Annotated in this window: 50 protein-coding genes and 1 pseudogene; 27 read left to right on the forward strand and 24 right to left on the reverse strand. The window is 66.7% G+C overall.

Annotated features, from left to right (window positions below):
• Positions 1 to 93 precede the first annotated feature (93 nt).
• Both FIF60_RS09140 and FIF60_RS09145 read left to right on the forward strand, forming a co-directional pair.
• Positions 94 to 822, forward strand: coding sequence for an SDR family NAD(P)-dependent oxidoreductase (locus FIF60_RS09140; RefSeq protein WP_239451565.1), 729 nt, complete (start codon positions 94 to 96; stop codon positions 820 to 822).
• A gap of 44 nt (positions 823 to 866) precedes the next feature.
• A complete protein-coding gene (locus tag FIF60_RS09145; protein WP_158639134.1) occupies positions 867 to 1,385 on the forward strand; it encodes a nuclear transport factor 2 family protein in 519 nt (172 codons plus the stop codon).
• Positions 1,386 to 1,915: 530 nt separating this feature from the next.
• Here the strand turns inward: FIF60_RS09145 and FIF60_RS09150 are convergent.
• The 4 genes from FIF60_RS09150 to FIF60_RS09165 are packed head-to-tail and all read right to left on the reverse strand — an operon-like array spanning position 1,916 to position 5,409.
• On the reverse strand, positions 1,916 to 2,560 hold the full coding sequence (locus tag FIF60_RS09150; RefSeq protein ID WP_158639135.1) for an SAM-dependent methyltransferase: 645 nt from the start codon (positions 2,558 to 2,560) through the stop codon (positions 1,916 to 1,918).
• A complete protein-coding gene (locus tag FIF60_RS09155) occupies positions 2,550 to 3,266 on the reverse strand; it encodes a PIG-L deacetylase family protein (RefSeq protein ID WP_158639136.1) in 717 nt (238 codons plus the stop codon). Before FIF60_RS09155 ends, FIF60_RS09150 begins: the two co-directional genes overlap by 11 nt.
• A 20-nt stretch (positions 3,267 to 3,286) precedes the next feature.
• Positions 3,287 to 4,420: an acyl-CoA dehydrogenase family protein gene (locus FIF60_RS09160; RefSeq protein WP_144185774.1), complete on the reverse strand. Its 1,134-nt coding sequence runs from the start codon at positions 4,418 to 4,420 to the stop codon at positions 3,287 to 3,289.
• Entirely contained in the window at positions 4,417 to 5,409 is a 993-nt protein-coding gene (locus FIF60_RS09165; protein WP_144185775.1) for a hypothetical protein, read from the reverse strand. The genes FIF60_RS09160 and FIF60_RS09165 overlap by 4 nt, the downstream gene beginning before the upstream one ends.
• 870 nt (positions 5,410 to 6,279) lie before the next feature.
• Here FIF60_RS09165 and FIF60_RS09170 point away from each other — a divergent pair.
• The 3 genes from FIF60_RS09170 to FIF60_RS09180 all read left to right on the forward strand — a co-directional run bounded on the left by FIF60_RS09170 (position 6,280) and on the right by FIF60_RS09180 (position 11,465).
• Entirely contained in the window at positions 6,280 to 6,696 is a 417-nt protein-coding gene (locus FIF60_RS09170) for a CopG family transcriptional regulator (protein ID WP_144185776.1), read from the forward strand.
• Positions 6,697 to 6,980: 284 nt separating this feature from the next.
• Positions 6,981 to 8,030: an extracellular catalytic domain type 1 short-chain-length polyhydroxyalkanoate depolymerase gene (locus tag FIF60_RS09175; protein WP_239451566.1), complete on the forward strand. Its 1,050-nt coding sequence runs from the start codon at positions 6,981 to 6,983 to the stop codon at positions 8,028 to 8,030.
• Positions 8,031 to 8,975: 945 nt separating this feature from the next.
• Positions 8,976 to 11,465, forward strand: a complete 2,490-nt coding sequence (locus FIF60_RS09180) for a CoA transferase (protein ID WP_144185777.1) — start codon at positions 8,976 to 8,978, stop codon at positions 11,463 to 11,465.
• On the opposite strand, the gene FIF60_RS09185 is transcribed toward FIF60_RS09180, so the two are convergent.
• The 5 genes from FIF60_RS09185 to FIF60_RS09205 all read right to left on the reverse strand — a co-directional run bounded on the left by FIF60_RS09185 (position 11,462) and on the right by FIF60_RS09205 (position 19,941).
• A complete protein-coding gene (locus FIF60_RS09185) occupies positions 11,462 to 14,140 on the reverse strand; it encodes an AMP-binding protein (protein ID WP_144185778.1) in 2,679 nt (892 codons plus the stop codon). The two genes, FIF60_RS09180 and FIF60_RS09185, sit on opposite strands and share 4 nt — an antisense overlap.
• Complete coding sequence (locus FIF60_RS09190; RefSeq protein WP_144185779.1) at positions 14,137 to 15,564, reverse strand: phenylacetate--CoA ligase family protein; 1,428 nt, start codon at positions 15,562 to 15,564, stop codon at positions 14,137 to 14,139. Before FIF60_RS09190 ends, FIF60_RS09185 begins: the two co-directional genes overlap by 4 nt.
• A complete protein-coding gene (locus FIF60_RS09195) occupies positions 15,561 to 16,922 on the reverse strand; it encodes a M20/M25/M40 family metallo-hydrolase (protein WP_144185780.1) in 1,362 nt (453 codons plus the stop codon). The genes FIF60_RS09190 and FIF60_RS09195 overlap by 4 nt, the downstream gene beginning before the upstream one ends.
• Positions 16,923 to 18,240: 1,318 nt before the next feature.
• A complete protein-coding gene (locus tag FIF60_RS09200; RefSeq protein WP_204251147.1) occupies positions 18,241 to 18,942 on the reverse strand; it encodes an SLAC1 family transporter in 702 nt (233 codons plus the stop codon).
• A gap of 276 nt (positions 18,943 to 19,218) precedes the next feature.
• A complete protein-coding gene (locus FIF60_RS09205; protein ID WP_144185781.1) occupies positions 19,219 to 19,941 on the reverse strand; it encodes a hypothetical protein in 723 nt (240 codons plus the stop codon).
• Positions 19,942 to 20,268: 327 nt separating this feature from the next.
• On the opposite strand from FIF60_RS09205, the gene FIF60_RS09210 reads away from it, so the two are divergent.
• On the forward strand, positions 20,269 to 21,237 hold the full coding sequence (locus FIF60_RS09210) for a Bug family tripartite tricarboxylate transporter substrate binding protein (RefSeq protein ID WP_158639137.1): 969 nt from the start codon (positions 20,269 to 20,271) through the stop codon (positions 21,235 to 21,237).
• 108 nt (positions 21,238 to 21,345) lie between these two features.
• Here FIF60_RS09210 and FIF60_RS09215 read toward each other — a convergent pair whose 3' ends face one another.
• Both FIF60_RS09215 and FIF60_RS09220 read right to left on the reverse strand, forming a co-directional pair.
• Positions 21,346 to 22,002 (reverse strand): alpha/beta fold hydrolase, encoded by a 657-nt coding sequence (locus FIF60_RS09215; protein WP_144185783.1) that lies wholly within the window; start codon positions 22,000 to 22,002, stop codon positions 21,346 to 21,348.
• Between the two features lies 1 nt (position 22,003).
• Complete coding sequence (locus FIF60_RS09220) at positions 22,004 to 23,026, reverse strand: SDR family oxidoreductase (protein WP_239451567.1); 1,023 nt, start codon at positions 23,024 to 23,026, stop codon at positions 22,004 to 22,006.
• An 88-nt stretch (positions 23,027 to 23,114) separates the two neighbouring features.
• Here FIF60_RS09220 and FIF60_RS09225 point away from each other — a divergent pair, with 88 nt between their 5' ends.
• On the forward strand, positions 23,115 to 23,582 hold the full coding sequence (locus FIF60_RS09225; protein ID WP_144185784.1) for a nuclear transport factor 2 family protein: 468 nt from the start codon (positions 23,115 to 23,117) through the stop codon (positions 23,580 to 23,582).
• A gap of 104 nt (positions 23,583 to 23,686) precedes the next feature.
• Positions 23,687 to 26,506, forward strand: coding sequence for an ATP-binding protein (locus FIF60_RS09230; RefSeq protein ID WP_144185785.1), 2,820 nt, complete (start codon positions 23,687 to 23,689; stop codon positions 26,504 to 26,506).
• A gap of 53 nt (positions 26,507 to 26,559) precedes the next feature.
• On the opposite strand, the gene FIF60_RS09235 is transcribed toward FIF60_RS09230, so the two are convergent.
• The 6 genes from FIF60_RS09235 to FIF60_RS09260 form a co-directional block, all read right to left on the reverse strand.
• Positions 26,560 to 26,925 carry an alcohol dehydrogenase catalytic domain-containing protein gene (locus tag FIF60_RS09235; RefSeq protein WP_144185786.1) on the reverse strand — a complete coding sequence of 122 codons (366 nt, stop codon included), beginning with the start codon at positions 26,923 to 26,925 and terminating at the stop codon, positions 26,560 to 26,562.
• An 82-nt stretch (positions 26,926 to 27,007) separates the two neighbouring features.
• The gene (locus FIF60_RS09240) at positions 27,008 to 27,661 is read right to left on the reverse strand and encodes a hydrolase (protein ID WP_144185787.1); all 654 of its coding nucleotides are present in this window, start codon (positions 27,659 to 27,661) and stop codon (positions 27,008 to 27,010) included.
• An 84-nt stretch (positions 27,662 to 27,745) separates the two neighbouring features.
• The gene (locus tag FIF60_RS09245) at positions 27,746 to 28,723 is read right to left on the reverse strand and encodes an MBL fold metallo-hydrolase (protein ID WP_204251148.1); all 978 of its coding nucleotides are present in this window, start codon (positions 28,721 to 28,723) and stop codon (positions 27,746 to 27,748) included.
• Positions 28,724 to 28,781: 58 nt separating this feature from the next.
• A complete protein-coding gene (locus tag FIF60_RS09250; protein WP_144185788.1) occupies positions 28,782 to 29,750 on the reverse strand; it encodes an MBL fold metallo-hydrolase in 969 nt (322 codons plus the stop codon).
• A gap of 82 nt (positions 29,751 to 29,832) precedes the next feature.
• On the reverse strand, positions 29,833 to 30,783 hold the full coding sequence (locus tag FIF60_RS09255) for a zinc-binding dehydrogenase (protein WP_239451568.1): 951 nt from the start codon (positions 30,781 to 30,783) through the stop codon (positions 29,833 to 29,835).
• Between the two features lie 122 nt (positions 30,784 to 30,905).
• Positions 30,906 to 31,736: an alpha/beta fold hydrolase gene (locus FIF60_RS09260; protein ID WP_144185790.1), complete on the reverse strand. Its 831-nt coding sequence runs from the start codon at positions 31,734 to 31,736 to the stop codon at positions 30,906 to 30,908.
• Positions 31,737 to 32,213: 477 nt separating this feature from the next.
• Between FIF60_RS09260 and FIF60_RS09265 the strand changes: the two genes are divergently transcribed.
• From FIF60_RS09265 to FIF60_RS09290, 5 genes are all read left to right on the forward strand, one after another.
• The gene (locus tag FIF60_RS09265) at positions 32,214 to 32,579 is read left to right on the forward strand and encodes a hypothetical protein (protein WP_144185791.1); all 366 of its coding nucleotides are present in this window, start codon (positions 32,214 to 32,216) and stop codon (positions 32,577 to 32,579) included.
• 554 nt (positions 32,580 to 33,133) lie between these two features.
• Positions 33,134 to 33,952 carry a DUF3489 domain-containing protein gene (locus tag FIF60_RS21925; protein WP_204251149.1) on the forward strand — a complete coding sequence of 273 codons (819 nt, stop codon included), beginning with the start codon at positions 33,134 to 33,136 and terminating at the stop codon, positions 33,950 to 33,952.
• Positions 33,952 to 34,296: a recombinase family protein gene (locus FIF60_RS22255; RefSeq protein ID WP_144185792.1), complete on the forward strand. Its 345-nt coding sequence runs from the start codon at positions 33,952 to 33,954 to the stop codon at positions 34,294 to 34,296. The genes FIF60_RS21925 and FIF60_RS22255 overlap by 1 nt, the downstream gene beginning before the upstream one ends.
• Positions 34,296 to 34,538 (forward strand): recombinase family protein, encoded by a 243-nt coding sequence (locus tag FIF60_RS22260; protein ID WP_144185793.1) that lies wholly within the window; start codon positions 34,296 to 34,298, stop codon positions 34,536 to 34,538. The genes FIF60_RS22255 and FIF60_RS22260 overlap by 1 nt, the downstream gene beginning before the upstream one ends.
• A 178-nt stretch (positions 34,539 to 34,716) precedes the next feature.
• Complete coding sequence (locus FIF60_RS09290) at positions 34,717 to 36,726, forward strand: alpha-amylase family glycosyl hydrolase (RefSeq protein ID WP_144185794.1); 2,010 nt, start codon at positions 34,717 to 34,719, stop codon at positions 36,724 to 36,726.
• Positions 36,727 to 36,792: 66 nt separating this feature from the next.
• On the opposite strand, the gene FIF60_RS09295 is transcribed toward FIF60_RS09290, so the two are convergent.
• The gene (locus FIF60_RS09295; RefSeq protein WP_144185795.1) at positions 36,793 to 37,215 is read right to left on the reverse strand and encodes a hypothetical protein; all 423 of its coding nucleotides are present in this window, start codon (positions 37,213 to 37,215) and stop codon (positions 36,793 to 36,795) included.
• A complete protein-coding gene (locus tag FIF60_RS09300; protein WP_204251150.1) occupies positions 37,196 to 37,576 on the reverse strand; it encodes a DNA methyltransferase in 381 nt (126 codons plus the stop codon). Before FIF60_RS09300 ends, FIF60_RS09295 begins: the two co-directional genes overlap by 20 nt.
• Positions 37,577 to 37,605: 29 nt before the next feature.
• On the opposite strand from FIF60_RS09300, the pseudogene FIF60_RS09305 reads away from it, so the two are divergent.
• Positions 37,606 to 38,616 (forward strand): annotated as a pseudogene (locus FIF60_RS09305) (recombinase family protein); the annotation flags it as partial.
• Complete coding sequence (locus tag FIF60_RS09310) at positions 38,613 to 38,996, forward strand: hypothetical protein (protein WP_144185797.1); 384 nt, start codon at positions 38,613 to 38,615, stop codon at positions 38,994 to 38,996. The pseudogene FIF60_RS09305 and the gene FIF60_RS09310, both read left to right, overlap by 4 nt.
• 7 nt (positions 38,997 to 39,003) lie before the next feature.
• Here FIF60_RS09310 and FIF60_RS09315 read toward each other — a convergent pair whose 3' ends face one another.
• Genes FIF60_RS09315 through FIF60_RS09335 form a run of 5 tightly spaced genes read right to left on the reverse strand, consistent with a single transcriptional unit; the run spans position 39,004 to position 43,667 of the window.
• Positions 39,004 to 39,720, reverse strand: a complete 717-nt coding sequence (locus FIF60_RS09315) for an FCD domain-containing protein (RefSeq protein ID WP_144185798.1) — start codon at positions 39,718 to 39,720, stop codon at positions 39,004 to 39,006.
• On the reverse strand, positions 39,713 to 40,855 hold the full coding sequence (locus FIF60_RS09320) for an alpha-hydroxy acid oxidase (RefSeq protein WP_158639138.1): 1,143 nt from the start codon (positions 40,853 to 40,855) through the stop codon (positions 39,713 to 39,715). Before FIF60_RS09320 ends, FIF60_RS09315 begins: the two co-directional genes overlap by 8 nt.
• Entirely contained in the window at positions 40,855 to 42,132 is a 1,278-nt protein-coding gene (locus tag FIF60_RS09325; protein ID WP_158639139.1) for a TRAP transporter large permease, read from the reverse strand. Before FIF60_RS09325 ends, FIF60_RS09320 begins: the two co-directional genes overlap by 1 nt.
• A complete protein-coding gene (locus tag FIF60_RS09330) occupies positions 42,129 to 42,644 on the reverse strand; it encodes a TRAP transporter small permease (protein ID WP_144185801.1) in 516 nt (171 codons plus the stop codon). Before FIF60_RS09330 ends, FIF60_RS09325 begins: the two co-directional genes overlap by 4 nt.
• An 18-nt stretch (positions 42,645 to 42,662) precedes the next feature.
• Complete coding sequence (locus FIF60_RS09335; protein WP_144185802.1) at positions 42,663 to 43,667, reverse strand: TRAP transporter substrate-binding protein; 1,005 nt, start codon at positions 43,665 to 43,667, stop codon at positions 42,663 to 42,665.
• Between FIF60_RS09335 and FIF60_RS09340 the strand changes: the two genes are divergently transcribed.
• From FIF60_RS09340 to FIF60_RS09395, 12 genes are all read left to right on the forward strand, one after another.
• The gene (locus tag FIF60_RS09340; RefSeq protein ID WP_158639140.1) at positions 43,666 to 44,604 is read left to right on the forward strand and encodes an HpcH/HpaI aldolase family protein; all 939 of its coding nucleotides are present in this window, start codon (positions 43,666 to 43,668) and stop codon (positions 44,602 to 44,604) included. The genes FIF60_RS09335 and FIF60_RS09340 overlap by 2 nt on opposite strands.
• Before the next feature lie 1,300 nt (positions 44,605 to 45,904).
• Positions 45,905 to 46,846, forward strand: a complete 942-nt coding sequence (locus FIF60_RS09345) for a LysR family transcriptional regulator (RefSeq protein WP_158639141.1) — start codon at positions 45,905 to 45,907, stop codon at positions 46,844 to 46,846.
• Positions 46,847 to 46,966: 120 nt separating this feature from the next.
• The gene (locus tag FIF60_RS09350) at positions 46,967 to 47,482 is read left to right on the forward strand and encodes a tripartite tricarboxylate transporter TctB family protein (RefSeq protein ID WP_144185805.1); all 516 of its coding nucleotides are present in this window, start codon (positions 46,967 to 46,969) and stop codon (positions 47,480 to 47,482) included.
• Entirely contained in the window at positions 47,483 to 48,994 is a 1,512-nt protein-coding gene (locus tag FIF60_RS09355; protein ID WP_144185806.1) for a tripartite tricarboxylate transporter permease, read from the forward strand. It abuts the gene before it with no gap.
• A complete protein-coding gene (locus tag FIF60_RS09360) occupies positions 48,994 to 49,965 on the forward strand; it encodes a tripartite tricarboxylate transporter substrate binding protein (RefSeq protein ID WP_144185807.1) in 972 nt (323 codons plus the stop codon). Before FIF60_RS09355 ends, FIF60_RS09360 begins: the two co-directional genes overlap by 1 nt.
• 81 nt (positions 49,966 to 50,046) lie before the next feature.
• Entirely contained in the window at positions 50,047 to 51,525 is a 1,479-nt protein-coding gene (locus tag FIF60_RS09365; protein WP_158639142.1) for an amidohydrolase, read from the forward strand.
• 118 nt (positions 51,526 to 51,643) lie between these two features.
• Positions 51,644 to 52,834 (forward strand): ABC transporter substrate-binding protein, encoded by a 1,191-nt coding sequence (locus tag FIF60_RS09370; protein ID WP_158639143.1) that lies wholly within the window; start codon positions 51,644 to 51,646, stop codon positions 52,832 to 52,834.
• A gap of 79 nt (positions 52,835 to 52,913) precedes the next feature.
• On the forward strand, positions 52,914 to 53,606 hold the full coding sequence (locus tag FIF60_RS09375) for an ABC transporter ATP-binding protein (RefSeq protein ID WP_239451573.1): 693 nt from the start codon (positions 52,914 to 52,916) through the stop codon (positions 53,604 to 53,606).
• A complete protein-coding gene (locus FIF60_RS09380; protein ID WP_144185811.1) occupies positions 53,581 to 54,315 on the forward strand; it encodes an ABC transporter ATP-binding protein in 735 nt (244 codons plus the stop codon). Before FIF60_RS09375 ends, FIF60_RS09380 begins: the two co-directional genes overlap by 26 nt.
• Positions 54,312 to 55,196 carry a branched-chain amino acid ABC transporter permease gene (locus FIF60_RS09385; protein WP_144185812.1) on the forward strand — a complete coding sequence of 295 codons (885 nt, stop codon included), beginning with the start codon at positions 54,312 to 54,314 and terminating at the stop codon, positions 55,194 to 55,196. Before FIF60_RS09380 ends, FIF60_RS09385 begins: the two co-directional genes overlap by 4 nt.
• A gap of 5 nt (positions 55,197 to 55,201) precedes the next feature.
• The gene (locus tag FIF60_RS09390) at positions 55,202 to 56,200 is read left to right on the forward strand and encodes a branched-chain amino acid ABC transporter permease (protein ID WP_158639144.1); all 999 of its coding nucleotides are present in this window, start codon (positions 55,202 to 55,204) and stop codon (positions 56,198 to 56,200) included.
• Positions 56,187 to 57,593 (forward strand): amidohydrolase family protein, encoded by a 1,407-nt coding sequence (locus FIF60_RS09395; RefSeq protein WP_144185814.1) that lies wholly within the window; start codon positions 56,187 to 56,189, stop codon positions 57,591 to 57,593. The genes FIF60_RS09390 and FIF60_RS09395 overlap by 14 nt, the downstream gene beginning before the upstream one ends.
• Positions 57,594 to 57,671: the final 78 nt, after the last annotated feature.

Here is a 57,671-nt window from a genome sequence, read left to right on the forward strand (position 1 = left end):
CTCGCCGGGTTCGGCGCCGCGCTCGCTGCAGGCGCGAGCGCCCCGGCGCGGGCGCAGCACGCCGACCGCGTCGGCCGCTTCGCCGGCACGGTGGTGGCGATCACCGGCGGCAACTCCGGCATTGGCGCAGCCACTGCTCGGGCCTTCGCTGCTGAGGGCGCGCGCGTGGCGATTTGCGCGCGTCGCGACGCCGAAGGCCGCGCGGTGGAGGCGGCAATCCGCGCCGACGGCGGCGAGGCCTGGTGGGCGCCGGTGGATGTGCGCGATGCGGCACAGGTCGAGCGTTGGATCGGCGCCGTCGCTGCGCGTTGGGGGCAGGTGAACGTGCTGTTCAACAATGCCGGCATCTTCATGACGCCCGGTGCCATTGAGGAGATCACGGTCGCCAACTTCGCCGACATGATGCAGACCAACGTCGCAGGTGTCTTCCACGGCATGAAGTATGCGCTGCCGCGTATGCGCGCGCAGGGCGGCGGCGTGATCATCAATATGGCCTCCGTTGCCGGCCATCGGGGCTTCGCCAACACCGCGCACTACAATGCAAGCAAGCATGCGGTGATCGGGCTGACCAAAGCTGCAGCGGTTGCCCATGCGCGGCACGGCATCCGTGTGGTGTCGATCAGCCCGCTCGCAGTGGACACGCCGATGCTGCGAGAGAGCTTTGCGCATCAGGGGTTGCAGGCCGAGGCTGTCGCGGCCTCGCTCGTCACGCCGCGGATCATGCGAGCGGAGGAGATGGCGGCATCGGTGATGATGCTGGCCGATCCGCGCAGCGTCGTCACCGGCATCGATCTTGACGTCACAGACGGGCAGCTCGCCTGACGACCGCAGGACAAGGAGGAAAGATCATGCGAAGGACTCTTTTGGTGGCCGCCGCCGCGCTCATCTTCGGCGGGCCGGCGGTGGCGCTGCAGCCGGATGGCCTCGCCAGGCTGCTGGACGAGTCAGCGCTACGCCACATCGCGGACAGGCTCGATCATGCGGTGGACACGAAGGACTGGGCGCTGGCGCGTGCGCAGTTCGCTGACCGGCTGCGGCTCGACATGTCCTCGCTCGGCGCCGGGCCGGCTGCCGAGGTGGCGGCCAACGACCTGATCGCCGGATGGCGCCGCGCCTTCCAGGGCGCGAAGACCTCGCTGCACCTGCGCACCAATCACCTGGCGCGGATCGACGGCGACACCGCGGTTCTGACGAGCCATGGGTACGCCTGGAACCGCCTTCCTGCCGGCATGCTCGGGGCCGAGCCCGCGCTCTGGGAAGTCTGGGGCACCTATGAGCACCGTTTCACGCGAGGCACCGCGGGATGGCAGATCGTCGGTTTCACCTTCACCGCCACGCATGAGCGCGGCGACCGGCGCGTGCCGGCCACCGTGCTCCCCGAATAATCCCTTACGAGGCGCAGGAGCAACTTGTGCAGCCGAACACACCCGCCAGGGTCTCACGAATGCGCTGCCGCTCAAGCCCATTCGGCGAGAGCAGCTCCTGCCCGCCTAGCGAGATCGTCGCCAGCATCGCGAAGCTGGTCCAGGTCGCGGTACGCGCACCACCTCAATTACGCCGGAGAATGCACCTCGCTCGACCACTGGCGGAGGGGGTGCGCCAGCATTCGAACCATACCCCACCTAGTGACCTGGAGAGCGGCGCTTAGACGACACCTTCCCCATGCAGCAACTCAGCCACTGTGATCGCTACAGGGCGGTGATCGAGGAATCGCTTGAAGTGGTCGCAGTCGGGCGCCTCGACCAGATTCGCTTATCCGAGAAGGTCATCGATCGAGTCCGGGTATCGTCATGGCCAACATGGGACGTCATTTCCATGGCTCGCGCGGGGGGCGCCGACGGTGCGGGCCGGCGGCCCCGCCAGTCGCAACTCACAGCTACGAGCGAGGCTCCGAGCAGGACTCTGCAACCGTCACTTACCCTCGGTGGTCCGTGCCCGAATCTCTGCCCTCAAGTTCCTCCCGTTCAGCGCCGGATGACTCCCGACAACGAATTCGGCGTAGCACGTCGATGTGAAACCGGCCGAACCCGCACGAAGCAAGGAGACGATGTGTTTCGGCCAGCCTACGGGTTAGCCGAAGGGCGGCGGCCTCCCCGTTAATGGCACCGCCCGTGTCCCCCCGCCAGTTGACCAGCACAACGTCGCAATGATCGGCGCAGTCCTCAGCAAGCCGCACGGCAAGAGCCGCGCTTTCGTCGTCTGTCATGAAGTACAAAACCTCGGAAAGAATGACGAGGTCAGGTGCTTGCGCGGGCCAGACCCAAGGGACTGTGCCCTCGATGAAGGCAACGTTCGCGCGTGATGCGTGCGCCTTCGCGGCGGCCACGGCCTCTGCGGTGCAGTCAATGGCGACGAGACCGTCACAGCGCGCGGCCAGCAGCGCTGTCAGCGCGCCGGCGCCGCAGCCCACTTCCAGACAGCGCCGATAGCGGGAGCGCGGAAGGCTCGCCATCGTCTGTGAGAACTTCTCTCGCTCATAGGCGCTTCCGTGCGTGTTCCACGGGTCATCCGAGCCGGCGTAGAGGGCGGCGAGGTGCGCGCGAACGCCGCTAGTCGGCAAGATACACCTCCGGATGGTCGATGAAATGCGTCTGCATCTCCCCGATCATCATGAAGCCGTCAGGATCATCGTGGATCATCCGGGTCATCTGCGATCGGTGACATGCGATGGCCGCCGCTTTCGCCGAACAGAAGCGCCTGGCATCGAAGCGTACGATCCGTGTCGGCGCCGCGGCGTCAGCTGCCCCTTCTGGCGGCGCGAACCGGCCCCAAATGGGGTAACTCCACAGCCGGAGCCCCGGCCTGAGTGCAACGACGCGGCGCGCCAGTTCCGCCGTCGCAACATGATCCTTGTGCGGGTCGCCGCGCCATGTGGCGACAAGCGCTGTCGCGCCGAATTCGTCCACGGCACCGGCGATCACGCTGGCAGCGATGGCCGCGGCCGGCGGGGCATCCGGCGCCTCGCAGTCGCGATACCCCAGCTCGATCAGCGCGATGTCAGGATGCAGGGCCGCAAGCGCCGCCCGCACCTCCAGCGCGCGTAACTGGGCCAGCGCGTCTGCACCCACGCTCGGCGATGACGGATGTGACCGGCGTCCATCCGTCACCACGACCACGACTGAGCGGCGTCCGGCGAATGCTGCGGCCCGCAGCAAGGCGCCGCAGCCGAGGCTCTCGTCATCAGGGTGCGGCGCAAGCACCACGAGGCCCCCGGGCCCGATGATGTCGTCAAGATCGGCGAAAGGCGCTGTGGTCGCCGCGGCCATGACAGCACTCAGACGCGGCATCATGACGCTGCCCAGAAGTCGCCGACCGGGCCCGAGCGCGCAGCCAACATCTCCGACGCAACGTGGAGGGCACGGTCGGGTGCAGCCTGCCGCAGGTAGAAGGACAAGTCGCGGCGCAGCCGCTCCACCGGATGATCGGTGAAGTACGACGCGGCGCCGAGGGCGCGGTCCACTTCGGTCATTGTCTCGATCGCCGCACGCTCTACGGCGAGCCGTGCTAGAACCGACCGTGTGGCGCTGTCAGGGGAGGCACCAGGCGCCTCGACCGTCATCGCCGCTTCGCGCACCCACAACCGCGCCGTCTCGCAGGCCATCGCACCGCGCGCAAAGCGCGCCGCCTGGTGCGGATCCGCAAGTCTACCGCTTGCGGCAAGATCTACCCGCATCGCCTCGACCAGCGCTTCAAGTCCGCCGAGCTGCGCCGCAGCGTAGCGCCAGACGCCGCCGTGAAAATGCGGCTCGCGATGGAAATCGTCTGGGCCACCGAGGAGCGCGTCATGGTGAAGCGCCAGGCCCGTTGCGTCGAAGTCGCCCGAAGCCGTGGCGCGCATACCGCTTACCCGCCACGTTGCCGTGTCGGCACGCGCAGGATCGTCGGCCGGCACCACGATGAGCCTGCTTGCACCGTCGGCGTCAGCGGCACTCAGCACCGCGATCGACACAAGCCCGAGGCCGGACGCGAACCGCTTCGCGCCATCTAGTACGAAGCGATCGCCGCGAGCACGGACAGTCACGGGACGCGCTCCATCGGCGCCCCAGACCCCCATCAGCGCGCCGGCACGTACAGCCTGCGCGACCCTCGCCTGCGTCGTCGGTGCGCCATAGAGCTTCACCAGCTTGACTGCGTTCACGTGGCCTTCGAAGAGGCGCGCGACGGCGAGATTGGCCCGTCCGAGCAACCGGAGGACATCGACGCCGTCTGCGACGGCGCTGGGGTGCCAGCAGAGCCCGACACCGCCGGCGACGGCGCTGAGCGGCGCCCTTAGCACCCCGTTGATGCGCAGATCATCAATGTCGGCCGCCAGCGTCATTTCACCCTGGTCGGCGGCCGTCGCACGGGCTGCGATGCGCGGCGCGATCGCGCGCACGGAGGCAACGAAGTCCCGATGCGCAACGGGCGATGCCAGTTTCATGACGCGGCTCGCGCCTGCTCGACGAGGCGACGCAATTCGGGAAGCTCACGCGCGAGATCGCTTGGCCGCATGCGTGGTGCACCGAGGCATCCGGCAGCAGCTTCAACCTCAACCCACTGGGCACCGAAGGTGGCGGTATGCTGGGCACGCCTTGCCTGCGCCGCGGAGAGGCCAAGCCCGCTCATAATACGGCCCACATCGCCTCTCTCACGCCAAGCAGCGCGCAGGTCGCGGCGCGACCTGGCGCGGTGCGCTGTGATTGCAGCAGGCAAAAGGCTTGCGTCAGCGAAACTGTCACAATCGTTGATCCGCGCCGAGATCGCAGTCGCCATGCCGCCGCGCGCGCGACCGTGCACCCGACACGAGACTGTGACGAGCGGCGCACTGCTGTGCCGGACGAACAGATCGTGGCACTCCACAAGCGCAGCGAAGGCGCGGTCCTCGCTGCAAGCCAGTGGCGGCATCCGCCCGATCGCATCGTAGTCGCGCGCTCGGATGGCAAGGCTGGCACCGGATGCGAGCCCATGATGCGGCCATGGATCATGCGCCCGGGGATCGAGCCGGGCGTCGAGTTCGATCGAAAGTGCCCTGTAGGCGCTCTCGATCGCGGCGGAGGCGGCGATGCTGTCCGGCAGCAGGGCTGCCTCCGCGGCGTCTACCGCGATGCGACCGCAAACGAGATGAGCGCCGCCTGCGAGCGCATCGAGGTTTGCCTCTGCCCAGTCCGGCGCCACACGCCCGTCAGCGTCAGTCGTCATCAAGACGGCATCGGGATGCGCCCAGCGGGCAGCGACGTCTAGTGTCAGACGACGCGCCCAACCTGCCGTCGCCATCCAGGGCGCAAGCGTCGTGTCGATGACGATTGCTGTGACGCCACGCTCTGCCAGCGCGAGGAAAGCTTTTTTGGCCGATCCGTCGTCGGAATTGTTGACCAGCAGCACCACGCCAGCACGGTCGCGCCGCGCAAGCGTGACGGCAATGGCGTCCACGCACGCAATGATGCGCTCGCTCTCGTTGCAGACTGGGACGCTGATCACGAGCTCGGGAGGGCGGGACATGTCACCGCAGCACAACAAGCTGCGCCGACCGAAGGCAGCCGATCGGGCCCCGACACAAGGCCTGGTCAGCTCTGGCGACCACCTTGTCACTGACTAGGCCCCGCCGGATTCGCAGCCGTGCAGCGGATCACGGGAGGCTGTTGCGCGGCGCGGACTGGAGCACAGAAGTACCCGAAGGCGTGCAACGACCAGCCGAGTCCCCTCAGGTTCGAACTGCCTGCGCAGCATCCCTCAGCGGCTTTGGTCACACGTCGCCCACCGTTCGCGATGCAGGCGACGCGCGTGGCGATCGACGCGGCCTCCGTATCAGGCCGCACGCCAGCGATCGCTCGACAGTTGCGCAGAGGCATGCTCGTGCGCAGCGCCAGCGGATCGATGGCGCGGATTGCGGGGAGGCCGGTGCTAGTGGTCTGCAGGCGACGAGGCCTCGGTCGAGGTTTGGCCATTTCAGGATCGCTGATGCTTTGGCGGGCGGTATCCAGGCACGGGTACGCTTCTTCGATGCTGGGTGCGACGAGGGTTGAACGCAGGCGGGCGTGAGGGGTTCCGCAAACACCTCGTCGTAATTCAACTTCGACGGGCCCGCCGCTGGTTGCCACGCTGCGGGCCGCTGGCTGTTAACCGCAGCGCGGCGTTCCACCAGATCCGCCGGGCCCGCACGCCTGACGACGCCAGGTGATCTCGCGGTCTTTTCGTGAGCTCGATCAGGCACCCCGTAAGATCGGCCGTCTTTACTACTTGACGATCCCCTGGCCCGCCACAACCTACCATCCAGTGGGATGGTAATGGGATGATGGAGGGATGTCCGGCACTGCTCATCGTCTAAAGGCCGGCGCCGACACTGAGAAGATCACAATCAACCTTGGTCATGTCGACCTTGGGCACATCGATCTGCTTGTGCAGGAAGGCTTCTACGCCAATCGGACGGACCTGATCCGAACGGCGATCCGCAACCAGCTTGAGCGTCATGCGGATGCCGCGCGGCAGTCGGTGGCACGTCAAAAGCTCGACCTCGGGCTACGACACTTCGGCCGCGCTGAACTTGTCGCGGCTGAGAAATCCGGACGGCCGCTTGAGATCCGCGTGCTCGGATTGGTGAGAATCGGCGAGGACGTCAGCCCTGAACTGGCAAGGTCGGCGATCGCTTCGATTTCCGTACTCGGCGCGCTGCAGGCCAGCCCCGCGGTCAAAGAGGCTCTGGCGGACCGCATCCGCTGAGGAACCTTGCAACGCGCGCACCCAAGCGTGGTTCACCACAAACATGAAGCCTGTCCCCCGGCAGCGTGATGCTGCCGGCATGGATCTCGAAAGCTCCACACATGCCAATGCACTCCTTACTGTCCGCGCACATGCTCGAGGCAACGCGTCTAACCCGCGAGGGCCGCCTCGACGAGGCAACGGCCGTCTTGCAGCGGGCGCTTGCCCGAGGGGCACAGCGAAACCCTGGATCGCCGCGCGAAGCCTCGCCGCCCGGTCCTACCGCTCGCGCCGCTTCAGCCCGCGTGTTCGACGTCGACCCGGTGACTGGAGGGGTCACCGACGCACTCGAGATGATGAGCGCACGTGGTGCAGCGAGAGGGGCAGCGGCCTCTTTGGGCAATGAGCGGCGGGGGAAGCACGAGCGCGCGTCAGGCACGTGGACGTTCGGGCAGGAGCCAGCAACTCTCCGCCGAAAGACCTCCACCATTCCTCCCGGTGCGCGATTCACCCACGAAAGCTTCACCGGCGCGAGTGGGCATCGCACGTACAAGCTGTTCACGCCGCTTGCCTATGGCGGAGAGCCGATGCCCCTCGTTGTGATGCTTCATGGGTGCACCCAGTCCGCCGACGACTTTGCAATTGGTACCGGGATGAACCGCCTTGCGGAGCAGCACGGCGTGCTGGTCGCGTATCCTGAGCAGCCGCCGAGCGCCAACGCGCACAAGTGTTGGAACTGGTTCCGCTCGCTCGATCAGCAGCGCGATCGGGGAGAGCCGGCGCTCCTCGCTGGACTGACGCGGCAGGTTATGCGCACACATCTCGTGGATCCCGCGCGCGTCTATGTTGCCGGGCTCTCCGCAGGTGGTGCGGCGTCGGCCGTGATGGGCATGGCTTATCCCGATTTGTACGCCGCGGTTGGCGTCCACTCAGGCCTTGCCTGCGGTGCTGCCCATGATGCGATGAGCGCATTCGCAGCCATGCGCGGTGGCGCTCCTGCAACGAAGCCTCGGCAAGCGAAGGTCCCAGGCCGGCGACTAGTCCCGACGATCGTGTTTCACGGTGACGCGGACGCAACGGTGCATGAGCAGAACGGACTTTCCGTCATGGAGCAGGCCGCTGCTGGCGCTATGCTGACGGCGACAACCCAGGCCGGGCAAGTGCCTGGTGGGCGTGCCTATACACGCACCGTTCACACCGACATGGGCGGTATCGCGGTCATCGAGCGTTGGGCAGTGCATGGTAGCGGACATGCGTGGTCCGGCGGAGATGCGGCCGGGTCTTTTACCGATCCGCAAGGGCCTGACGCGTCGCGCGAGATGCTGCGTTTCTTCCTTGGTCATCGCCTGTCGTGACCCGCGGAACGGCGCGCTGACCGTAGCGTCAATCCGGTACGGTAAACCGCCCAGCCCACGCCGGCGTTCGGCCACGTTCATTCATTACCTAGAACGTTCGAGTCAGTTTGTAGTCACGAGCGATTAGTACCTTGGCGCGGGATTGCAGAGTGGGTGTGTGCAACGATGATTGTCTTGCGAGATCGTGACGTGCGGGGCGCGAACAACATCGCGCTCCGCTCTGATGTGGCCAAAACACGTTCCGTAGTTACAAAACCACGGCCAGCGTAGATACGTCGTTATGCAAATTCAGGAAGCAGGCCGTGTTTGGTGGTGCGTCGGCGGGTGACGTGCGTCAGCATCCCGCCTTTCGAACCGTAGACTGACCCCGTCGCTGGCGCCGGACGTCGTCGAGGCGGTCCTGGATGGGAGGCAGCTGGACCGGATGCCGCTCCCACGGATCATCATTCCGGCACCACATTCGTCGAAGGATCAGCGAGTGATCATATGGGCTGCCCAGCACCAGCCCTTGGCGGCCGTCGCCTGAGAAGACGACACGTCGGCCATCTCAGGGTAGCGTGCTCGGTCATGATATTTGTCAACAACTCCTGGGAGCGGGGGAAGCTCAGTTCGTCGATATCGTGCGCGCTCGTTGCGTCGCGACACCGGCCCCCCAGATGACCGTCGCGATTTGGCAGGCCACTGAGCGGCGCCATCGTCGACGCGGCTGGACTCGTATGAACGCCATGCCGGATAAGAAATCCGCCCCTTCTATACCGGTCGTCGAGGCGGAGGACCCGGCCCCATCGGGATCGGCGTGGTTCGCAGCGCATGCCGTCATGACGCGCCCGCAACACCATGGGCCAGACGTTGTCCTCTGCCGAATGTAACCGGCGAGGGAACTGTTCTCTGGCGTCGAGACACGGGGGACGGTATCGCTATCGAAAGGGATAAGGATCGTAAGGCGTGCCCGACGCGAAGCTAGTTGAGTGCACGATGCAGGAAAGCACCCGCCCCGCTCCGCTCCGTGGACGCCGCGTCGTTGAGTTTGCCGGGGTTGGACTTGCTGGCGCGCTTGCGGTCCGTCTGCTCGCCGAGCAAGGTGCGCAGGTGACCAGGATCGAGTGGCTTGGTCGGGAAGAGGCCGATACGCCGCTTTCGCGATATCTGCACGCTGGCAAGGAGCGCGTTCACCTCGACCTGAACGATTCGGAGAGGCGTGCTGAAGCCATCCGATTGCTGCGGGTCGCGGATGTCAGCGTCGAGAACTTCCGACCTGGCACGATGGAACGCCTTGGGCTCTCTCCCCAGGTCTGCCGCGCCGCGAATCCGGCCCTGATCTATCTGCGCCTTCCCGGGTTCGCGTCGAGCGACGCGACCCATCGCGAGGCTCCAGGCTGGGAAGGGGCGCTTGGCGCGGCTTGCGGACTCTTCACCGACGTGAACATCCTGCGCCACGTTCTCGGCTTCCCGCCCGTGTTCACTGCTCTGCCGCATGCCTCCGTCTATGGCGCGGTCCACGGGGCTGTTGCAGTTTGCCTCGCCTTGCTTGCGCGCGAGGGGAGTGGGGCAGGCGACGTGATCGAGGTCCCACTCGCGGCTGCCGGCGCTTCCGCGATGGGAAGTGCCGCGCTCGGGATCAGCCCGCAGCCAAGGCGCTATGACATCCCGAAGTGGTCACGCATACTTTCCCGCGTCGTGATGCCGGCGTTGAGGCCGTTGCTTGGCCGTCTGCCCCGTTCACTGCAGCAGCGCATCGCCGCTCGAGCCGATGCGGCTGTCCCGGCGCTGATGTCGAACTACCGCTGTGGGGATGGGCGGCTTCTCTACATCTTCGCAGTTGACCATGATCGCATCCCGCGTCTCCTGCTCGAGACACTCGGACTTTGGCCTCGCCTGCGAGCAGAGGGGCTTGCAGAATTAGATCAATACGAGAAAACAAAAAAACGAAAGCGGAACAATATCGCTGATAGTACGCGGCTCTCGCGCCGATGGCAGGGCAGGCTCCGCTCGGCTCTCGCGGCATGCTTTGCGGCGCGCCCAGCCGCCGAGTGGGAGGCTCTGCTGAATGCTTCAGGCATCCCATGCAGCGTCCAGCGCGAGACCGGCGAATGGCTGCGTCAGCCCGCACTTCGCGAGGCGGGAATCGTGCAAGTCAGCGGGCGAGGGGATCTCGCCCCGGGGCCAGCCGTCTGGGTTGTCGGGCAGGGGGATCAGCCGATTGAACGCCCAAGCGCCACTGTCAGTCGCGGCAAAGCCGAGGGTCCACGGCTTGCGGGAAGGGTCGTGCTCGATCTCACGAGCATGGTCGCCGGTCCGGTCTGCGGCAGAACCCTGGCCGAGTACGGCGCGGAGGTGATCAAGATCGACAGTCCACGGCCGCATCACGGGCCGCGGCTGACCTGCTGGTACGGTGTGGACGTGAACCAGGGCAAGCGCAGCATGCTGCTCGATCTCGCCTCTGCGCCGGGACGCGCGTTGCTCGACCGACTTCTGCTCCGTGCCGACATTGTGGTGCACAACTTCTCTGAGCCTGCCTGCGAACGGTTGCGTCTTCGGACGGCAGAGTTGCTTGCCGTCAATCCGCGCCTGGTGGTAATGCACATCGGAGCCTTCCGCGGGCCGCATCCGGGCCCGTTCGATACACGCAAAGGGTATGACCCGGTCCTCCAGGCCGCCTCCGGCATCATGGTTCGCTATGGAAGCGAAGCAGCGCCGATCCACCACGGAATCGCTTCCTGCGTCGATTACCTGACGGGCTACCTCGCCGCACTGGGTACGGCCCTTGCGCTCCTGCAACGCACGAGAGGCGACGGCAGCGGCTGTGAGGCGGCCACGAGCCTCGCCCAGGCGGCGCAGCTCATTCAGTTGCCATTCTGTGTCGCTGACGAGCACGGGTTAGCGGAGCAGGGCGTGTCAGGCCAATGGGCCTGGGGCTCGCATCCGTTGAGCCGGCTCTACCGTGCCCGCGATGGCTGGATCTTTCTCGCCGCCCCGCCCGCGGCGCGCGAACGCATCTCAGCCACGCTCGGCCTCGCAGGATCGGCGCTGGCGGACGGGGCGCTCGCCCAGGCGCTCGCGCGCGCGATCAGATCGCGCGGACGTGCGGAGCTCGCCGGAGCACTGCGTGACCGCGACGTCGCGATCGTCGCGGTCGAGCCGCTAGACCGGCTTCCCACCATCCGCGCAGAGCGGCCAGGCACGCCGATCCGGCGCGGCCCCACCGTCTATTCGATCCTGCGCCGCGGGCCAGGCGGTCAGCAGATCCGAACTGTCGCACCAACCTACGCATGGTCGGAGGCATCCCCACTGGTGACTCTCGCGCCGGCGCCACGTCTCGGCGCCGACACGCGCGCCGTGCTCGGCGAGCTCGGGCTTGCGCCGGACGAGATCGAAGCGCTCCGTCGCGCACGCGTCGTCTCCGAGGCGGTATCGGCGCAGCTGCTGCCCGATTAGCGCGAGGGCGGGTCCACCACCTCGACCAGGAACCCGGAGTTCTCGGCGAGGTGTCGGACCCGCTCGCGCAGCGCCGCAGCGACCCGCTCGTCCTCGCTGCCCTGGCCCCATTCCGCGAGCAGATCCGCCGCATGGGCCGAAGGGCCGAACACGACCGTGATGCGTCGAAGCCGCGGGATGCGCCGTCCGCGAGGCAGCGCCTCGAAGGCTCCGGCGATGAACACGGGAACAGCTGGCGCGCCGCTTCGCAACAGAAGCTGGCCGATGCCGGGGAGGAAGCGCTGAAGCCGACCATCGGGCGAGCGCCAGCCTTCCGGAAACCACACCTGCGCCTGGTCCGCGGCAAGGACGCGCTCGGCCGTGTCCACGGCCGACGAAGGGTGTCTTTCATCGACCGGGAAGAGATGTACCGCACGGCAGAAGAGCCGGCTCGCCCTGTTGGAGAAGAGGCGCACGATGTCACCGGCCCAATAGAGCCGCCGCAGGCGCGAAGGCCGGAGAGCGGCCGCAATGGCCAGCGGATCGAGGTCACTGACGTGATTGGGCGTCAGCACGCAGGCACCCTGCATCGGCACATGCTCGAGCCCGACGACCTTGAGCCGGAACAAGCCGCGCATCGCAGCGAGGTTCAGCCCATAGAGGAAAAGGCCGGTAGCTGTGAGCAGGACTCCTCTCGGCGCGAGCCAGCGGTCGATATCCGTCGCGATGGCAGGCGGCCGCCGCAGCGTTACGCCGGTGCTCCGCCGCATCACCGCAAGGCGTAGGAGATCGCGCACGCTGACGATTCCCGCGATCTCGCCTTCATTCAACGTCACGCCGAAACGTTCCTGTAGCGCGACCGTCAGCTCCATCCACGCAAAGGAATCGAATGTCAGGTCAAGGCCGGGGTTCATGTCGAGATCCAGCTCCCGTCCAGGCTGGCGTTGCTGCAGCAGTGACCAGATGGCCGCGGCTGTCGGGTCGGCCAGGAGTGTTATATCCTCCGGCATCGGCGGACGCGGCGCGCGCGCGGGATGCCCTGCCAGTGCCCTTGCGTAGAGTTCACGCAGCAGAAAGCGGCGGTACTTGCCAAGGCGTGTGCGGGGCAGCGGCTCGTCCGTCAGCGCGAAGCCGGAAAGCCGCTCGTGGGACCGTAGGCTCTGCGCTCGCTCGGCCAGCACCACGCGGATGCCATCGCGCAGATTGGTCGCCCCCATCTCGCGAAGCTTCACGTGGTCCGGGCGCACAAGTGCGACGAGCGCGCCGTCCTGTTCGAGCACCGCGATCTCCTGGATCTGCGGTGCCGTGCCATAGACCCGCTCGAGTTCCTCCGGGCTGACCTTCTTGCCCCCGCCGAGGACGAGAACCTCTTTCGCGCGGCCCGTGACGAAGAGATATCCATCGCTGTCGAGATAGCCGAGATCTCCGGTGCGGAACCACCTGTCCTCCGTGAAGGAAGCGCGCGTCGCCTCCGGGTTACCGACATAGCTTTCGGTGACCGAGGGGCCGTGGAGCTGGATCTCGCCGACGCCGCCTGCATCCGGCTCCGCGATGCGCACGCGTCCTTCGCCGAAAGGAAGCCCGGCGCTGCCCGTCTTGCGGCGTTCGGGCCTGTTGCCCGTGAAGATCGATGCCGTCTCGGCAAGCCCGTAGCCGGAGAGCACCATCCAGCCGAGTGCCTCGAGCCGTTCCTCGGTGCTCCGCTCCAGTTTCGCGCCGCCGGACACGAGCAGGCGCAGCGAGGGGGCCACGGATCGGCGAACCGCGCCGAACAAGGCGCGGCCCAGCGAAAGCCCGGTGCGCTGTCGTAGAGCCGCGCTCGCCGCGAGCGCGCCGCGTGCGATCACGCGCAGCAGCCAGGGCTGCGCCTCGAGCCTGGATTCGATAGCAGTGGCAATGGCATCGTAAAGTCGCGGCACGCCCACCATCACGGTTGCATCGCCATCCCGCGCCGCGCGCATGATCGTCGGGCCGGTGGGCCCCGTAGGCAACACCAGCGCGCTGCCGGCGGTGAGTGTGGTCAGCATGCCAACCACCAGTGGATAGGCGTGGTGAAGCGGCAGTGGCAGAAGAACGCGGTCGGTCGGACCGATCAGCCCGAGCCCTGTGAGGGCGTCGACATTGCTGCCGATGTTGTCGTGGGTGAGGATGAAGGTCTTGGGGGTGCCGGTGGTTCCCGATGTCGCGAGCAGGGCAGCGGGATGTTCGGGGGCAGGCTTCTCTAGGGTGACGGGCGCTTCGCCGAGTAGGTCCTCCCAGTGCTGGAATTCCCTTGCGACTCCCACGCGGGGATCGAGAAGCAGGGGCTGCAGCCCTGCCTGACGAAGCGCGGCCATCCCAGTGTCGAGATGTGCGCGGGTTGTAAACAGCAGGGTTGCGCCACTTCCCTGCAGGGGCTGGATCGCGTGCGCTGTCTCGATCAGATCGTCGAACGGCACAAGCATGCCGCCTGCTGCTAGGATGCCGAGGGATGCGGTAACCCAGGCAGTCCCGTTTGGCGCATGGAGCCCGACCGGTGTGCCGCGCCGAACGCCGTAGCGCGATCGCAACGTGGCGGCGAGGGCTCGGACATTGGCCGCGAGCGTCGCGCCATCCAATGAGCGGGGAGCGCCCTCGCCGGCGACAATGACGGACGGGTTCGTGCCACGTGCCGCCAGTGCATCGAGCAGGGCGATGACGTTCCAACGCGCTGTCATGCGGGGCAGCCAGGCTGTGGTGATGCACCGCGCCGGCGGGCGACGACGCTGAGCTTGCCCATTCTTTGCGTACTGCGTGCGAGCCCGTCGAGAAACTCCAGGGTGATCGGCGGGGGCACGGCCCCGTGACTTGCGATATCGGAGCCGAGCCGTGCCGGCAGGGCCTGGCCGATCTTCCGCCTGTCCTCGGCATCCGGCACGACCAGACGAAGGCGAATGCCGCTTGCGTCATGCTCGACAGCGTACTCGCGCACGCCGAGGAAGGCCTCCACCGCCAAACTCACCAGCATGGGAGTGACGGAAACCTCGCCCCGCTGCCCGTCAGCGCGCGGCAGGTGCAGCAGATCCTCTGCTCGCCCGCCCATCGCAGCGATCAGCCCGAACGGGCGGCCGCAGGCACAGAGCGCAGGCGCCCTGGCGAGCATGTCGGTCACCTCGTAGCGGATCAGCGGTTGGATCCGGTTGTAGAGGTTCGTCAGCAGATAGCGCGTCCCGAGGGTGCCGTCAGGAACCGGCCTGTATTCGTCGTCGACGACCTCGATCATGGCCGTATCCTCGAACAGGTGAAGCCCCGCATGCCGCGTGCAGTCCGCACCGACATGCGGTTCCTCGGTCAGGCCATAGTGATTGAACGCCTCGATGCCCCAGGCCTGCTCGATCAGGCGAGCCATCTCGGGCGTCAGCAACTCGCTGTGCGTCGCGACCACGCGCGGCGAAATCGAAAGACGCCCCGCAAGTTGTTCGCGCGCGATCAGGGCAGCAACCGAAGGATAGGGCAGGATCACGTCCGGCTGGAATTCGGCGAGGCTCGACACGAGATGCTCGATGGGGTCCGTCGCGAGAAGGTGGCGGATTTGGAACAACCCGATGTCCCCACTCATCGGGATCCGGCTTGTTACGTGCATGGGGTTGTCCGCGCCGATAGAGCATATGCGTACGCGGTTGGGCCACCGTGGGGCGATGCCGGCGAAGTGCTGCCAGCGCAGCGTGTTGGCGAGCACGGTTCGCCAGGCCGCTCGATCATAAACGAAGATGCCGCGGAGGCCTGAGGTGCCGGCCGTCGCAACCACGCGGTATTCGCCGAACAGGAGCGAGTCACCCGTCGCACCGGCGAGATGGCGGTCGAGCATGTCGCGCGAGAGGCGCTGGTCAGTCACCACGGCTTCGAGATTGTCCATCAGAAGCCGCTTGTTAGTGACCGGGAGCTGGGATGGTTCCGGCCCGTCGGCGATCTCGATGCCGCGATAGTGCGTCCGGTAGAACGGGGAGGCATGCGCCGCATGCCGCACGATCACCTTGAATGCATCGCGCTGGTGGGCAAGCAGCTGTTCTCGGGTCCATCCGTCGCGCGCCTTGAACCGTCGCGACAGGAAATACGCCGCTGCCAGATCGACGGCCTGGCCAAACGCATGCTGAAGCGTCACGCGAGCCTCCCTGCACTGGGCGGGGGATCGTCCACCGCGTCGATAGCGCTGATGATGCTGCGGTAGCCGGCCACAAGCGCACGATAGGCCGCGACACAGATACGCTCGTTCGCGGCGTGGATCCCAGCAAGGTCGGCCGCAGGGACATGGAGTGGAACGAGGCGATACTGCACCACCGCAAGATCAGCGAAGAACTTCGAATCCCCATCGTTCGGCGAGAGGTATGGCGCAATCACCGTCTCGGGTGACAGCGCGCGGACGGCACCGGCGAGCGCCTCGAAGATCGGGCCGTCGGCGCGGCTCGTCGGGGACGGTTCGATCCGCTCAAGCACTTCGAGCGTGATGCCGAAGCGTTTCCCCACCTCAGCGTCGATGCGGCGGAGGACCTCGTCACTGTCGTCACCCGGGCGCAGGCGGATATCGAGTACCGCGCTTGCGGTGCGCGGAACGACATTGTTGGCCACGCCTGCCTCGAGACGGGTAACGGCGATCGTGCTCTGCATCAATGGGGCGAGATCGGTGCCGTGCAGGAGTCGCGCCGTCCGTCGACCGAGCCTTGCAGCCAGGCGGTAGGTCCAGCGCCAGGGAAGCGAAGCGGCTTCGGCAAGGGCGAGCAGCATCTGCCGCGGCGCCCCGTCTACAGGGCCTGGCAGGGCACGTCGCGCCAGCCGGTCGAGCGCCCGGATGAGGCGCGGCACGGCCGGGGAGCGCTCAGGGAGGCCGCCATGGCCGCCGCTTGCGATTGCGCTCAGCCGAACGAGCAGTTCGCCACGCTGGGCAACGCCGATCAGCGAGACAGGGCGAGCAATACCTGGGAACGCGCCGGTGACAATGAAACCGCCCTCATCCAGCGTGAGGGCGAGGCGCTCCTGGCGCATGCGGAGAGCTTCGGCGATGTGCGCTGCACCTTCGCGGCCGCCGATCTCCTCGTCTGCACCAAGGCAGATCAGGAGTGTTCGTTGCGGAACAGTGCCATCGGCGAGCAGATCCTCGATCGCCTGCATCACGCCAATGAGGGAGGATTTCATGTCGAGGGCACCCCGCCCCCAGACATACCCCTCGGCGATGACACCGCCGAACGGCGGATGCGCCCATTGCGAGAGGCTCTCGGGTTCGACGCCGACGACATCCTGGTGTGCGAGAATCGCCCAGGGGAGCAGGTATGAATTGGTGCCCTGCCACCGATAGAGGAGCGCTGACCCGGGCCCGACACGTTCGCGCGCGAGCGTTCGGTGCAGCCGCGGGAAAGCGGCCTGGATCAACTGATGGAGCGCGTCGAACGCCGGTGCGCTGTCTGCGCCTCTCGCGCCGACGGTTTCGCAGGCCAACGCCTTCGCCAGCACCTGCTCTGGTGTCATCGTCACTGTCGTCTCAGCGATGGACGGGCTGATGGCCCGGTACACACGGCGTGCCGCATGGCTTCCGTTTCAGCGCGTCGCCCATAACTGTCGGCATCGGAGCTTGCGTCTCGAGAGCGTCGACGATGGGCACGCGGAAAAGGACTTCGGGTGTGGGCCGCCGAGTACGGTGAGCACACCCCTGCGTCGATTGAGCCGCGCAATCCCATTGGCAAGGGCGGAGGACTCCGTCCAGCTCGAGATGAAGACGACATCAAGATCATCGGGCAAGATCGCATCCGCCGCTGCCTGGCCGTAGTTAGGTCGCATAGGTCACGTTGTGCCTGAGACCGCGAACGAAACCTACGTTTCCGCGGTTCAATCTGGGCGTTTCGCCGGGGCCGATTGGTGATCTGCATCAATGCTGAACACTTCAAGCTGTCGACAGTCGTGCAGCCCGAGCCGATTAGTTCCTTTTTAGTTCGGTAGAGATTTGTTCGGGCCTCAGCTTCCTGGACACCCGCCGATCCTGGATCCTGATGGCAATCGACGAGTTCACCCGGGAGTGCTTGGCCTCGTTGTACCCAGACCGCCATCGAGCCCACAGGCCGCGAAGGAGTTCGACGTCATAGCCGCCATCCGCGCCCGGCGACGGTTGGTGCTGCCTGACAACAACACAAAGCTGACCTCGGGAACGTCCAGCAAGTGTCCAAGGACTGGAGGAGCAGTCGCATTACGGACTTGCATCAGGGACGTCTGGCAGACGTTTCTGTGTAAACAATGCGGTGCGCGTTGGTGGCGAAATCTCCCCACCCCAAAAGGTCCGGAGAGTTTTTCGCCTCCGCGGAGAGAAACGGGCGGCCGTTGCGCCAGCGCACCATCGAGGTGACGCTGGAAAGGTCCAAGAACCTGCGGTTCCTGGCGACCGGCTACGTCGACGAACTGGGTTCTGTGAGGTGACTGGAGCAGGAAAGGGCACGTTGGAAGGAGGCTCTCCGAGGTCCGGTCTGAGTATCACCGATGAGCGCTGTGGCCGAGCAAGGGAGCGCGCATGGCGACATGGATAATGGCCACGGCTGGGCGCCAGTTGCAGTTCCGGTCGAGACGATGCGATCGGATCGGCATTGCGACGCCGCTGGCTCAAGCGCTCGTTGACGGGCGCGTTGTCATCCTCCGCGGCTCATTCGCATCGGATCTGAGACTGCACTTGGGACGCCTCGTCCAGCTTGATCACTGAAGTCCGTATTGACTCTGCGCGACAAGATTAGTCGCGCTGAACGCCGAATTATACACGAGGACGCGGATGCCGTTTCCAGCCAAGGGAGCCTCGTGACTCGAGTTATTGACGATCGGCAGCAAGGCCATAGAGGGAGGCTGTAGGCGACTGCGACAGAATCCGGCCCGAGACCAGAAGGACGTTGCTGCGCAGCATGAGCACTGCGAGCAGCACGCAGACAAGGGTGAACACTGCCGGCGCCAAGAGCGCGACGGGTCCGGTATAACCCCGAGCCACCATGTCCAGCATGGCTGTCGCCAGGGCTGTCAGCCCGAACGAGAAGCTCCACGCCGAGACGGCGACGCCCGCCGCAAGGATCCAGTGGCCGAGCCGCGCCAGCAACAGGAGCTGGAGAAGTGCGTTCCCGACGAGGGCGTAGGCGAGCGCGTCCGATGGCCCGGAAATCAGGTTGAAATGGGCAAGCGCGCCGACGGCCTGCGGGGCGAGCTGGATGCCGAGTGTGGGCCGCAGCATCGGCGGCATCTCAGGCCCGGTCAGTAGTCGCTGGAGGACGACGGACTCCAGCGCAAGCCAGGCGAGCAGTCCGACGCCGAATGCGAGGCGGCCCCATTCGGCGAAGCCGAGTACGGCGCCGGCGCTCGCGGTGACGTAGGTCCCAACAACGCTCGGCAGGTACAGGACTGATGTCGTCTCGGCAATGCAGCACCAAGGACGAACAGCAGCACATGCAGGGTTCTGCCTCCCGGCTGGGCCGCGATGGCCACAAGCATGCCAGTCACGCCCGCCAGTTAGATGAAGCAGCACTGGACGTAATGCCGTGCCTCCGCCGGTGCCTTGTCCCGCACTAAGAACCACTTGCCGGCGAACAGCAGCGCGACGATGGCCCAGACCACGCTGCCAGCGACACGAGGCCTTCCCCGACCGCGGAGGGTAGCTCCCAAAGCGGGTGCGCAGCCCGCCAGCTATTCCCGCGCCCAATCAGCCCGAGGACGATCCCGAAGAAGGAGGCCGGAACGATCGGCAGCCTGCTCCGCGCGGAGCACATCAGCCGCGATTGCCTCCCGTGCGCCGTTGCCACGCTCACAGGCTGAAGGCCACGCGGCTGGTGTCGATGGAGACCATCAGCGCGTCAAAGTCGGGCTCGCCATCCGTGCGTGCCCGATAGGCGCGCCGCCGACAGGGGAAGCGGATGCCGTCTGCGTCGAGGTGGTCGCTGATGAGCTGTGCGGCCGCGAAGGACCCGGCCACGTCCACCCGGTAGTCGTGCCGGCGGAGCATGAGATCCTCGCCGAAGAAGAAGTCCTGAACTCTGCAGTGCGTGGCGATAGTCGACGGGAACTCGGCCCTAAGGACGCTCCACCTCTCGGCTCCGGCTTGGAGTGGCTCAAGCTCCGTCACGCGTACGCCCGGATGGGCGAGGACAAAGGGCGTGGTGAAGTAGAGCCAGAGAGCGTAGCCGTTGAAATAGGCGCGATGCAGCGGGTCCCAGGGCGTATCCATGCCATGGCCCGCAAAACTCGCACGCGGGTCGTTGCGCTCCGACACGATGGAGCCGTCGCCGCGGAGGATGGCGACGCGATCGGGCGTGTAGGTCGTGTGCCAGTCCGGGTCGCCGTAGGGCTCCAGCGATCCCCACTGCTCGTGCAGCGCCACCACCATGCGGCGAGGGTCCGGATCCTGCACCAGCCCTTTGGTGCCCCAGAATGCGCCCCCGGTGACGATGGTCGCCTCAACCGTTCTGAACGCCTGCCAGCGCTCCAGCCCGCCATAGGCTGCCAGGATCCTGGGAAGCAGTTCCGCCATGGCTTGACCTTTCTCACACTGGAGTTTCATCGTTCCTCCGCCGGGCAGGCGCCGGTCCGATGCAGGTCCCGATGCTCACCACGAAGGCGCGCCTTCGCCAGTGAAGCGGTGTGAGATGTCGCGAAGCGTGACCGCCCGCGACACCTGTGCGCGCTGCGTGGCGGTGCGGTCCCGCCCCGGTTGTTGCGTCCTTGTCGTCACCATCCAGCGTCGCGGTGGACACCACGTCCGGCTATGCTGTTCGACCGCCAAAGCCGCACGGAGACTACCCGTTCCGGCTGCGGCGCCGGGATCCGCATATCACCCGCCCGCACTAGGAGGCTGCCGATGCGCCTGACGAAGCGACGCGACGTATCGGCCTTGCTGGCCATCTCTGCGCTACCGGCGCGCGCGTCCGTGCCGTCGACGTGGCCGGACGGGCCCGTCAGGATCGTGACTCCGTCGCCGCCCGGAAGCAGTGTGGACGCGGTGGCGCGGCTGCTCGCCGACGGGCTCAGCCGTCGATATGGCCAGCCCTGGTTCGTCGAGAACCGACCCGGCGCGGATGGAGTTGTGGCCGCGCAGGCCTTCGTGTTGAGCCGTCCGGGCTCGGCGCTGCTGTTCTCGGCCGCGGCGATCTACACCGCGGCGCCACTGATGTTCGCGCCGCTGCTTTATGACACCGTGACCGAACTTGTTCCAATCGCGGCGCCAGTAACCGATTTCATCGGCTTTGTTGTTGCACCGGACGCGGCGGCAAGGACCTTGGCCGATTTCCTTGCGCACGCGAAGGCCATGCCGCAGCGGCTCACCTGGGCAAGCGCACCCGGCGCGTATCTGATCCTCAACGCCTACTTCCGCGCAAACGGTATCGACATGACCTATGTCAGCTATCGCTCGCTGACGACGATGCTGCCCGATGTCGCGGCCGGGCGTCTCGACATGGCCTATGTGCCGCTCGCCCCAGCTCTCCCCATGGTCCGCGCCACCAGGCTGAGATTGCTGGCCGTGAGCAATGCCGAGCGCGCAGCGGCGGCGCCTGAGGTGCCGACCGCGCACGAAGCCGGCTTCCCGGAGCTCGAACTGGAGGGATTTCCTGGGCTGTTCGGATGGAGGGGTATGCCGCTGCCGCTGCGTGAGGAAATTGCAGCGCACATGCGTGACATCGTGGCCGACCCAGTTGTGGTCGCAAGGCTGCTGGCACTCGGCCTAGAACCCCGCCCGGCGACACCAGTGCGTTTCGAGGCCGATCTGCGTCGCGTCGGCGCTCTCTACGCGGAGGCGGCGCGACGGTATGGGGCGAGGCCGCCTGACTGACGCCACGATGGGCGCGTCCCGGATCCTGGCGGGGAGGGCACCGTATCCAGGACGCGGCTCCACCCACCGGAAGAAGGGGCGGAGCAATCCATTGGCTGCCGCGCGCGGTCAGCCGCGTTCCTCGATCGCCCCAAGGAAACTGAGCGTCGCCTTGGGGATCTCCTCGATCTGGGTTGCCAGAGCGAAGTGGCCGCCGCCATACAGATGCAGTTCGGCATCCGGCGGCACCGCGCGGTAGAACCCGACGGCCTGCGCGCTGAAGTACGGATCTCCGCGGTCCCAGGCGATCAGTGCCTTCGGCCGGTGCCGAAGGAGGTACTCCTTCCAGGCGGAATACTGCGCGAGGTTGTCCGAGTAGTCGTGCAGCAGCGCGAGCTGGATCGCACCATTTCCCGGCCGGTCGAGGCTGGCCTGATCGTGCGGCCAGGCGTCGCGGGAGAGGCGGTGAAGGCGTGTGCTGCCCTGCGTGTATTGGCCGCGTGTGGTCGCCCGATACAAAGGCTGGCGCGCCGCACCCTCAGTCTCCGCGTCGCGGCGTTGCCAGAACGGCGTCAGCTCGCGGCTCACGTCCAGATTCCGTCCCGCCGCATTCGCCACCGCGTTCTGGATGACGAGACCGCGCACGCGGGTGGGATGCCGGACCGCGAGGCGGAAGCCGGCAGGCCCACCGTAGTCGTGCATGTAGCGAAGGCAGTCAGGCGACGTGAACCGCCGTGATACCACATGCTCGGCCCGGAACGATGTCCTGCACCGCTCCTGGTCCATCTCACATCTCCAAGCGCGGCGTAACGCGGCTGCGCATGAAGGCCATGTAGTCGTCCTCGGATGTCTCCCGCCGCACTGCGATCAGAGGCTTGATGTCCTCGCTCGCGACGTAGCGGAGCCGGTCGGTTCCATCGGTTGCGGCGGCATGGACGACCTCCGCCACCTCCTCGCTCGTGGCCGCACCTCCGGAGGCCCGCAGGTCTGCGAAAAGGCGCTCGGACGCGGCGACAAAGTCGCTATAGTCGGCAGGCGGCGTAAGAGCGGTCGCCTCCGATTCGCCGCGCGCTCCGAAGCGCGTCGTCGTCACGCCGCCGGGCTCGATCATCTTCACGCGAATGCCAAGCGACGCAAGCTCGTAGGACAGCGCCTCACTGAACCCTTCCAGTGCGAACTTGGAGGCGCAGTAGATTGAGATCATCGGTAGTGCGAAGACGGCAGCGCCGGAGCCGATGTTGACCACCACGCCAGCCCGATTGGCACGGAAATGCGGCAGGACGGCGCGCGTGACCTCCATCAGCCCGAAAAGATTCACGTCGAACTGCTCGCGGATCTTCTCCGCCGGGGTGGCCTCGAAGACGCCAAAGAGCCCGAAGCCCGCGTTGTTCACGAGGACGTCAATCCGCCCAAAGCGCGCGAGGCCGTTGGCGATCGCGGTCGCGATGGTCCGCGGATCCTGCACGTTGAGTTGTTCGACGAGCACGTTCGGCAGTTCGGCTAGACCGGGATCAGCTTCCGGCCTGCGCATGGTGGCGACCACGTTCCAGCCCATCTCGGCGAAGAGGCGGGCGGTCGCCGCGCCGAAGCCACTGGAGCAGCCTGTAATCAGCACCGTTCCGCGCAAGGACGTATCTCCTTCAAAGCGATCATCAAGGCGGACGCCGTCATGCCCGTAGCGATCATCCGCGTACCCGATGATCGAGCCGGCGCTGCTAGAAGCCGAGTGAAGGTTGGTGTTGCCCCGTGAGTTGGCGTTGCCCACCTCCGCCGGACCCGGCAGGACTGCGTCCCGCAGGTCGCGCCTCACGCGGCCTCACCGCTCCTCACGCGTCGCCGCCGGCGCGATGGCGCATCCTCCGCGCACACAGTCTGCCGCGTCGCATGAGGAGCATCGAATGACACTAGGACCACCGCTGCCGCCCTTCACGCGGGACACCGCGATGGCGAAGGTGCGCGCTGCGGAGAACGCGTGGAACACCCGCAATCCCGCAACCGTCGCACTCGCCTACACGCCAGAAAGCCGCTGGCGGAACCGGGAGGAGTTTTTCTCGGGCCGTGCAGCGATCGAGGATTTCCTAGCGCGCAAGTGGGCGCGTGAGCGCGAATATCGACTCATCAAGGAACTCTGGGCCTTCGCTGGCGCCGCCATCGCAGTCCGGTTCGTCTATGAGAGCTGCGATCCGGAAGGCCGCTGGTGGCAGAGCCACGGCAACGAGAACTGGCTGTTCGCTCCGGACGGCTTGATGAACGAGCGGCACGCCAGCATCAACGACGTGGCGATCAGTGAAGCGGAGCGCCTGTTTCGCTGGCCACTGGGAACGCGTCCCGGCGACCACCCTGGACTCACCGAACTCGGTCTCTGACTGTGCCGGCGGATGCACCCGCGGCGAGGCTCACGTGGCTGTGGCCACCAGCAGACGGCCCACGGTCGACGCGGGCGCCGGGATCGGAGACGATCGCCAGTAGGATGAGCACGACGAGCAGCCGAAAAGGGTTCGAGTTCGGCCCGTTCCGCCTATTCCCGGCGGAGCGGCTGCTGGAACGCGACGGAAAGCCCGTTCCCATTGGCAGCAGGGCCTTCGACCTGCTGACCGCGATGGCCGAACGGGCCGGCGAGGTCGTCTCCAAGTCGGAGCTCTTCGCCAGGGGCTGGCCCGGCATGATCGTCGAGGAGAGCGGGCTTCGGTTCCATGTCTCGGCGCTGCGCAAGGCGCTCGAGGAGGGAAAGGATGGCGCGCGCTACATCGCCAACGTCCCCGGCCGCGGCTACTGCCTGGTGGTCCCGGCGACGGCTTTCGGAGCGGAAGTGCAGCGGCCGCCGGCCGCGGCTCGTTCCGATTCGGCGATCGCAACCGTCTCGCGTGGCCTGCCGCTGGGGCGTGAGGACACGGTCCCCGACCTGATGTGCCGGCTGGGCCGCGACCGGTTGGTCACCGTCTCGGGCCCGGCAGGCATCGGGAAGACGACGGTCGCCTTCGCGGTCGCGGCGGCGGAGCGGGATCGCGGCGCACGCGAGGTCCGCATCGTGGACCTTGCGGGCGGGCAGGACCCGGCGCTGGTCGGGGCCGCGGTCGCTGCATCGATCGGCATCTCCGCGCGGTCTGAAGACCCGACGAACGAGATCCTCGGCTTTTTAGCAGATCGTCCGGTGCTGCTCGTCCTGGACAATTGCGAGCACGTGCTGACATCCGTGGCACCACTGGCCGAAAGGCTCTACCTCGAGGCGCCCTCTGTCCAGGTCCTCGTGACCAGCCGCGAACCGTTGCGGGTGCTTGGCGAACACGTGGTCGAGCTGCCGCCGCTGCCGGTGCCGCCGCGGGATGGCCGCGTAACGGCCGACGTGCTGCTGGCCTATCCGGCGACCAAGCTCTTCCTCGACCGCGCCGCCGCGGTCGGCTTTCGGGAGGAGGTGACCGACGAGGCAGCGGCAACGATCGCGGCGCTGTGCAGGAAGCTCGATGGGATCGCGCTGGCGATCGAGCTCGTCGCCAGCCGGGTTGGCATGCTTGGCCTCGCGGAAACGGCGGCGCTGGTGGACACCCGCCTGCGCCTGCTCTGGCAGGGGCGGCGGACCGCACCGCCGCGGCACCAAACCCTTGCCGCGGCGCTCGACTGGAGCCACGCACTGCTGTCGGAGAACGAGCGCCGGACGCTACGCAAGCTGTCCGTCTTCGCGGGCACCTTCTCGCTGTCGGCGGCGCTCGCCGTGGCCGGCGCCGACATGGAGGAGACCGATGCAGCAGCGGCGCTCGATTCGCTGGTGAGCAGGAGCCTGGTCGCCGTACGACGCGACGATGGCGCGATGCGCTATCGCCTGCTCGATACGACCCGCGCCTATGCCGCCCAGAAGCTCGAGGCATCCGGGGAGGCCGCGTCGACGGCGCGGCGCCATGCGGCCGCGGTCCTGGCCATTCTAACCGAGGAACGCGCCGGCACATCGCCGGAGGATCGCGCGGCGCGGCGGGCGCGCGAACGCGCCCTCCTCGGCGACGTGCAGACGGCGCTCCGCTGGAGCTTCGCAGACCTGGCCAACCGCGACCTCTCCATCGCGCTCGCGGCGCACGCCTGTAGCCTCTTCATCGCGCTGTCGCTGCTGCACGAATGCCGGCAATGGAGTTCCGCCGCCCTCGCCCTGGCCGGCGCTGACGAGTTGGACGACCGGACCGCCCTGGCGCTGCAGGCTGCGCTCGGGCACGCCCTGACGTTCATTGACGGCAATGACGACGCGGCGCGCGACGCGCTGGAGCGGGCTTTGCTGATCGCCGAAGGCCTGGCGGACAGGGAAGAGCAGTTCCGGCTGCTGGGCCGCCTGCACATGTTCCACCGCCGTGCCGACGAGGTCTCGCGTCTGCTGCCGATCGCGGTGCGCATGCAGGAGATCGGCACGGCGCTCGGCGATCCGGCGGGTATGGCCGCCGCGCACACCATGCTGGGCGTATCCTTCCACCTGGCCGGGGACCAGGGCGCCGCGCGCCTGCACCTGGAGACGGCTCTCGGGATGGCCGAGTTCGAGCGCGTCACGCCGGGCCACTTCGCCTTCCACCGCAATCCCATCATCGCTCTGGCCAGGACGCTCTGGCTCCAGGGCTGCCCCGACAAGGCCGTCGAGGCTGCGCGGCCACTGGCGTCAGACGACGCGTCAGCCGATGTGGTCACGCGCTGCATCGGCCTGATCTGGGGTGCCGACGTGTTCCGGTGGACCGGGGACTGGGCGACCTTCCAGGCGCTGGCCGAGCGTCTCGACACTCTGGCGGTGCGGCATTCCCTGCGGCCCTACCAGGCGGTCGCGCTGGGTATGCGCGGCGAGGCGCTGATCCGCTCCGGCCAGGCGCGCGCCGGGACTGAGTTCCTGCGGAGCGCACTGAAAGTCCTGCAGGCACACCGCTATGAGCTCTACATGGCCGGGTTCGGTTCGGCGCTGGCTGAAGGACTCGCTTTGCTCGGGCGCGCCGAGGAGGCCATCGCGTTCGTCGGCACGGTCCTCAAGGCGACGCTCACCCGCGGCAGCGGGCTGCACCTTGCGGAGCTTTATCGCATCCGCGCCGGCCTGCACGCGGCCCTGGGAGACGCTCCGCGGGCCCAGGCCGATTTCCGGACAGCTATTGCAACGGCGCGTGCCCAGGGCGCGGTTGGCTGGGAGCTGCGCGCCGCCACCGGCCTGGCCCGGCTGTGCGGCCATGCGGCGGCGCTACAGGACGCGCTGTCGCTCTTCGAGGAAGGCTTCGAGACGTCGGACCTGGGCGAGGCCACGGAGGAACTGGCGCGCCTTCGCGCCCGCACCACCTGACGCGGATCCCAAGGCAGCGACGTTCAACGCCCCGATCGGACGACAGCACGCCGTCAAGGAATCAGCAGGAGCTTCAGGTCATCGATCCCATCGGGGGTGGGTACGAGTGCGTCGGTCGTGATCAATGCACGCTTGGCATAGCTCCCAGGGGCATAGACCCAAGCGACGCGGGTGCCCGGCTTCAGCTCCGCCACGCCGTCGCCCACCGCGAGCACCCGCCTTGCGCCCTCGACTCCCAGGAAATGTTCGCTCGGCTCGCCAGCCCCGGCGCGTCCATGCCGAACGCCCATGTCCATGAAGTTCACGCCTGCTGCCGCAACCTCGACGAGCGCCTCGCCTGGACCTGGCGCGACATCAGCCCGTTCGACCACGGCCAGCACCTCCGGCCCGGCCGGGCCCTTCAAAACGACTGCCTTCATTCCTTGCGCCTTCAGATCGGTCTGATCGTTCGACGCACCGCGAGGGCACGCTGGAATCGCCCCTCGTCGTCGCCGCCAAAGGTCAGTGTCCCTCGCCGCCGCCGAACATCGTGGTCGCGTAGACGATGCCGAGGCCGTAGGCGCCGCCCAGGCGCCGGGCGATGCTGGTCGTCATCCCGTAGGTCTCGCTCCGCGCCCAGTCGCGCTGCAACTCGAGCAGGTACTGCAGCGTGGTCATCGGGCGGACACCGGCCTGCACCATGCGCTCCATGGCGCGGTCATGTGCCTCGTCGCTGACATCGCCGCAAGCATCGGCGACGACCGAGACCTCGAAACCCTGGTCGATCGCCGACAGCGCGGGTCCGACGATGCAGACCGACGTCCACAGGCCCGCCAGCACGACACGCAGCCGGCCGATGCGGTTGATCTCGGCGACAACTCCCTCGTCCTCCCAGGCATTCATGCTCGTGCGCTCGACCAGCGTCTGGCCGGGGAAGGCGGCGGTCGCCTCCTGGAACATCGGCCCGCTGAAGCTCTCGGTGGCCACCGTGGTGAGGATGGTAGGGACGCCGAAACCGCCCGCTGCCTGCGCGATAAGCGCGATGTTGTTGCGCAGCATGACGGCATCGATGGAGCGCGTGGCGAAGGCCATCTGCGGCTGGAAGTCGATCATCATCACGGCGTGGTCGCCCGGCGTCAGCAGCAGGCGGCCCGGAGTGGTAGTGGCGCGGATCATGGCTTGTCCTCGGTATGGGTGGGTTGTTGCGCCGTGCGGGACCTTTCCCGCACGACTGGGTACTGGCGGTACGTTCGATGCCGCTCAAACGCCCGCGAAGACTAGGCGGGTGAAGAAGGGTGGCGGGATGACGAATCCGTCCCAGCGCGCGTCGTGCGCCGCGGTCGGCCGCGCGGCGATCACCTCGTCCAAGGTCCGCCCCTGCCGCTTGAGCGCCGTGACCCGGTCGCGGATGTCGACGAGCATGTCGAGGAAGTCGCGCAGATCCTGCCGCGTGCCCACCGGCCCGTGACCCGGTATCACCAGCGTGTCGGGACCGCTCATCGCGAGGCTCGTCTCGGTCGCCAGGATGGTGCCGTCGATACTTCCGCCGGTTGAGTAGTCGATGAACGGATAGGCATCGTTCCAGAAGGTATCGCCGGTGTGCAGGATCTCGGCCTCGGCAAAGAAGACCGAAAGATCGCTGTCGGTGTGCCCGGGGCCGTATTCGCGCATCGTGACGGTCGCGCGGTTCACCCGCATCACCTCTTCGCCTCGCACGACGCGCGTGGGCAGCGCGGCACGCGGCGCCGGCGGGAAGTCGAAATCCCAGTCCTCCACCCGCTGCGTCATCGCGAGATACTTGCCGGTGTTACGATGCGCGGTGATCGTCGCGCCGGACCTCGCTATCCATTCGTTCCCATCCGAATGGTCGAAGTGCCAGTGCGTGTTCACGAGGTGACGGATCGGCTCGCGCCCGAAGGTCTCCAACGCCTCCTCGATGCGCGGTCGTGAGCCAGTAATGCCGCTGTCGACCAGCAGCTTGCCGTCGCGGCCGCTGAGCACGGCGATGTTGCCGCCCGACCCTTCCAGCATGCCGATGCCGCCGCGCAGACGGTGTAGCGTGATTGGCGCCGTGGCCGCTGCCGCGCGGATGCCGCCGACGATTCCCTGCGCCTGCGCGAAGGCCTGCCGCGGCGTCAGCCAGCGGCCCGAGGCGGAGAGACCGGCTGTCACCAGGCAGCACAGACAGAATCCGCGGCGTGTTGACGCAACGGCGCGCATGTCAGAGACGATGGTCATGAGATCTCCTCCTTGTCGTCGGTTACGCGCTCCGAGGTGGCGCGCTTCCAACTCGTGGTCATCCTTCGTGTGCCCAGGCCGCCGGCTGCCAACGTAATTGGCCCCCGTCGGGGACGATGCGGCCAAGCCCCGGGAACGGCATGTGGGTCGCGGCAATCAGCGCCCCTTCCGCTGCGGCAAGCGCGAAGAAGCGGGACCGCATGCGGCGCGCCGCTGCGGGATCCTGCTCGAAGAAGAAGCCGGCGGCTGCGTCTGAAGGATGGATCGCGGGAAATAGCATGTCGGACACCATCAGCAGGCTTTGCCCGGCATCCTCGATCCGCACTCCGATGTGGCCCGGCGTGTGTCCGGTGAGGTCAACGACGGACACACCGCGGGTGATCTCGCGCTCGCCGTCGATCGGCTGCAGATCGGGATAGAGGCGCACCATTTCGGCGGCGGCGTCGAAGCTGGGCTGCAGAAAATCCGGAGCAGCGGCCCGGTTCGCCGGATCCGTCCAGTGGGAGACGTCGCGCCGGTCCACATGCAGGATGGCCTTGGGAAAGTTCCGGCGCCCGCCGGCCGTCAATCCGCCAATGTGGTCGACATGCGCATGCGTGACGATCACCGCGTCGATCCGCTCGGGCCTCACGCCGATCGCGGCGAGCGCGGCCGGCAGATGACCGCTATCGCCCATGGCGCCAGCGGGTCCGGTGTCGATGAGGATCAGGCGTTCGCCATCGTCCACCAGATACTGGTTGAACACGAAGCGGATGCCGCCCGGCCTGGCAGCGAAGCCGACCCGTGCGAGCCCCTCGATCGCCTGGCGCGGACGCCCGGTAAACCAGCTGAAGGGCATGTCCGCGTAGCCGTCGACGAGCGCAGTCACGGTGAACCGGCCGATCGAGAACCTGGCCAACGGTGGGGGCATCTGAACATGGGATGGAATGGTTGCCGAATTCGCAATGCGCGCGCGGGCAAAGCCGGCAATAGCGCATGCAGCGCCAGCTGGGATCATCGCGAGGGCGCGACGGGGCACACTTGCCATTGCAGGCTCCTGCTCGTTGCGTGATCGGCTGCCAGTCGGTGCTGCTGAGCTGTGCGTGCTGGCAGGCATGGGAGGAGGATTCTCATCGGAGGGCAGCGGCTCCATCGTCATCCGGGAGCACGGCCTCCTTTGAATCGCCGGCGACGTCCACCACGAGCTTTCCGCGGGCAGTGCCGCCGGCGATGAGGCGATGAGCCTCGCCGACACTCTCCAGCGTGAAACGCTGTGCCGAGAGTGGCGGAACCAGCTTGCCGGAGTCAGCCATGCGGGCTGCCTCGGCGAGGATCTCGCCGTGATGCGCGCGTCCATCGCCGGTTAGCAGCGGCAGCAGAGTGAAGACGCCGGAGTAGCTCGCCGCTCGGAAGGAGAGCGGCGCCAGCGCGTGCGTCCCCCAGCCGAGGCAGCTCACCACATGGCCGAAGCGGCGCACTGCCAGGAAGGATGCGTCGAGCGCGGCGCCGCCCGCGGTGTCATAAACCAGGTCGAACCCCTTACCGCCGGAGAGGCGCGTCACGTAGTCGCCGACCGGCTCGGAGCGCTCGACGAATGTCGCGCCTAGCCGTTCGACGGCCAGACGACCTTCCGGCGCGCCGACCGCGAACGCCGCGGCACCGCGCGCCAAGGCGAGCTGGATGACCATCTGGCCGACCCCGCCGGCGCCGCCCTGCACGAGAACGGTCTGGCCCGCGCGGACGCCGGCACGGTCCACCAGGCCTTCCCAGGCGGTGATGAAGACGAGTGGCAGTGCCGCCGCCTGCCGGAAGGTCAGGTTGACGGGCTTCCGCGCCAGCAGCGCAGCATCCACCGCGGCGTATTCCGCGAGTGTTCCCTGGTACCCGCCGACCCCGCCGGCCATACCATAGACCTCGTCGCCCACCCGCAGTGACGTGATGCCCTCGCCGACCGTCTCCACCGTGCCGGCAAGATCGATCCCGAGAACGGCCGGAAGCGGGTGCCGCGCGTGCGGGGCGGCACCCATCCGGATCTTGACGTCGAGCGGGTTGGTTCCGCTCGCCGCGATGCGGACCAGCACCTGCCCCGGCCCTGGTGAGGGCCGCGGCACGACGGCGAGGCGCAGCGCAGCGCCGTCCTCGTCAACGATCACGGCCCGCATGGTGTCGGTGCTGGGCATGGCGCGGCCTCGGGGTTTCGCCGTCAGCTGCGGAGGAAGGCGAGTATGTCGTCGTTGAGCCGCTGCTTGTGGGTGTCGGCAAGGCCGTGAGGCGCCCCGTCGTAGACCTTCAGCTCAGCCCGAGGCAGCAGCCGCTTTGCTGCATTGGCGGAGGGCTCGATCGGCACGATCTGGTCGTCGCTGCCGTGGACGATCAGGGTCGGCCGGTCGAAACGCTTCAGGTCCTCGGTGAAGTCCGTCTCGGAGAAGGCCTTGATGCAGTCATAGGTGTTCTTGTGGCCGGCCATCATGCCCTGAAGCCAGAACGACTGGATCATGCCCTGCGACGCCTCGGCGCCGGGACGGTTGAAGCCGAAGAACGGGCCGCTCGCGATGTCGAGATAGAGCTTCGAGCGATCGGCGAGGCTCGCCGCTCGGAGGCCGTCGAATACATCGATCGGCTGGCCACCGGGGTTCGTCGCCGTCCTGAGCATCAGGGGCGGAACGGCCGACATCAGACCGAGTTTGGCGATGCGGCCGGTTCCGTGCCGGCCGACATAGCGCGTGACCTCGCCGCCGCCGGTCGAGAAGCCGAACATCGCGATGTTCCGCAGGTCGAACGCCTCGATCACCTGCGCGAGGTCATCGGCGTAGTGGTTCATGTCGTTGCCGTCCCACGGCTGGCTGGACCGGCCATGGCCGCGCCGGTCATGCGCGACGACGCGGTAGCCGTTGCTCGCCAGATGCAGCGCTTGGCTCTCCCAGCTGTCCGCGTTAAGCGGCCAGCCGTGGCTCAGAACGACAGGCTGGCCGCGGCGCGGCCCCCAGTCCTTGACGTAGATGGACACGCCGTCGCGCGTCGTGATCGTGGTCATCGTGCTGCTCCTATGGATTGATCGACTGTCGACGTCGTGCGCGGTCACCGCCGCGTGGCTGGTGGAACCCGACATGGCGAAGCCGATCGGGATGGACGCGCCAGTCGCCAGCAACGCGCGTCGTGCAATTGGTGCATGGTGGGCCTGGTCGTCGCTCGGCATGGTCACGCTCCTCGTTTCGCAGAGGAACATGCGAGCGCGGAGAGCCAGCGGCGAGTTATACGGTGCGAGCTGCCGTGAGAACGCGTGAGCGGAAGCGCTCGCAGTCTGTCGCGTCTCTCATGCACTCATCCCGCGACGGTTGCCCGCAGCTCGCGCGCCCGGCGTCGGCATTCACCGACACTCACGCATGCTCGCGGGATAGAACACGCACTGGCGCGTTTTTCGGCGCATCTCGATGCAGTGCGGCGCAGCGATTGCCGCATCCCCGACGAGGACATTCGTCGGAGCGCAAAGCGCAAACGAAAGGGATGTGTCATGACAAAGACGGTTGTCGCGCTGCTTTCCGTTCTCGTGCTCGGCGGCATCAGCGCGCCGGCGCACGGTGACGATGACATGGGTGATTGGGTCATCGGCCGCACCGGCGGCAGCGCTGGTGCCGAGCGTGTACCGCAGTTCACCCTGAGCCCGATCGTCAGTGGTGATTGGAGTGACATGGCGGGCGGTGAAGCCTCTCCGAGTTTCCATGTCAGCCGAGCGACGCCGCTCTACAGATGCCGAAGCGATGGTTCGGGCACCCGCGAGAGCGTCGTCGAGTTCGTTTGTGACCGCGCGGTGCAAATCGGGGTGCGGTGGGGCGGCCATCGCGCCGTGGCGGAACGGGCTGACACGATCCGTCGTTGATCCAGCGCCTGTTCGTTGCGTTCGCCGGCTTCTCCACCACGATGAGGTCGGCGAGCGCGGAGCGGTTGGCGGGATCGAAAGCGAGCGCGACGATGGCCTCCCAGACGCCGGCGGCCTTCAGCCGCTCCCCGACCACTGAGAGCGGCACGAGCGCGTCGGTCCGCGGGGCTAGCTGCGCAGAGGACTCAATCACGACCTCCGCCGCGGTAAGCGCATCCCACACGGCATTGCCTGCAACCGCCTCCGCAGCTAATCGCCGCCCTCCGTGCCGCTGAGCGCGGGTACCGAGCGCCGCTCCGGACGGCCCCGGCGGGGCGACGATTCACATGAATGCAGCCTCGTCAGCACGAGCGTGGTGCGGGTGACGCACCCAATCATTTTTTTATTCTGGTTGCACGAAGATAGCAATCCTATTGCGCTGGTTATCGCTTCACTTCGCTCACGCGTGGAGCGACGTGGTGTGGGCACGCTGTACGGCGCGCACGTTGCCCCAAGAGCGGGGCTTGGGCTCGTAGGAGCCCGGCGGTCGGGCTCCGCCACGAGGAGCCCTGACGATGACGACCCTTTCCGATACCCATCTGCTTGTTTTGAGTGCAGGAGCAGCGCGCGACGACCGGCTTGTGACGAAGACCAGGCGCCTGCCCGGTGCGTCACTGCAGCGCGTGTGCGAGGCGCTGGCCAAGCGCGGCTTGCCGGTGCTGGCAGAGCTCGAAGCGCGCGATACCGGTGTACTCACCATCGAGACCGAAGAGGGCTGGCACGGCTTGGCGATCACGGCCGCTGGGCTTGAAGCCATCGGGGTTGAGGAGGAGGTCGACGACCGCCCCCGCGATGAGCGGCTGGGCGTCGACCTGGCACTGATCGAGGGGCCGGAGTACCCCGCACCGGAGCCGGAGGCAGCGATTGCCGCGACGGTGACTCACAGCTCGCCCGTAGCGGTGGAGGCCTCGGCGGCCACCACACGCGGCGGTGGTCAGAGCCTGAAGCCCCCTCAGCGGCCTTCTGCGGCCCGTGGCGTGGGTGGTCTCCGTATGGCCGCAGAGGCGGTGTTGACGGCCTGGGAGGGTGGCAGCGACCTTGCCCCGGTGATGGTGACGCTGCAGGCGGCGCTGGCACCTGCAAGCAAGGCACCGCGCACGCCACGCACCGGCACCAAGACCGAGGCGGTGCTGATGCTGCTGCGCCGCGAGGACCGGGCGAGCATCGCGCAGATCATCGAGGCCACCGGCTGGGCGCCGCACACGGTGCGGGGCTACCTCGCCGGGCTGAAGAAGCTCGGCGTGAGCGTCAAGGTCCTGGAGCGTGTGCGGCAGGTCGGCCCCAACAAGCAGGGGGCGAAGGTGTCCTACTCGATCTATCGGATTGCCGGCTGATGCGACGCCGCGACGCCCGGCCGCACTACGCGGTCGGGCTGACCCGCGTCTCGACGGCCGAGCAGGGCCAGAGCGGGCTCGGCCTCGAAGCGCAGAGCGAGAGCATCCGGCGCTTCTTCGAGAGCCAGGGCTGGGTGCTGGTCGCGGAGTACTCCGACGTTGCGAGCGGCAAGGACGATCGGCGGCCAGGGTTCCAGGTGGCACTGGCACGGTGCAGGCAGCTTGGCGCGGTCCTGGTCGCGGCACGGCTGGACCGCATCACCCGCCGCGCGCACACGCTGTCGCAGTTGCTGGAGGAGGGCCTCGCGATCCGTGCCGCCGACATGCCAGCGCGGATGACCTGATGATGCGGGTCTACGCGGCCATGGCGCAGAAGGAGCGGGAGCTGATCAGTGAACGCACGCGGGCGGCGCTGGCGGCTGCGAAGGCACGCGGCAAGCACCTTGGCGGAGATCGGGGGTACCGGACCACCGTTGGTCCTGACGCGCTCGCCGCGACGGAGGCACGGCGTGACGCTGCCGACCGCACCGGGTATCGGGTCCTGCTTGAGATCGAGGCCTTGGGGCCGGATGGCGTCGAGGGCTAGGCGGAGCTTTCCCGCGCACTGACCCGCCGTGGCGTGCCGACGCCCCGCGGCCGCACTGCATGGACCCACACCACCGTTGCGAGGCTGATAAAGCGCTCCTCGACCTGACGTGACGTAGCGGTCACAAATTCGACCTCTGATATGCTATGTTAGGCGGGCGTAACGGCGGAGCACCGCCATGCAGATGGCGAACGGCAGTCTCGACCGGTCCATGCCCATGGGCGCCACGCTGGTTCCGGGCGGTGCGACGTTCCGAACCTGGGCTCCCGCAGCGCGCGACGTGCATCTAGTTGTCGGTTCTGCGGACCTCGCCGCTGCCAGCGCCTCCGGGTGGACCCCCGGCCCGGCGACGCGGATGGAACCGCGGGGCGACGGTACCTGGGCCTGCTTCGCGGCGGGTGTGCACGACGGAGACCCGTACCTTTTCTGGATCAGGGGGCCGGCGGGCGGTTCGGAGGGCTTCAAGCGCGACCCGTACGCACGCGAACTTGGCCTCGAGCCGCCATTCCCGAATTGCCATTGCCTTGTCCGTGGGGGCCATACCTACCCGTGGCGCAGCCAGGGCTGGCGCCCCCCTGGCTTCCGCGACCTCGTCATCTACCAGCTGCACGTCGGCGTCTTCTGGTCGGTTGATGCAGAAGGACAGGACCGGCGCCGGCGCTACGGCCGCTTCCTCGACGTCGCGGAACGCATCCCCTACCTCGCCCAACTCGGCGTCAACGCGGTCCAGCTGCTGCCGATCCAGGAGTATGATGGCGGTTTCAGCCTCGGGTACAATGGTCTCGATTACTACTCGCCAGAAATGGCGTACCAGGTCGAGCAGCCGGCTGACCTCGACCGGCATGTGGGGATCGTGAATGCGCTGCTCGCCGCACAGGGCGCGGCACCGCTTGCCACGGCCGACATCGTCACCGGCCCCAATCAGCTGAAGTGCTTGATCGATCTCTGCCACCTGCATGGCATCGCGGTGATCTTCGACCTTGTCTACAACCACGCCGGCGGTGGGTTCGATGGCGCAACGGGCCGCAGCATCGCCTTCTACGATCGGCAGACGCCAAGCGGCGCCGCCTGGCAGGACGACAAGGCAACCCTCTATTTCGGCAACGGCGAGCATGCCGGCGGGCTGGTGTTCGATTACCAGCGAGACGAGGTACGCGCCTTCCTGATCGAGAATGCGCGCTTCTTCCACGACGAGTACCGCATCGACGGTATCCGCTACGATCAAGTGAGCGTCGCCACCAATCATCCGCATGGCGATCGCTTCGCTCGCGACCTCGCATCCACGCTGCGCTTCCATCGGCCGGAAGCGATCCAGCTCGCCGAGTACTGGAACTGGGATCGCGCTCGCGCTGTCGATCCGCAGGGCCTGGGCTTCGACGCAGCGTTGGCTGATGGCTTTCGCAATGCCGCCCGCGAGCTTCTTCGCGAAGCGTCGGGTGGTCGAGCCGCGACGGTCCGCATGGGGGCGCTGGCTGATGCGCTGCACCCGCCGCCCGGCTTCCCTGATGCCTGGCGGGCGGTGCAGTGTCTCGAGGACCACGACATCGTGCGCTGGGATCACGAGCGTCGTGTGCCGCGACTGCCCCGCATCCCAGCGCTGGCCGACCCGTCGGACCCGCGCTCCTGGTACGCGCGCAGCCGGAGCAGGGTCGCCACTGCGCTGCTGCTGACCGGGCCCGGCATCCCCATGCTCTTCATGGGTCAGGAGTTTCTCGAGGACAAGCCGTGGCATGACGACGTCGAGAACTGGTCGCAGTTCCTGATCTGGTGGGACGGGGTGGACGGCGCGGACCGCCACATGGCGGACTTCCGGCGATGCGTTGCCGAACTCATCGCACTGCGTCGGCTAATGCCCGCTCTGCGCGGCGAGCGCATTCGCACGCTGCTCACCGACGATTGGAACCGCGTCCTGGTGGCGCATCGCTGGATTGAGGGGGAAGGCCATGACGCCGTGATAGTCGCGAGCCTGAACGAAGCGACGTTGCATGGCTACCGCGTCGAGATGCCTTGGCCCGGTACTTGGCACGAACGGTTCAACAGCGACTTCTACGATCACTTCCCGAACCCTGCTGTCAGCGGAAACGCTGGTAGCGTCTGTTCGCATGCGTCTCAGGGCACGATCTACCCCTGGATGGTCCAACTTACGATCCCCGCCAATTCCGTCCTCGTCTTTGCTCGCGAGCCGTAGCGCCACGCCTTCCCCATTGCATCTGTTCGTCACCGAGCAACGGTCGTTGGTCGGTGTTGAACAGGGCTACTGCGATGGTGGTTGCTGCTCTGCAGTGAGCTGCGCGGCTTCGGCAGCCAGCTCATCGGCTTCGGCGATCTCGTCGCGGACGTGTTGGAGGATGCGCTCAAGTTCGGCATCGGTCATCTGGTCCATCTGCGTCGGTCCGACGCGAAGCTCCTGCTTCTCGCGCCATCCCGCGCGCGCCTTCATCCAAAAAATCGCGGCCGCGACGTTGTTGCCCGTCGTCGCCATCTGGAACAGCGACTGCGCCACCTTGGCGGTGGCCTCGACCATGCCGCGGTCGAGCTCGCGCCGGAAATGCCTGCGCAGCGTCTTCGGCTCGATCTCGAGAAAGGTGGCGATGTCCTCCTGGGGGATGCCGAAGCCGCTCATCGCACGCACCGTGCGTCGCTGCTCCTCCGTCGGTTCAAACCGAACGCCCTGCATCGGTCGCCTCCTCGGCTCGCTCGCGCTGGATCGTCTCGAACGTCTCGCCGGTGGCCGCGAGCGTCGCCGCCTCGCCGGTGAAGGCCTGCCAGCGCAGCACCGCGACGTCAACGTAGGCCGGCGAGAGCTCGATGGCGTGGCAGGCGCGGCCAGTGGTCTCCGCAGCGATCAGCGTGGTGCCGGAGCCGGAGAAGGGCTCGTAGACCGCCTGGCCGGGTGCGCTGTTGTTCTGGATCGGCCGCCGCATGCACTCCATCGGCTTCTGCGTGCCGTGCATGGTGGCGGCATCCTGGTCCCGGCTCGGGATCGTCCAGAGCGTGGTCTGGCGCCGGTCCCCTTGCCAGTGGCCTTGGCCCTTCACGGCGTACCAGCAGGGCTCTCAGCCGCTCCCTCATGGGCTTCGCCAAGTTGGTGGAGGTGTTCGACGCGCACGGCGTGACGTTCGTGTCCGTGACGCAGAGCTTCAACACGACGACCAGCATGGGTCGGCTGACGCTGAACATCCTGCTCAGCTTCGCGCAGTTCGAGCGCGAAGTGATCGGCGAGCGCATCCGCGACAAGGTTGCCGCGTCGAAGGCGCGGGGGATGTGGATGGGCGGCAAGGTGCCGCTGGGGTACCGCGTCGAGAACCGCAAGCTGATCCCGGACGAAGACGAAGCCGCGCGCGTGCGCCGGGTGTTCACCCTTTTCGCTGAGACGGGCTCGGGCGTCGAGACGGTGTGGTGGCTCCGAGCGGAAGGGATCACGGCGAAGGCTGGCCGGGCGCTGGACAAGGGCGACGTCTACAAGATCCTGAACCTCCGCACCTATCTCGGCGAGGTCGTGCACAAGGGGGCCATCTATCCCGGCGAGCACGAGGCAATCGTGCCGCGGGATCTCTGGGACCGGGTGCACGCCATCCTGCAGGTGAGCCCGCGCAAGGGCGCCGCCGCCAATCGCCAGCAGGAACCAGCGCTGCTGAAGGGGCTGATATTCGGCGTCGACGGTCGGGCGCTCTCGCCGACGCATGCGCGCAAGCGAGGCCGGCTCTATCGCTACTACGTGGCGCAGCGGGCGCGGAAGGGCGACGCGGACGACAGCATCGTCCGGCGCATCTCGGCGGTGGAGATCGAGGGAGTGGTGACCGCGCAACTCCGCGCGATGCTGCTGCAGCCCGAGATCGTGATGGGCACGTGGCAGGCTGGTCGGAACCATATCCCAGACCTGACGGAGCGCAAGGTTCGCGAGGCGCTGAGCAATCTCACGCCGCTCTGGGACGAGCTGTTCCCCGCCGAGCAGCAGAGGATCGTGCGTCTGCTGGTCGAGCGCGTGACGGTCGGCCACGACGGAGCCGATATCACCCTGCGCGTCGAGGGGCTCGCAAGCCTAGCACGCGATCTCACGATGAGGCCGGCGGCATGAGCGGTCCGACGCACGTCACCGTGCGCGTGCCGCTGCGCATCAAGCGCCGCGCAGGGCGCAAGACGATCGTCACACCGGTCATCGATGGGCTGGCAGCGCCGACCGCAACGCGCGCGGATCCGACGCTGCTCAAGGCGCTCGCACGCGCCTTCCGCTACCAGCGGATGCTCGACGAGGGACGCTACGCCTCTGTCAGTGAGATGGCCGCTGCAGAGAAGATCGAGCGGGGGTACCTCGGGTCGCTGCTGCGCCTGACGCTGCTCGCGCCTGACTTCGTCGAGGCAATTCTGGATGGGCGGCAGACGCAGAGCCTCAGCCGTCCTATGCTCTTCGATAACCTTCCAATTGTGTGGACAGACCAAATCACAAATCTTGCGTAACGCCTCGTCACTTCCCCCGACCGTGAAGCCGGTAGAGCTCGTTGGCGCGCGTCAGGTGGATCCGGACCGCTTCCGCCGCGGCATCCGGATCGGCGCGTTTCACCGCACGCACGATGGCTTCGTGCTCAGCCACGGTCAGCGCCTCGAGACCTGAGACGTGCACCTGGACAATGTGGAACTCGGAAAGCCAGTCGAGAATCGCCTCCAGCAACACGGGGTAGAGTGGGTTGCCACTGAGCGCCGCGATCTCGCGATGGAACTGCATGTCTGCCCGCAGGAACGCGAGCCCACTGCCAGCATCACGCATGGCACCGATGGCGGCCTCAAGCCGGGCAACATCCTGCGTCTGGGCCCGCTCGGCAGCCTTCCGCACCAAGGCGGTCTCAAGCTCGAGGCGGGCAGCTTTCAGGTGCTCGAGATTCTCAGGTGAGCTCCGTAGCAGATGGGCCATGCCGGCACCGAAGCGTCCAAGGATCCGAGCCGCCGAGGGCTCGAGCACGCGAGCCCGCTCGCCGTGGCTCGTCGCGATCGCGCCAAGTCCTTCCAGAAGTTGCAACGCTTCCCGCACCGCGACCCGGCCAACGCCGAACCGCTGCATCAGCTCATGTTCCGAGGGTAGTTGAGAGCCTGGTGGAAAGTCGCCGCGCTGGATCAGTTCGATCAGACGTTCGGCAACCTGCTGGTGCAGGCGAATTCGCGCAATCGGTTCGGCAGCATCAGTCATCCCGCAGCTCCAACATTTGCTGGCCATCGGTGTCGCCGGTCGTGCCCAGCAGGGCAAGACCGTTGGCAATCTCCTCGCCGAGGATTCCGAGAGCCCGCTCAGCCCCCGCCTGTCCGGCGGCGGCAAGTCCCCAGATGACGGCCCGGCCGACCAGGCAGGCGCGCGCACCGAGGCTCTGTGCCACCAGAACCTCGCTGCCATGACGGACGCCCCCATCCATCATCAGCGTCGTTGCCGGGCCTACCGACGCCGCGATCGGCGGTACGGCGTCGATGGCCGCGATCGCCATGTCGAGCTGACGGCCACCGTGGTTCGACACCATCACTGCATCCGCACCGATTGAGACCGCGCGCAGGGCATCCTCCGGATGGAGGATGCCCTTAATCGCGAAGCGGCCAGGCCAGGCCTCGCGCAGCCGTGCGGCATCGTCCCAGCTGAACTCGGCGTCGAACACTGTCGCTACATGGCGCGCGATGCTGATTGCCCCTTCCTCGCGCGTGCGAGCAAGATTGCCGAAGCCGATGCGAGGCCCCCGCAGCGCGGCGATCGACCAGCCTGGATGCGCGGCAAGATCGAGCAGAACCCTAGCCCCCAGCCGCGGCGGCACTGCGAACCCATTGCGCAGATCACGCAGTCGCCTACCCTGAGCAGCAAGATCCGCGGTCAGGACGAGGGCTTCTGCGCCTGCGTCGGCGGCGCGCAGAAGCAGTCCGGTCATCATCTCACGATCCCTGAGCGGATAGAGCTGAAACCACAGCCGGCCGTCGGGGACCGCACGCGAGACCTCTTCGATCGATGCGACTGAGTTCGTCGACAGGCAGAAGGGAATGCCGGCCCGGGCGGCGGCACGGGCGAGCCCGATCTCGCCATCAGGATGAAAGAGACCCGCAAGCCCGATCGGAGCGATTGCGAGCGGCAGGCGCGCGGTCTTCCCAAGGAGATCAACGGCGGGTGTCGGTGAGGCCCCCCCGAGCACCCGCGGCACGAGCGAGCGGCGCTCGAACGCCGCCCGGTTGGCGGAGAGGGTCCGCTCCTGCCCCGCGCCGCCGGCGATGAAGTCATAGACGAACCGTGGCAAGCGGCGGCGAGCCGCGCGTTCGAGGTCCGCGATGCTGTGCGCCTCGTCCAGCCTCATCAGACGTGCCCGGCGAGCCACAGCGTCAAGGGAGGCCATACCGCGATCAGCACGAGCACGACGATCGACCAGCCGAGAAAGGGAAGCACGTCGCGCGCGACCTGCCCGAACTTCACGTCGCCGATGCTGCCGACCACGAACAGCAGCAGGCCGACCGGCGGCGTGATCAACCCCACCATCAGGTTGATCACGATCAGCGCGCCGAACTGCACGCCGTCGATGCCAAGGTCCGTCGCGATCGGCAACAGCGCGGGCACGAAGATGACCATGGCCGGCAATGGCTCCATCAGGATGCCGACGACGAGCATGACCGCGTTGACGATCAGGAGTGTCAATGTTGGGTCGGTGGTGATGCCGCGGATGGTGCCGACGATAGCGCCGCTGACCCCGCTTTCGGCCACCAGCCACGAGAACGGCCCTGCAGCGGCGAGGAGGAACAGGATCACGGCGCTCGCCCGCGCAGCGCTGACGAGCAGCGCCGGGATCGCCGCCAGTGGCAGGTCGCGATAGATGAACCGCGACACCAGGAAGGCGTACAGCACGGCCACCGCAGCGATCTCGGTATCGGTCACCAGGCCGAAGCGGATCCCGAGCAGGATCATCACCGGCATCCCGAGCGCCCAGAGCGCGCGGACGGTCTGTCGGCCGCGTTCGCGCCAGGTGGCCTTGGCGTCGGCGGGTAGGCGCCGCCGCCGCGCCTCAATCGAGCAGATCACGAAGAAGCCGGCCGCGAGCAACAGGCCTGGCAGAATGCCGGAGAAGAACATGCGCGCAACCGACTCGTTCGCCATCTGCGCATAGACGACCATAGGAATCGAGGGCGGGATCACAGGGCCGAGCATCGCCCCGGCCGCGATGACGGCAGCCGGATAGCTCTGGCCGTACCCCGAGCGTTGCATGGCCGGGATCAGCGGCTTGCCGGTCGCGATCGCATCGGCGATCGCCGAGCCGGAGATGCCCGAGAGCATCAGGTTGGAGACGATCCCGACATGGCCCAGCGCGCCTCGCCGACCGCTCACTAGCGCGCGCGACCAGTCGATCAGCCGCGCGGTGATGCCGCCACGGTTCATGAGCTCACCCGCCAGGATGAACAGCGGGATCTGCACGAGGGCGTAGAGGCTGACATAGGAGAGCATCGACGACGGCAGCAGCACGGCATCGACGCCCCGCCCGCCATGCAGCTCGATGCCGATCCAGGCAGCGGCGACCATCGCAAACCCGACATCGACGCCAACCAGCAGGAGCAGGATGAACGAGACGAACAGAAGTGCGATCACGAGGCCTGTCCGACCAGCGCAGCCAAGCGGGCGGCCACGCGCACCACCGCAGTTGCCAACATCAACGCGCAGCCAAAGACAAGGCCTGCCCCGGGCACGGCGAGCGTTAGGTCGGTGCCAAGAATCATCTGCATCTGCGCGATCTGGAGGAACACGAGGCCTTTCCAGACGATCACCACCAGGACGGTAATCGCAAGGAGGTCGAACGCGATGTCCATCACTGATTGCACGCGGCGCGGCAACGCATCGTGCACGAAGGTGATGCGGATTGCCTCCCCGGCCGCGTACACCCGCGCGAAGCCCAGGAAGCAGAGCCAGACCAGGCCGACCTTCACGTACTCCTCCGGCGAGTGCCGCCAGAAGGGGGCGATGTTCCGGTCGATCACCTGCGAGGCAACGATCCCGAACAGGCCAAGGATCGTCAGCGCGATCGCGATGTCGACGAGGCGAAGGACGAGCGCAGCAAGCGACCGCGCCGCCCGAGCGAGCGCATGCTCAGTTCGCGCTTCCATGGTGGTAGGGCGCGGTGGTCAACCCTGCATGGCACGAAGACGCGCGACGAGCCCTTCCGGCCAGACGCGTCCTTCCAGCGGCGCCGCGACATCGCGCAGCGTGATGCGGAATGCCTGGATGTCCGGTTCGGTGATCGTCACGCCATTCGCACGGAATGTCTCGAGCCCCTTCGCGTCGAGGTCCTCGGTCGCCGCCGTCATGTCGGCTCCACCTTTCCGCGCGGCCTCCATGATCACCTCGCGATCGGCCGGCGAGAACTCCTGCCAGAGCTTCTCGTTGGCGTAGAACGCAGCGGTCTCGAAGACGTGGCTCGTCTGCGTCCAGTGCTTCGCGACCTCGTACCACTTGTAGCCGATTGCCGCGTCGATGCCGTTCTCGTGCCCATCGACCTGGTTTCGGCTGATCGCCTGGTAGGTATCGCCAAGCCCAAGCACGACGGGCCGAGCCCCAAGCTTCTCAAAGGCAAGGCGGAGACCATCGATCGGCGGGATGCGGATGCGCAGCCCGCGGACGTCTTCAGGCTTCGCGACCGCACGCTTGCTGTTCTGCAGCCCCCTCGGCGAGCGCGCACCATGGACAGCGAAGATCCGCGCGCCAGATTGCTGGGCCAGGGTGTCGTACAGCTCACGGAAGACCGGGCTGTTGGCGATCCGCTCCGCGTCCTGCTTCGTGTTGAACAGGTAGGGGACGTAGGCGACGTTCAGAGCGCCGCCGCCGCGGAGCACGCCTGCATTGCCGATCGCCAGGTACGTCATGTCGACGGTGCCGAGCTGCAGGCCGTTGATCAGCGCCTGGATGTCGCCGAGCTGGCTGTCGGGGAACACGCGCACCTTGATGCGTCCTTGCGTCGCCTGCTCGACCTCGCGGGCGAAGGTCACAAGCGCGACGTGCGGCGTGGACGTCGTCGGCCAGGGCGATCCGAAGCGGAGCTCCCGCCCCTGCGCGGCCGCGGTGCGGATCCAGGGGGCGGCGAGCGGCGCAGCCATGACAAGCGACGCGAACGCGGAACGGCGTGTCAGCATGATGCTTCCTCCATCTTGGGAAGGTCACGCCGGCGCACCGACCGCCTTCCTTATTGCTCTCTCAGAGCCTATGATTGGGTTGTCTGATGAGTCAATGAGTGCTGCGCCCTCGCGCAGCACGTTTGGAGGAAGAGCCGGAATGGGACAACCCGGGCTTGCTGCGGCGATGGCCGGCGCAGATCTGCTCCTCGGCCATTTCGTCATGGAGTTTGCGACGCCTGGCATCGGCCCGATCGTCGCCGCCGCCGGCGCGGAATTCCTCGTGCTCGACATGGAGCATTCGGGGTTCGGCTTCGAAACCGTGAAGCAGGTTGCGGTATCCTGCCGCCTCATTGACCTGCCGCTGGTGGTGCGCGTTCCCGCCAAGCACGCCGACCTTGTCGGCCGCGCGCTCGACATGGGCGCCGATGCCGTGATGGCACCGATGGTGTCATCGGCCGAGGAGGCGCGCCTCCTGGCCGCGGCGACGCGCTACCCGCCTGATGGTCGTCGCGGCGTCGCAACGATGATCGCGCATGATCTCTGGCGCGGCGGTGACCTGGCGGACAAGCTCCGGAGCGCGAACGAGCGCTCGCTGCTTATTGCCCAGATCGAGACGGAGGAGGGGGTCGAAGCAGCCGATGCGATTGCGGCCACGCCCGGAGTCGGCTGTCTCTGGATCGGCCATATGGACCTTTCCTGCTCGCTCGGAATCAACGGCGCGTTCGAACACCCGCGCTTCCGGCGAGCGGAGGAAAAGGTGGCTGCTGCCGCGCGCGCCCATGGGCGGCGACTAGGCCGCCTTGCGGCAAGCGCCGGGGACGCGGTTTCACTCGTAGAGCGTGGCTACGACATGGTCGCGGTCGCGACCGATATCATTGCGCTCCAGGCGCATTTGCGGGCTGCCTTCGACGATGTGCGGGCGAACTGTCGAACCGACGCCAAAACGGTCGGGTGATCCCCCTTCACTACCGTTTCGGTCGGTCCGCTGTCGTGTTGCGTCGAATTTTGACAGAGCAGCAGGCGTGGTCAGACGGGCAACCGTATACTTGTCGGACTCATGGATTGGCTGCCAGCGCCGACCCCAACGTGCGCGGACGCGCCGCTGCTCGACATACTCGCCCGCCCTTCCGCTCTCCGTACATGTTCGCTAACCGGCACTACGCCTCCATCAGCGAGATGGCCGCTGGCGAGAAGATCGAGCGGGGTCCCGTTGGATAGGTGTTGAGGCTCACGCTGCTGGCGCCAGGTATTGTCCAAGGCCTTCTAGACGGATCCGGCGGTTATCAGTCAGATCTCCAGCGGCACCCTGCTGCGGTTCTCCTATCCTGGGCTGAGCAAGCCCAGATGCTTGAGCCCGCTTCCCCTGTCGCCAGGTTCTTGCGCGGGCGAGGACGGCGATCGGAGATGAGCATTGTTCGGCGCAACGTGATGGCCGCCGAATTGATCAGCGCCTACGGATTGCAGGAGCAGTCAGATCTCCAACGCCCACAAGGTTGCGGCGCAAAAAAGGCGTTCCCGACCAATGCATTAGACCTTGATGGCCAAATCGCCCCACCCTCAAGGTTTGGAGAATTCTCTGCCTCCGCGGAGGGAAACGGGCGGCCGTTCTGCTCGCGCACCAACAAGGTGACGCGCGGAACGCCCAAAGACCCTGCCATTCCTGGCGCCCGGCTACGTCGGAGAGACTGAGTTGTGTGAGGTGACTGGAGCAGCGGTGGGAACCCAGGACGGAACGTCTCTGTCCATCAATAATACGAATTTCGGTTACCCAGGGCACCTCGTGCTCGAGCTTTCGGAGCGCGGGTCGCACAATACCTTGGGCGTCGACCGGTCTCCGCTCCTCTCCGCTCGCGCATGGCTTCGAGGTCAAACGCTTCAACAGACGCCACATCCTCTCGACTCGGCACAATGTGGCCTATACTGACATGACTCACTGGCCCGTAGCAGAGCAGAAGCCTCGTCACCTCTTCGGCACGGATCATGCTCTTGCCTCGCATTACACTCCCCAGAAGTGCGCTGTCTCAGCTGCCGGCTCCGCCATGTGACCAGAACGAAGCACGGCTTGTGAAAGCGATCGCGCCTCCTACGCGACGCGCGTTCGGCATGGCCGCGGAGGCGGAGCGCAACAGTTGCGGTGGGGCAGATATCGGCCACACTGCTGGCCGGAAAGCTGTCATGACGTACCGACCCAGATGTCGTCCGACGGAATGAATCCGTTTTCCCCACCCGCATGGAATAAGGCAGTAGCGATCTCCGTGAGCATACAGTTCGACCTTCATACGCTGAGGCTCTTCGTGTCGGTATGCGAGACGGGCAGCATCACCAAGGCGGCGGGCCTTGCCCACCTTGCCGTCTCCGCCGTCAGCCGCAGGCTTGAGAATCTTGCCGACGGTGCGAGCGCTCCGCTGTTCAGGCGCCGCCCTCATGGCGTAGAGCCCACCGCTGCAGGCTTGGCGCTGCTGCGCTACGCCCGTGACGTGCTCAGCCTCAGCGAGCGGCTTGCTTTCACGCTTGCGGAACACCGCTCCGGCATCCGTGGCCATGTGAGGGTCGTCGCCAGCAGCACCGCACTCGCCCGCAAGCTCGCGCTCGACCTCTCGCGCTTCATCGCGGCCAACGATGGTATCCGCGTCGATCTTGACGAGGAGCCGAGCGTCGCAGGGCTGGAGGCACTGCGGTCACGCCGCGCGGACGCCGCCGTCATCGTCGACGAAGGCGCGGGGGATGACCTCACGCTGTTGCCCTATACAGAAGACAGGCTTGTCGTAATCCTCCCAGGCAGCCACCCGCTCGCAAAGATGCGGTCGATCAAGTTCGCTGACGCCGCGAAGCAGGATACGGTGACGTTGGATGCGAACTCGGCAACCTACAGGCTGTTAGCGAGGAAGGCCGCAGAGGCCGGATTGACGCTGCGTGTGCGCGTCCAAGCGCGGAGCTTCGACACGATCTGCCACATCGCCGCTCAAGGCCTCGGCATCGGGATCCTGCCCGAACACGCGGCCCGTCCCCTCGCCATCGGTCTTGGGTTGCGCCAGATCCCGCTGAGCGATTCATGGGCCAACCGCCGCATCGTGATTGCGATTAGCCGGGATGAGGAACCGGCCGCACCGCTGCAACGTCTGCTCAATGCCCTCGAGGAGGACGCGACGCGAGCGCCACGTAGCAGACGCGGGCGGAGTGATCGAGGTCGATCCTAGTGAGTTGCGCGTTTCGCAAATCACTCTTCAGCATTTCACTTCTTCTGATCACCGCCACGTGCCCTTACCATTCTATATGCCGTTGCGTCTTTGCCACGTTTCGCGGCGGGAGCGGCCGGGATGGATACCAACACGAGTGCGGGAGGTTGTCTGGTGGCGGAGCGTGTCCTTGGCGCCTGCTGCGTCGTGCTCGCGCTCGCTGCTTTCGTGCTGTTGAGGTCCAGCAGCGGCATCGGCGACCTGCTCGCGATTCCGTCCATTCAGTCGCCGCAGTTCTTCCCGAGCGCAGTCGCGTGCGTGCTCGGCCTCTCGGGCTTGGCTCTGCTGTTGGGGCCTCGCGGCGCAAAAGCCCAAAGTGAGGGGACCGACGGCTCGGCAGACCCTCCAGGCGGCGAGGCGACGACCAGCACCGCTGGCGTCGCTATCGTCGCTGCGAGCCTTGGCATTTATGGAGCAGGGCTTTTCTTGGTTGGCTTCCTGGTCGCCTCGATGCTGGCCATTCTGACCCTTGGCCTGGCCTTAGGGTACCGCCGCCTCTCCATCCTGATTCCTCTCGCCATCTGCTTCCCATTCGCCGTTCTTCTCGTGTTTCAGAAGTCAGCGCGCATCATGCTGCCGGAGGGGCTGCTCTTCTAGATGATCGAGCAGTTCGGAGCAGGCGCTGCGCTCGCACTGCAGCCTTATCCGCTTGCAGCGGCGATCGGGGGGCTAGTCCTAGGCGTGATTGTTGGCGCCATCCCCGGCCTGACCGCGACGATGACCATCGCAATCCTTACGCCCTTCACGTTCTTCCTGCCGCCAACCGTCGCGATAGGCGCGTTGCTCGGCATCTACAAGGGCGCCGTGTATGGCGGCTCCATCCCCGCAATCCTCATCAATACGCCAGGAACGGCCGCCGCGGCAGCGACTTCCCTCGATGGTCATGTGCTCGCGCGCCAGGGCCGGGCGCGCGAAGCGCTTCAGATGAGCCTCTTCGCCTCGGTCGCCGGCGACATGCTGGCGACCGTGGTGCTCGTGGTCGTCGCGGCGCCGCTGGCGGCGTTCGCCGTCACCTTCTCGGCGCCTGAGTACACGGTGCTGTTCGTCGTCTCGCTGCTGCTGATCGCCGGCGTAAGCGGTGGTAACCCATTCCTCGGGCTCGTCAGTGCCTGTTTCGGTGCACTGCTTGGCTGTGTCGGCATGGACCCGATGACGGGGACACAGCGCTATGTCTTCGGCGTGACCGATCTCCTGGGTGGAATCTCGCTCGTCCCGCTGCTGATCGGCATGTTCGCCTTGAGCGAGGTGCTGGTGCAGGCGGGGCAGCGCGACGACACTGGGGTGACACTGCCCAGCCGTGCCGGCGGCGGTCAGCCGCTGCGGGCCAACCAGATGAAGGCGGTCGCCCCCACCATCCTGCGATCATCCGGCATCGGGGCATTCATCGGCGCATTGCCGGGGCTGGGTGCGGAGATCGCGTGCTGGATCGGCTATGCGATCGCAAAGCGGCGCTCGCGGCATCCGGACCTGTATGGCAAGGGCTCGCTCGAGGGGATTGCGGCGGCAGAGTCAGCCAACAACGCCTCGGTTCCCGGAACGCTCATCCCGATGCTCGTGTTCGGCATTCCGGGCGACGTGGTCACTGCCGTCCTGCTCGGCGCCTTCATCGCCCAGGGGCTGACACCTGGGCCGCTTCTGTTCGTCAACCACGGGGCAATCATCTACGCCCTCTATGTGCTGCTCTTCATCACCAACGTCGCGCTGATCGCCGTCGGCATCGGCGCGATCGGGAGTTTCCGTCGCCTAGCAAACCTGCCACGCGGGCTTATCCTTCCCTGCGTCAGCGTGCTCTGTGCAGCGGGCGCGTTCGCTGTTAACTCGAGCGGCTTCGACGTGATCCTGATGTTTGCGGGCGGCTTCGCAGGCTACGGGATGAGGCGCATCGGTATGCCTATTCCCCCGCTTATCATCGCTTTGCTCATCGCGCCGTCACTCGAAGGCAACCTGCGCCAGGCGCTTGCTTTCTCGTCGGGCGATCCATCGATCTTCGTCACCCGCCCGATCTCGGCGGGAATAATCGCGCTGTTCAGCGCCGCCCTGCTCTTCATGCTCTGGCAGCGGATGCGGCGCTCCTCCTCCCCGACAATGCAAAGCGAAAGGACACGCTGATGCTTCGCACATCAAGACTGGTCGTGCTGGCGCTCGCCACCACGATGGCACTCGCAGCCCCAGGCGGCGGGGCGCGCGCGGAGGAGTTCCCATCGCAGCCGCTCCGCCTCGTCATCCCCTATCCGCCAGGTGGGGCCCTCTCCGTGCACGGCGCGATCATCTCAACGAGCGCCGAACCACACTTCCAGCAGCCGATGATCTCGCTGATCCGCGCCGGCGGCGGTGGCGTTGTCGGCGCAACCTTCGTTGCACAGGGCGGCACCGACGGCCATACGCTTCTCCTTGGGGAGCCCACCATCAACTCGCTGCGTCCGCAGGTCGAGAACCTCCCCTACAAGTCGGACGACTTCGTTCCCATCGCCCGTCTGACGGCCTCGCCCATCGTGTTCGTCGCTGCCGCGAATGCCCCGTTCAACGATCTTCGCGGCATGATCGAGTACGCGAAGGCCAATCCCGGCCGTCTTGTCTACAGCTCCGACAACGCCAATGGGTGGACGTACACCGCATTCGAGATGCTGAAGCGGGAGACGGGTACACAGATGCGCGGCATCGAGTTCGGCGGCGGCGGACCGGCGCTGACCAACGTGCTCGGTGGGAACACGATGGCTTATGCCGGCGACCCGAGCGTCGTGGGCGACCATGTTCGCCAGGGCCGGCTGAAGGCGCTGTGCGTTGCCTCCGATGCGCGGCTTCGCGCACTGGATACGATCCCCACCTGCAAGGAGGCGGGGGCTGACATCGCGTGGGGCCTGTGGCTCGGCATCTTCGTGAAGCAGGGAACGCCGCAGGTTCGGATCGATCGGCTCCGCACGGGCTTCGCTGCCCTCGTGCGCGACGAAGGCTTCCTGACATTGATGGGCAGGATCAACTCGACCCTTGCCTATCTCGATGGTCCGCAGTTCGCCGAGGTGCTGCGGGCGGAGCAGGCCTCGCTCCAGCAGCTGTACCAGTCTCAGCGCTCACGTAACTGAGGCAGGAGGCGGCAGGCCCGTCGCTGGACCTGCCGCCTGCCAACCCGACGAATGATGATGACACACGCGCGAGAGAGAATCGTGCTGGAGGGAGGGCTCGTGCTCGACCCATCCCGCACGCATCCAGTTCGCGCCGACGTGCTCATCGAAGGCGACACCATCAGCGCCATCGCAGCGCCGCTCAGTGTCTCTGATACGTCGATCCGTCGGGTTGATGCGCGAAGGCGCCTTGTCGTGCCGGGCCTCGTCAACACCCACACCCATAGCCACTTCACGCTTGCCAAGGGCCTCAACCCCGGCTGGACGCTGGAACGCCATCAGAACGCAGCGCCCTGGGTGACGGGTGGCGCCACCGCGGAGGACCTCCATCTTTCGGCCACTCTCGCGGCAGCCGAGATGATCCTGCGCGGCTGCACCAGTTGCTACGACATGGTCGTTCACCCTCCGGTTCCGACCGAGGACGGACTCGCCGCCATCGCTGCCGGATACGACGCCGTCGGCATGCGGGCCGTGATCGCAATGTCGATCGCCGACATGACGTTCTGGGAGGCGATCCCGGGCCTGATTGCCGCGATGCCGGATAGTGCCCGCCAAAGGCTTGAGGCGCTGAGGGCAGCGCCAGGAGATGCCACGCTCGCGGGCTGCAGGCAGGTGCTCTCGACCTGGCGATCGCGGCGGGTACGCGCGGCCATCGCGCCCACAATTCCGCTCCTTTGCAGCGATGCATTCCTGACCGCCGCCGCCAGGCTGGCCCGCGAGTTCGACGTAGGCCTCCATACGCATGTTGCGGAATCAGAGGTGCAAGCGCGCGTTGCACGACAGCGCTACGGTACCAGCCTGGTGGGACACCTCGACAGGCTCGGCTATCTGGGGCCCGATCTTCTCGCCGCGCATGCCGTCTGGCTTGACGCCGACGACATTACCCTGCTGGCGGAGAAGGGCGTCTCCGTCGCGCACAACCCGGCCAGCAACCTGCGCCTCGGCAACGGCATTGCGAGCATCGCCGCCATGCGGGCGGCCGGCATCCGCATCGGGCTCGGCACCGATGCCTGCACCTGCTCCGACCAGCTCAACATGTTCGAGGCGATGCGGATGGCGGCCCTCGTGTCGCGCGCCGGCGCACGGAATGCCGGCGATTGGCTGAGCCCGCATGACGTGTTCGCGATGGCGACGACCATCGGCGGCGAGATTCTCGGCGTTCCACGACTTGGGCGCATCGAGGCCCGCGCGCCCGCCGATCTCGTCCTTCTCGACCTCGACCAGATCGCCTACGTGCCGCTGAATGACGCGTTGACGCAGCTGGTCTTCAACGAGAGCGGCGCAGGCGTTGATAGCGTGATGGTCGCCGGCGAGTGGGTGCTCGAGAACCGGCGTTTCACACGGCTCGACTACGACCGCCTGGTGGCGCGCGTGCACGACGCAAATGCGGCGGCGCGGCAGCGGACAGCGCATGATCGGCCGTTCTACGAGATGATCGACCCGATCGTCGGGCTCTTCTGCTCCGGCCTATCGATGAAGTCGAGCCTACTCGACCGCCATCTCGATATCGGTTCGTTCTGAGCGATGGTCCATTGACAGGTTCGTGCTGCTCGGCTGACCTCTTAACCGTCGCCATACCTTGCGGGAGTGCAACAACGTGACGATCAGAACATGGATTCGCGGCGCTGTCGGGGCCGTCGTGCTGGCGCTTGCCGCCGGGACTGCCAGCGCCGAGGTCAAGGTCGGTGTCGTGCTGCCAGCCTCCGGCCCGGCCGCGACTACTGGCATTTCGCTGCGTGACGGTATGCGCCTTGCCGTCAACGAATGGAATGCGCGTGGTGGTGTTCGCGTCGGCGCCGGACAGCAGAGCGTGACGATGATCATCGAGGACTCGCAGTCACGGCCGGAGGTTGGCGTGTCAGGGGCGCAGAAGCTCCTCAGCCGCGACCAGGTCCACTTCCTGATCGGCGAGGCGTTTGCGAGTTCGGTCAGCCTTGCGATCATGGAGCTCTCGCCCCAGTTCCGCACCCCGATCATGAGCGGCCAGTCGATCGCCACCGCGATCTCGAACAAGATCCGCGACGACCGCGAGAAGTACCGCCGCTTCTTCAAGGCGAACTTCAACAGCGACGTCTACGCTATAGCACTTCGCGACTTTACCCAGGTGATGCGGACGCAGGGAAGGCTTCCTGCAGGTGGCGGCAGGATCGCCTTCGTTGTCGAGGAAACGGATGCGGGGCGTTCGAACGTCGCGGATGTGAGCCGCCTGCTGCGCGAGGAGGGATGGTCTGTCGCGACCGTCGAGGTCGTGCCCTTGAACCATACGGACTTCTTTCCGCAGCTCTCCAAGCTTCGCGCTCTGAACCCTGACCTGGTGGTGACGACGTTCACCTCCCCGCAGGCCGGCGCCTCCTTCGTTCGGCAATGGAACGAACAGGGCATGCGGATGCTGCACGCCGGGATCTACTATCCCCTGATCACGGAGTTTGCCCGGCTTGCCGGCCGTTCGACGGAGGGGATGGTGTGGTTGCCGAAGCTGTTCGATCCCGATCGGGTCGCCCTGCATCGTGACTTCGCGCAGCGGGCACGTGCCTCCCTCAACCGGGAGATCAACACCGATGTCGCCTATGGATACTGCTACATGATGCTGGCACTCACCGTCATCGATGCCGCCCAGTCTCTCGACCCCGACGCCATCGTCGCCGAGCTTCAGAAGGTCGACATGCCGTGCGTGATGGGGCGCTACCGCTTCGACCCAACGAACAATACCGCGATGGTGGGCGCCGACTATCTCTCAGCTCCGATCGCGCAGGTTCAGGACGGCATCAGCCATATCATCTGGCCGCCCGCGCTCGCATCGAGCGAGTATCGGCCTGCCGGCTCCCGGTAGGTCACGGCGCACCGGCACCGACGTGGCAGCCAATTCGGGAGAGGACGCCCCCGCGCTCGAGGCGCGGGGGTTGTCCAAGGTGTTCGGTGGCGTTCACGCGGTCGATGCGATGGACCTCACTGTCGGCCGGGGCGAGGCAGTCGGCATCATCGGGCCCAACGGCGCCGGCAAGACCACGTTGTTCAATCTGCTTGCGGGAAGCCTGCAGCCCACCGGCGGACAGGTGCTCCTCAGGGGCGCCGACATCACGTCATGGAGCGCCGACCGGCGATGCCGGAGCGGCCTCGCACGCACATTCCAGGTCACTCTCCCCTTTGATGATCTGACGGTGTTCGAGAACGTGCTCGTTGGTGCGCTAGTACGTGGCGAGACCTGGGCAGCCGCCGAGCGTCTGGCCATCGAGCTGATAGAGCACGTCGGCCTCTCTCACGCCGCCGCGAGGGCTGGATCGCAGCTGAGCACGGGGCAGAGGAAGCGCCTGGAACTCGCCCGCGCCCTCTCCACTTCCCCCTCCGTGCTGTTGCTCGACGAGGTGACAGGCGGAGTCGACCAGGCAAGCGTTCCCGGCCTCATCGACGTCGTGCGCCGGATCGGCCAGACGGGAGTGAGCCTCGTGATCATCGAGCACAACATGACTGTCATCCAGGAGCTCGCGACGCGGCTCGTTTTCATGCACCAGGGGCGAAAGATCGCCGAAGGGCCAGCCGGAGAGGTAGCGGCCCGGCGGGACGTGCGCGCGCTCTATCTTGGCGAGCACGATGCTGCGGCTTGAAAACGTCAGCGTCTTCTACGGAGCGTTCCAGGTGCTCTGGGATGTGAGCCTCGATGTCCCGGAGGGAACGACGGCCTGCGTGCTTGGCCCCAACGGGGCCGGCAAGAGCACGGTGCTGAAGGCGATGGCGGGGCTCGTCCCTGTACGCGGCCGCGTGCTGTACCGCGGCCAGGACATCTCGAGGCTTCCAGCGGCGCGGCGTGTCGGCCTCGGGATGAGTCTCATTCTCGAGCGTCGGCGGCTCTTTACCGGCATGACGGCCCGGGAGAACCTCCTGCTCGGCGGCTATCTGCTGCCCCGCGTCCGTCGCGATGAACGGCTGCGTGAGGTGGTCTCGCTCGTCCCCGGTGTCGACGCGCTCCTCGGCAAACGGGCGGGAGACCTCAGCGGGGGACAGCAACAGCTCATCGCGATCGCGCGCGGCCTGATGGCGGAGCCGTCGCTGCTGCTCCTCGACGAGCCTTTCCTTGGCCTGTCGCCCAAGGCGGTGAATGAGGTCGAAGCGATCATCATGTCCCTCGGCAGGGCCGGCATGACGATCGTCTTCAACGAGCAGAACGTTCGCAAGTCGCTTGCGATGTCCGACAGGGCCGTCCTGCTCGAAGGGGGGCGGCTGATTGCGGCCGGTCCCTCCGCCGAGATCGGCGCCGGAGATATCGTTCAGCGCGTGTACTTCGGCACCCACGTGGCCCAAGGCGGTGCGGCATGATGACCCCGATGTTCCTGTGGGAGCAGGTCCTCAACGGCCTCATCGCCGGTAGCATGTACGCGTTGATGGCCACTGGCCTTTCACTGATCTGGGGCACCATGCGTGTGCTGAACTTCGCCCATGGCGAGTTCTTCATGCTCGGGGCGTTCTTCGCGCTGACCGCATTCGAGCTGCTGGAGCTGCCGCTGGCACCGGCCATTGCCGTGGCGTTGCTCGGCGTATTCCTTGCTGCGGTGCTCGTCCATCGCGTCACAGTGGCACCGCTGATGCGCCAACGTGGATGGGACTTCAGCACGATTGCAGCGACGCTTGGCGTCTCGATCGTGCTCCAGGACATCGCGCTCATGACGTGGGGCGAGCGCTTCCAATCCCTCCCCTATTTCGTCGAAGGGATCGTGCATGTCGCAGGCGTCCGGCTTCCGGCGCAGCGGGTGCTCATCCTCCTCGCGGTTATCATCGTCGTTGCCGGCCTCGTGACGCTGCTGCGCTTCACGCGCTTTGGCATGGCCATCCGCGCCGTCGCATCCGACCCCGAGGCCGCGTCGGCCTGCGGGATTAACACGCCGGCGATCCACGCAGCGACGTTCGGAATCGCAGCCATGCTGGCAGCGCTCGCGGGCATCATTCTCGCGCCGATCATTGCCATCAACCCCTGGATGGGTGTGCCGCCAATCCTCAAGGCGTTCGTGGTCGTCGTCCTCGGAGGCCTCGGCAGCCTCCCGGGTGCCGTGATCGGCGGATACCTGCTCGGAATCATCGAGGCACTCGGTGTCGCGGCATTCTCCTCCGAATGGCGCGAGGCGGTCGCATTGACTGTGCTGATCATCGTCATCTGGCTCCGGCCTCAGGGCCTGTTCGGCCAACGCATACGCGAGGCGTGATGCCCATGAGGCTCCTTCCGGCGTGGTTGCGTGCAAGTCCACGCCTGTGGTCGGGCGTCGCTTTGCTCGGCCTCGTTCCGCTGATAACGCGCGATGCGTATGTGCTGCAGGTCCTCAGCCTGGCGATGATCTGGGCGATATTTGCTTCGAGTTGGAATCTCGCCGTCGGCTATGCAGGGCTCAAGACATTCGGGCACCAGGCCTTCTTCGGCATCGGTGCCTACGTCTCGGCGCTGTCGGCGATGCATGGTGGCCTCTCGCCATGGGTGACGATGTGGTTCGGCGCGGTGGCGGCTGCCGTGGTCGGGGCGCTCGTCTGCTTGCCGCTGCTCCGTATCCGCTCATTGCCGCACCTGGCCATCGTCACGCTGGCCTTCGCCGAGATCGTGCGAATCCTCTGCTCGAACCTAGTGGACCTCACGCGTGGCGAGCTCGGCCTCGCCGGCATCCCGCCTTTCACGCCATTGTCGGTTCCGGGCCTGGGGCTCGTCTCGTTCGGGCCAGCCGACCGCGCCTCGACCTTCGTGCTCATCTGGAGCTGCCTCGCTGCCAGCCTCGCTTTCCTCGGCTGGCTCGTCCGCTCGAGGACCGGCCTGATCATCCAAGCGATCCGCGATTCGCAAGTCGCAGCCGAGAGCCTGGGCGTAAGCCTCACCCGCTACAAGCTTTTCACGCTGACGATCAGCGCCTTCCTCGCGGGCGCGGTTGGTGCTGTCTACGCTCATTTCGTGCTCGTGTTGACACCGACGTCGGCGCTCGGCATCGCGCTGATGGTCCAGATGACGGCGATCACGCTCGTCGGCGGCATCGGGACCCTGCAAGGCCCCCTGATCGGCTCCCTCGTCCTCACTGTTTCGGCCGAGGGGCTGCGGATGGCAGGCGACCATCGGATGCTCGCGTTCGGTGTCCTGATCGTCCTCGTCGTCCTGTTCGCGCCACGTGGCCTTGCGCGGCTGGACCTCCTCTTCGGCCGCCCGAGCCAAGCCGCTGGTGCTGCCCGATGAGGTGTTCGAAGGAGGCATCCTCGTGATACAAGTGCATGGCCTGCGGGCCAAATGGGTTCTCGCCCACGACGGCCGGCAGCCGGCAATCCTTGATGACGCGACGGTCGTCATCGACGGTAGCACCATCGCTGCCATTCTCTCGCCGGATCAGCCACAGCCCCCGCTCATGCGGGATCTCGGCGAGTCGCTGCTGATGCCCGGCCTCATCAACGCGCACAGCCATTGCGTGAGCGGGCCGCTCTTCCGCGGCGTGATGGAGGACAGGCAGTACGAGAGCCAGGGCCAGCTGATCGACCGCGTGATGATCCCCCTCGGAGAGATCGTCACCGAACTCTGCGACGAGGACGATATCCGAAAGATCGCGGCACTCGGGCAACTTGAAGTGCTGAAGTCAGGAACCACAATGATCATCGACATGCCGCGCGCAGGCCATGACGGATTCGGCCTCGCGGTACGTGAGATCGGGCTGCGCGCCTACGTCCACCCATTCCTCGCCTCGCCGACGGGAGCATCATGGGCGTGGAACGACGGCGCAGACTCCGGCGTCGAGCACGTGCTTGCGACGTTCCATCGGTGGCATGCTCGTTTCGACCAGGGCAGTTCCGGCCGCGTTCGTGTCGGCCTTGGGCCTTTGGCGCCGAACCACTGCACGCCATCATTGCTGCGTGGCATCGCCCGCACTCGTGATGCCATGAACGCGGCCGTGACGGTGCATCTCGCCCAAAGTCCTGAGGAGATCGCGCTCATCACCGATCGCTTCGGCATGTCGTCGGTCGTGTATCTCGACCGGCTCGGACTGCTTCAGCCCGGGCTGATTGCCGCACACTGTGTCTTCGCATCCCCCGAAGATCTTCGCCTCATGGCCGCACGCGGCGTGGCCGTTGCGCATTGTCCGCTCGCATACGCGAGGCTCGGCACGCTTGCTGCGCGCAGCCGCTTTACCGCCGAGGGCGTCACGGCGCTGATCGGAACAGATGCGCATGCGCACGACCTGTTGGCCGACGTTCGGCTGGCATCGATAAACAGCAAGTACGACAGCAAGCGGCAAGGAGCAGCCAACGCGTGGGAGCTGATCACTGCAGTCACCGAGGGGGCTGCAGAGGTGATCGGCCGCGATGATCTAGGCAGAATCGCACCCGGCGCGCAGGCTGACCTCGTCGCTTATCGTCTCGATGGCGCACACGTGCAGCCGGTGCATGATCCAGTGACGACTCTTGTCTGGAACGGCAGCGGGCGGGATACTGGCTTCGTGATGGTTGCTGGCGAGGTGCTCGTCGAGGACGGCCGGTTCACGCGCTTCCGTGAGCAAGACATCATTGCCGCAGGCAGCGCGACTATTGGCCGCGCCTGGGCGCGTGCAGTTGAGCGGAACATCATCGAGCGACGCCGCTGAGAGGGCCCCGAACGCCTTCGGCTCGTCACGCCCGGTTCAGGTTGGTCGGAGCCTCTGCCGAGCCCGTCGTGTGTCCCT

It is taken from the genome of Elioraea rosea, assembly GCF_007644105.1.
In the GTDB taxonomy this organism is placed as follows: Bacteria; Pseudomonadota; Alphaproteobacteria; order Acetobacterales; family Acetobacteraceae; genus Elioraea_A; species Elioraea_A rosea.

Bases quoted from the DNA above. Each gene is read 5' to 3' on its own strand.
- FIF60_RS09240 (WP_144185787.1), bottom strand. From the start codon at position 27,661: ATGATCCGCGCCACTACCACTCCGGGCCGCCTGCTGCTGACGCCGGGC.
- FIF60_RS09160 (WP_144185774.1), bottom strand. From the start codon at position 4,420: ATGAAACTGGCATCGCCCGTTGCGCATCGGGACTTCGTTGCCTCCGTG.
- FIF60_RS09205 (WP_144185781.1), bottom strand. From the start codon at position 19,941: ATGGCGGAACTGCTTCCCAGGATCCTGGCAGCCTATGGCGGGCTGGAG.
- FIF60_RS09230 (WP_144185785.1), top strand. From the start codon at position 23,687: ATGAGCACGACGAGCAGCCGAAAAGGGTTCGAGTTCGGCCCGTTCCGC.
- FIF60_RS09385 (WP_144185812.1), top strand. From the start codon at position 54,312: ATGATGACCCCGATGTTCCTGTGGGAGCAGGTCCTCAACGGCCTCATC.
- FIF60_RS09295 (WP_144185795.1), bottom strand. From the start codon at position 37,215: ATGCAGGGCGTTCGGTTTGAACCGACGGAGGAGCAGCGACGCACGGTG.
- FIF60_RS09290 (WP_144185794.1), top strand. From the start codon at position 34,717: ATGCAGATGGCGAACGGCAGTCTCGACCGGTCCATGCCCATGGGCGCC.
- FIF60_RS09170 (WP_144185776.1), top strand. From the start codon at position 6,280: ATGTCCGGCACTGCTCATCGTCTAAAGGCCGGCGCCGACACTGAGAAG.
- FIF60_RS09250 (WP_144185788.1), bottom strand. From the start codon at position 29,750: ATGGCAAGTGTGCCCCGTCGCGCCCTCGCGATGATCCCAGCTGGCGCT.
- FIF60_RS09335 (WP_144185802.1), bottom strand. From the start codon at position 43,667: ATGCTGACACGCCGTTCCGCGTTCGCGTCGCTTGTCATGGCTGCGCCG.
- FIF60_RS09360 (WP_144185807.1), top strand. From the start codon at position 48,994: ATGCTTCGCACATCAAGACTGGTCGTGCTGGCGCTCGCCACCACGATG.
- FIF60_RS09245 (WP_204251148.1), bottom strand. From the start codon at position 28,723: ATGACCATCGTCTCTGACATGCGCGCCGTTGCGTCAACACGCCGCGGA.
- FIF60_RS09185 (WP_144185778.1), bottom strand. From the start codon at position 14,140: ATGACAGCGCGTTGGAACGTCATCGCCCTGCTCGATGCACTGGCGGCA.
- FIF60_RS09155 (WP_158639136.1), bottom strand. From the start codon at position 3,266: ATGGCCGCGGCGACCACAGCGCCTTTCGCCGATCTTGACGACATCATC.
- FIF60_RS09330 (WP_144185801.1), bottom strand. From the start codon at position 42,644: ATGGAAGCGCGAACTGAGCATGCGCTCGCTCGGGCGGCGCGGTCGCTT.
- FIF60_RS09340 (WP_158639140.1), top strand. From the start codon at position 43,666: ATGATGCTTCCTCCATCTTGGGAAGGTCACGCCGGCGCACCGACCGCC.
- FIF60_RS09195 (WP_144185780.1), bottom strand. From the start codon at position 16,922: ATGACACCAGAGCAGGTGCTGGCGAAGGCGTTGGCCTGCGAAACCGTC.
- FIF60_RS09225 (WP_144185784.1), top strand. From the start codon at position 23,115: ATGACACTAGGACCACCGCTGCCGCCCTTCACGCGGGACACCGCGATG.
- FIF60_RS09235 (WP_144185786.1), bottom strand. From the start codon at position 26,925: ATGAAGGCAGTCGTTTTGAAGGGCCCGGCCGGGCCGGAGGTGCTGGCC.
- FIF60_RS09350 (WP_144185805.1), top strand. From the start codon at position 46,967: ATGGATACCAACACGAGTGCGGGAGGTTGTCTGGTGGCGGAGCGTGTC.
- FIF60_RS09355 (WP_144185806.1), top strand. From the start codon at position 47,483: ATGATCGAGCAGTTCGGAGCAGGCGCTGCGCTCGCACTGCAGCCTTAT.
- FIF60_RS09210 (WP_158639137.1), top strand. From the start codon at position 20,269: ATGCGCCTGACGAAGCGACGCGACGTATCGGCCTTGCTGGCCATCTCT.
- FIF60_RS09390 (WP_158639144.1), top strand. From the start codon at position 55,202: ATGAGGCTCCTTCCGGCGTGGTTGCGTGCAAGTCCACGCCTGTGGTCG.
- FIF60_RS09260 (WP_144185790.1), bottom strand. From the start codon at position 31,736: ATGACCACGATCACGACGCGCGACGGCGTGTCCATCTACGTCAAGGAC.
- FIF60_RS09265 (WP_144185791.1), top strand. From the start codon at position 32,214: ATGACAAAGACGGTTGTCGCGCTGCTTTCCGTTCTCGTGCTCGGCGGC.
- FIF60_RS09315 (WP_144185798.1), bottom strand. From the start codon at position 39,720: ATGACTGATGCTGCCGAACCGATTGCGCGAATTCGCCTGCACCAGCAG.
- FIF60_RS22255 (WP_144185792.1), top strand. From the start codon at position 33,952: ATGCGACGCCGCGACGCCCGGCCGCACTACGCGGTCGGGCTGACCCGC.
- FIF60_RS09215 (WP_144185783.1), bottom strand. From the start codon at position 22,002: ATGGACCAGGAGCGGTGCAGGACATCGTTCCGGGCCGAGCATGTGGTA.
- FIF60_RS09310 (WP_144185797.1), top strand. From the start codon at position 38,613: ATGAGCGGTCCGACGCACGTCACCGTGCGCGTGCCGCTGCGCATCAAG.
- FIF60_RS22260 (WP_144185793.1), top strand. From the start codon at position 34,296: ATGATGCGGGTCTACGCGGCCATGGCGCAGAAGGAGCGGGAGCTGATC.
- FIF60_RS09320 (WP_158639138.1), bottom strand. From the start codon at position 40,855: ATGAGGCTGGACGAGGCGCACAGCATCGCGGACCTCGAACGCGCGGCT.
- FIF60_RS21925 (WP_204251149.1), top strand. From the start codon at position 33,134: ATGACGACCCTTTCCGATACCCATCTGCTTGTTTTGAGTGCAGGAGCA.